Here is a 50261-nt window from a genome sequence, read left to right as displayed (position 1 = left end):
TTCGCCGCTGCGGCTGCCTTCTTCTTTGCGAGTTCATCAGCGTTGCCCGCACTCGCAGCTGCGGCTGGGGCTGGTGCCTCTTCCGGTGCCGGTGGTGGTGCAGATCCGCCAGCCTCTTTCGCCTTACGTCTTGCTAAAGCCTCAGCCTTTGCCTTTGCGGCCGCCTCTTTCTTTAATTGTTCGAGATCCTTCTCCCCGCTCATCGGTTAGATCACCTTCTTCCCTGTCTTCGCTTCGTAACGAATTTTATCCTTTAACTTATTGATTCCGTATATTAAAGCAGCAGGGTTAGGCGGGCATCCTGGGATATAGACATCCACCGGAACAATCTGATCGACTCCTTTAACAACGGAATACGATTTTACATACGGTCCGCCGGCAGTCGCACATGAACCCATTGCTATCACCCATTTAGGCTCCGGCATTTGGTCATATAAACGGCGTAAGATCGGTGCCATTTTTTTCGTCACCGTACCTGAAACAATCATACAATCGGATTGCCGCGGTGACGTACGGAAAATCGTCCCAAACCGGTCAAGGTCATAGTTCGCTCCCCCCGTGCCCATCATCTCAATCGCACAACAAGCCAGACCAAATGTCATCGGCCACAAAGAATTACTCCGTGCCCATGCCTTAATTTGCTCCAGCGTGGCAAAAAATACATTTCGTTCTAACTCTCTTATTTCATCCGGTGTGAAATCTTCTAGTCTTAAATCCATCGTAACACCTTCTTCTTCCAAGCATATACTAGGCCAAGTAAAAGCATCGCAACAAAAATTAACATCTCGACGAGCGCAAAAATCCCCAGCTTATCATAAGCAACCGCCCATGGATATAAAAACACTGTTTCTACATCAAAAATAACAAACATCAGGGCAAAAATATAATAGCGGACATTGAACTGCACACGCGAATCGTGAAATGGCTCAATACCGCTTTCATATGTGGTATTCTTCTCATCGCTCGGATTATTCGGACGCAGAAGTTTCCCAAAAGATAACGCCACCACAGGCAGCAGCACACCAAGACATAGGAACACAAAAACTATCAGATAATTATTCTGATATACATTAAGTTCCATGTCTATCCCCTCCAATGTTGTAAATTTTCATACTAATTAAATATGTAACCGAATTCATTATAGCACTGTTACAAACCCGTGTCGACAAACCAACTTTATAAAAATTGGAATTCTATCGCCGCGACAATTCCCCATTTTTAGCCTCGTGAGAGCTCGCTCTCAAAAGAGGCTAAAAATGGGGAATTTCGCAAGCTGGAGCGTCAGCGGAAGCGCAATGTGCGTTAGCACATGGCGATAGAAATACAATTTTCACACTAAACTTGTCTCAAGACACGGGTCCCTCCCCCCCCTGAGCGTTTGCGTGATCTCGCTCGAGAAGCTCCCCTGAAAAACATCAGAGATGACGCAAGAGCGAACCAGCTAATACTAATCAAAAGTGCGCGCTTTCGGTGCACGTGATCTGGAGCGTCAGCGGAAGATGACGTGCCTAAAACAGGGTTCGCAAGAACCCCAGTAACCCTACTAAAATAATCGACAACAACCACTATTTAACAATAATTTTCTCTCTTTTGTCTGTGAGATTTGTCATCAAATGTTCACTTTTCTTTACTATTTTTAAAAAATAAACAAAAATCACTCTTTTTTATCAAAAGATGACACAAACTGTTATATTACTAGAACATTTCCTAACATCCGTACTCGAGTCCAACTATTATTTCCATTTCCCCTATCATCATATGCAGAATTGCCCTCATCATACCACCTGCAGAAAAAACTGAGTCTTTCTCACCACACATATCTTTCCCACTCAAAAAGCCAGTCGCAAGACTGGCCCAACTAATACTATAAAAAAAATAAACACGCTTAGAAATGCAATGATGATTAACTAATAGAGATATTGATTGACGACCGTTAACGCAAAAAATGATTCGACAGAGTAGTCAATAGACCTTATTAACGACCGGCAGCCCCAAAAATCATTCATCCGGGTAGTCAATAGACCTTATTAACGACTGCCATCACCAAAAATCATTCATCCGGGTAGTCAATCACAACCTGCAAGCGAACATATATACATAGTTACTCCAGCCTCAATACCCAAACAAGAATATAATTTTTATTGTTTACGATAGTTACCGGAACCCGCACCTTACCTATATCCCACTCTCTAACAACCTAACCTATATACCTTTCGCCATCCTAGTCTTACCGACCTTATACCCCTTACCAATCATCTCCTGAACAAGATGAACGGTCACATAGGCATGCTCATCCACTGCATAAATCAAATTCTTCAGCTGAACAATTTCCTGCCTATTAATCACGATATAAAGCACATCCTTATTATCACCGGTATAACCGCCGCGTCCCTCTAAAACGGTAATTCCTCGTGATAACTTATTCGTAATCGCATCTAACACCAATTCAGATGAATTAGAAATAATCAGGACAGCCACCTTTTCTTCTAGCCCTTCCACGATAAAATCAATCGCCTTAGCGCCTAAGTAAACTGCAATCAACGTATACATCGCTTTCCCGAGCCCAATGATAAACACCGAGCCGGCCACTACGATAATATCAATTGCCAAAATACCTTTCCCCATACTCCAGCCAAGAAACTGGTTGGCAAGCCTCGCTAAGATCGTCGTCCCGCCCGAGGTTCCCCCGGCACGAAAAATAATCCCTAAGCCGCCTCCCACCAATAAACCGGCAAAGATAGCCGCTAATAACGTGTCATTGGTAAGCTGTTTTCCCGTTTCCTCGGTAATAAACAAAAACAAAGAACATGAAAAAATGGAAAATAACGTATAAATAATAGCTCTTTTCTCCAAAAACTTCATTCCTACCAAAACAAGCACCGTATTGAGGACAAAATTCACAATCCCAGGCGACCAGTGGAACAAATAGTGAAAAATAATCGTTAAGCCGATAATCCCGCCTTCTGACAACAGGTTTGGGATTGTAAAATAGTTAATACCTATTGAAAAAATAAGCGAACCCAGCAAAATGTATAAACAATCTTTGATCGTTTTTCTCATCGCGCTCAACTTCCCCGTATCAAATTCCGAATTTCTTTTTAAAACTATTGCTGGAAGATGAATTTATAGCTATCACCTAAAATATACTGTTTCCCGCGATGGACAGGCTCGTCGTTTTCATCATAAACGGTCGTTTCCATATAAAATAAAGGCTCACCGCTTGAAGTATTGAGTAATTGCACTTCATCCTCTGATGCCCTGACAATCTCCAATGTCGTCTCCCAGGAACCACGAGGCTTAATATTCAGCTTTTCTTCAATTACTTTATAGACGGATCCCTCTAAATCCTCATTCAGTAAGATATGGAACTTTTTATAAGAGTAATAATTGTTTTCAATCATAATCGGAGAATCACCAGCATAGCGTACCCGTTGAATAAATAACAGGGCATCCCCTTCATCCAGCTGCAGCAATTCAATATCCTTTGCTGTTGGCTGAATAATTTCCTTTTTAATCACTTTACTGCTCGCTGTCAGGCCATTCGCCTTACAGGCATCACTAAAGCTTAAAAAGTGGACAATCTTTCGCTCAATCTTCCTTTTGTTAACAAACGTCCCTTTTCCCTGCCGCTTTACCAGAAACCCATCTTCAACCAGCTCAAGAATCGCCTTTCTTACGGTAATCCTGCTGATTTTATATTCTTCACTTAATTCTGCTTCCGTTGGGATTTTATCCCCATACTTTAATTCCCCATTCAAGATGGAGCTGAGAAGTGATTCCTTTAATTGAATATATAAAGGAATCTGGTCATCCTGTCTTAACACATCAATCACCTGCCTAATTTTCTTATTAGCAAACTATATAGGGAGGAAAGCCCCCTCCCTTTAATCATTTAGTTCCACCTGCTGTTTTTTCTATTGTTATTACAAGTATATATAAATAATTTCCAGCTATCAATTTGTTTTAATCGGCTAACACTCCTGAAAGCACGTCCAACGTCCGTTCCATCGCCTCATCCGGGTTCTGCACATATTGATAGGATGTATACTCTAAAGTGAGCGATCCCTGATAACCTTGTTGACTCAACTGATCAATATATTTCTGCAGCGGTAAGACCCCATCTCCCCATACCAAATGGCCTTCCGGTTTTCCATCAATAAAATGAATATGGACAATCTCGTCTTTAAGGATGCTGAAATAATCATTGAAATCTTCATTAGCTAGAGCCATTGGAATGGTATCAATCATCCCTTTAAGGAAGGGACTATTTACTTCCTCTAGCATCGCTTTTAACGACTTCGCATCGTTGATAATATTGGATTCTACTCTTGTTAAAGGTTCAAGTGCAAGGGTTAACCCAAGTTCGCCTGAAACGGCTGATAATCTTTCAAGAGAATCTCTCGTTCGCTTCCAAGCTTCCTTTTTATCTTCATTTTCATAGCCCCAGCCTGGCGTAACTAATAGTAAGGGTGCCTCTAATTCTTTTGCCGCCTCCGCTGATTTGATGAAATATTGGATGCTTCTTTCCCGAATGCCATCCTCTTTGGCCGCAAGGTTGATTGGATACACACACTGTTCCGGTGTAAAACAGACCACCGATAAGTTTCTTCTATTAATCTCTCTTTTTATATTTTTCATATCGTGAAGTGTTAGTTCATCTACATAAAAGTGAGGGGATGCTCCCCATAATTCAATATTTTTGCATTCATATCGAACCATTGCATCTAAAAAGTATTCCAAAGGATAGTGCTTATAATGGAAGTTCATTCCCGTAATTTGATCCCTCGTGATCTTTGACATTTCCCCATCCCCTTCACTTCATCCTGTATTTATTTTTAAAAACAAAAACTATCTAATTTACTAAGATATTCAAAGTTAATATAACATCATAATATGTTATAAGTCAATTTGATATTAGTGTCTATTAAAATATAAAATTTAATTTTCAAAAGAGATTGACAATTTATATCATGTATAATACTATAACATCATATAATGTATTATTATATGTTAGACCAAACAGTCCTAAGGAGGAAAAATGAATGGTAAACTCACAAGTAGTTGTAGATCCACAGGTAAAAAATGTGTTAGATGCTTTGAAAGGGCGCACAATTAACCATGTTTACTTTGTTGCATGCGGCGGTTCCTCTGCTATCATGTATCCGAACAAATATATCATGGACCGAGAAGCAAAAAACATTCCTTCTGATGTATACAGCTCCAATGAATTCATTCATCGCAACCCTAGAAAACTTGGCGAAAATTCTCTTGTCATCTTGTGCTCGATGTCAGGTACCACTCCTGAAACCGTAAAGGCTGCTGAATTTGCCCGTCAAAAAGGAGCATTAACAGTTGGTTTCACAAACGAACCAACCTCCCCGCTGGCACAGGAAAGTGAATTCGTTGTTAAATACGAATGGGGCGCTGAGTCCGTTGCCTTCAATACCAACTTAGGCTTACTATATCAACTAACGATGGGTGTTTTAAACGTCCTAGAAGGAAACGAAAGGTTTGACAAAATGGTCAATAGCTTATCCAATACCCAGGCCGCCTTTGAAAAAGCTGGCAAGCAATTTGCAGATCGAGCCCAACAATTTGGTCAATCATACAAAGATGAAAAAGTGATCTATACGATGGCAAGCGGAGCCAACTATGGAATAGCCTATTCCTACACTACTTGCATCCTTTTAGAAATGCAGTGGATTCACTCCAACGCCATTCACGCAGGTGAATACTTCCATGGTCCATTTGAAATCATTGATGAAGAAGTACCATTTATTATTCTAGTTGGCTTAGATGAAACACGTCCACTAGATGAAAGAGCATTAGATTTTTCAAAAAAATACGGTAAAAAACTCGTCGTATTAGATGCAAAAGAGCTTGATTTAGAAGGCATTGACGAAGAGTTAAAAGGTTATATCGCGCCACTTGTCTTAAATTACGTTCTCCGCCGCTATGCAGAACAATTAGCTGATGCTCGTAATCACCCGCTTTCAAAAAGAAGATATATGTGGAAAGTAGAATACTAAGAAAAGCGCAAGGCGCTTAGACTTCGGCGACAAGCACAAGACGAGCCGGCCGAAAGGTTGTTCATTAACCTTTTGGACGGATTGGCTTGTGACCTCGAGCCGATGGCGCCTGGAGCTGGACAATTCTCGAAGTCGAAATTTATACTTTCTTATCTCTTAAAATGAAACCGCTCCCTAAGCCTTAAAGACTTAGGGAGTTTTTTATAAGCGTAATAGAAGAACCTGTTCTACAAAGAACAGGTTCCCTTTGCCTTAGCCAATCGTAATCCTTTTGGCACGCTTTTTCCCGTGGCCGAAGGCACCAAAGCGCTGGCATGTTTCAGACGCAGCCGCCGCACCCTTTTCCATCGCCTCCTCGGCGTTCCCAGACAAGACATATTCTTTTAAAAAGATCGCTACAAAGGTGTCACCTGCACCCAGTGTATCGACTACCACTGTCTCTACGATTCCTTGCTTATATAGCTGTTTTGAATCGGAAAATAAAGATCCTTCCGAACCCCTGGTCACAATAATATTAGGTGTCCCAAGCTGGTGAACACGCGCGATTAATGCTTCACACTCAACGTTTGTTAAGTCGCCGCCAGAGAAAATTGCAAACTTTATAAAGGGGCAAACAAGCTCTAAATAGTCCTCATCGTATTTCGTTGAAAAATCAAATGAGATATCAATATACTGCTGCAATAATGGCAATTCTTTTTCTAAATGGCTGAATACGCTTGTATGCAGCAGTGAGAAAGTGCTGATAAACGCCAGTTCAGATTCAGTAAAGTTCAATTTCAGTTCTTTCTGAACACCGCCTTTATTCGAGCCGACAAACTTACGGTCGCCCTGCTCATCCAACGTAACAACAGCTTCTCCCGAGGGTCCGAACACTTTTCTTACCCGGGAAACATCAATTTGTTCCTGTGCTAACGAGTTGACAATATGCTCGCCCTCTTCGTCATTCCCGACAATCCCAATATATGAAACTTCCTCTACACCGTAACGCTTCCAAAAAACAGCCACATTGACGGCATTCCCGCCGGGGAACATTTCTTCCCGATCCTCATAATAATCAACTACATTATCTCCAACCGCTATTAATCTCATAAATTGTTCCTCCCATTAGTGAATAAGGGAAAGATATCCTCTTTCCCTTACGCTTTTTAATATGCTACTGTCCGGTAATATCTTCGAATCTCTAAAGAGTGATTCCGTTTATCCTCTAGGTGAACGCTAAGTCTTTGGAGAAGAGTCGACGTAACAATTGGTGATAAATATTTTCTGAACTCCAAACTGATTCCATCTAGTGCATAGTCTTTTGTATCAAGAACCGTTAATTTCTTCGTATACTGTTCAGCAAACCGCTCAACACGATTCATTAGTGGACGAGTTTCATCTTCCCCTTTTAACAGAATCATGCTTGTATCTTCTTCAACCAACTCCAAGGTGCCATGGAAGAACTCCGCCGCATGGATGGATTTCGTTTTAATCCATTGCATTTCTTCCAATACACACATCGCATAAGAGTAGGCACGGCCCCATGTGGTACCTGAACCAACCACCATATGGTACGGCTCATCCTTATAAACAATGGCAAACGCTTCTGCTTTAGGCTCAAATTTTTCTTTTGTCTCGATTAACTTTTCTGGAAGTATTTCAAGCTGTGCGGCAAATCTTTCATATTCAGGGAAATCGCCATTTTTATGCATCAGTCTAAAAATAAGGTGGAAGAGCACCAATTGATTGGAATCACTGGCAAAATCATTCTCTGCAAAGTTGACTAATGGGAAGTCTACAATGTCAGCAAGCGGCTTATTGTACTCACCAGTTATGCCAATAGTCGTTGCTCCTCTTTCTTTACAGTATCTTGCTGCAGCAACCGTCTCCTCTGTCGTTCCTGATAGAGAAGATAGAATAACTAGTGACTCTTCGCTTAACTGTTTATGATTTTGTAGAATAAATTCTGCGGCAATTTCCGCATAGGCTGGAATCGTAGATGTTGAGTTCACTATATATTCGAATGGATAGAAGGTTGCCACTGCCCCGCCGGATCCGATTAAGAAAAGGTTTTTAAACCCTTTTTCATAGATTTTATCTACTACTCTTTCAATTTCTTCTCTCAGCCCGATGGCTCCACCTGTCACCTTTAAATACTTTTCTCTGCTAAAGTTCAACATTGCGTCCACTCCCTATTATTATTTTTAAGCCGGTAAATTTGGCTGTTGATTTCCTCTCCAGGCGCTCGCTTTCCGCGGGCGTGCCGGGGAGCCTCCTCGGCCCCGTACTCCCGCAGGACATTGAAATTCATCCTCGAATCCGCCCACGCACGAAGAAAATGCGATAGCATTTTCGAGGAGTCGGCGCCTTCCGATCCAATCAACAGAGTATAAAAAACAATATTGGTTAACAGAACCTATTTTAAAAAATTATCCCTTCACACTTCCCTCGGCTAAGCCGCGGACAAAGTATTTTTGCATCATGAGGAAGATGGCAATCAGTGGAATTGCGGAAATAACCAAACCAGCCATCAATACGCCCCAATTCGTACTCAAGGCACCTTTAAACACTAAGAGTCCAGAGGTAATTGGTTTAACATCTTCTGTTTGAATAAAGAGAATCGAAAATAAAAACTCATTCCAAGCATAATAAGCGGTTAAAATTACACCCGTGAACAGAATCGGTCTGCTCATTGGCAGGAATATTTTTGTAAACACCTTAAAGCTGTTAGCCCCATCGAGGTAAGCAGATTCCTCTAACTCTTTCGGAATCGAAAGGAAAAAGGAACGGATTAACAGCACGGTTAAAGGAATGCGGTAGGCCGTAAACGTTAGAATCAATGCCCAGTAAGTATCAAAGATTCCCAGCTTTTGAACCAGCTCATAGAGCGGAATTAAACTGCTTTGCGGGGAAAACATCAGACCTGCTGAAACAAACAAGAGCAGAAACTTGCCGCCTTTGATTTGAAAACGAGTCAATCCATACGCACACAAGGCACTTACTAACACCGTCAACAAACAGGTCCCGCCCGTGATAATCAAACTATTCATGAAGTAGCTGGAAACCCCTTGTTCCCAAGCCGTCGTATAATTCGAAAACAGCCACTCTTTTGGAAGTCCCCAGCTGTCGTTAAAAATGGCAGCCGTCGTTTTAAAGGAGTTAATGATCATCCAGAACAATGGATAGGCAATGGCCGCAAAGTAAAGGAGTAAAAAGAGAAAGATCAATCCGACAACGATTGAAAAGCCAGATTTGCTTTTAGTAGATTTCAAGTTTAGACCAGCAATTTCCTCGAGCTTTCCATCTTGTCTTACTGAATCTCCCTGTGATTCCACCAGCTTCATTTCTACTCCTCCCCTGTTTTTAAGAATTTATTCTGTACAAAATAAAAGATAAGTGTGATACCAAGAATCACGTTTGCGATCGCTGAAGCGAATCCTGGTTCATTATCAATAAACGCTTTTTGATAGAGATATGTACTAAAAACCTGTGATGAGTTCCCCGGACCACCACTTGTTAATACATATACTTCACTAAAAACTAAGAACGAGCCAGTCACTGTATAGATTAATAGAACAAAGGTCATTTCTTTTACTTGTGGGACAGTAATGCTGAAGAATGTACGAATCTTTCCGGCCCCATCGATGGTGGCCGCTTCATATAATTCTCCTGGAACCTTTTGCACTGCTAGTACATACAACATGACCGCATATCCAATACTTTGCCATTGAGAGACAAAAATGACTGCATAAATCGCTGTTTTGGGGTTGCCCAGCCAGCCCTCTGCCCAATCCCCTAGTCCGATTAGTCGTAAGAAACTGTTTAGCAGCCCTACTTCCGGATTGTAAATAAAACTAAACAGGATTCCGATGACCGTCATCGAGATGAGAACGGGTATAAAAAAGGTTGTCCGGAAGAAGGTAGAAAATCTCCTGAAAATCTTATCTTCCAGTACCGCTGCAATCACTAACCCAAGACCAACCTGCATAATCACAGAGATCACCGCGTATAACATATTGTTTTTTATCACTTTGTAAAAAACAGGATCTTTAAAGAGTCGTAGATAATTATCTAGGAAAACAAAGCTTCTATCTGATGTAAATGGGTTCCATTCATAAAAGCCATTTACGACATTTCGAACTAATGGGTAGTATACAAATAAAGCCAGCATAATTAAGGCAGGTGCCATGTAAAGAATTGGGACCATTCGTGTTCTGCGCATCTTAACCCCCCCAAACAACAAAATCATTTAGCATTTTGCCGGTTAAAAGGGAGTTGTTGTCTCTCTTAACCGGCACCTTTGATAGATTTGTAGATACTGTTACTTGTTATACACTTGTTTTGCTGCTTCTTGAACACTCTTCATAACATCTGCAGGCTTCATTCCGCCGCCAAGCATCGTTTGTACTCCATCACCGTATGGTTTGAAGATTCGGCTGTCTAACGCACTATCAGTCCAGATCAACATATTTTTCTGTTCCTTAATTAAATCCATTGCTTTTACTTCTTCTTTCGTTGCGCTATTCTCATTGACAGCGTCAACAACGGTGCTAGCTAATCCAGTATCCTTAATTAACTTTTCTCCATTTGCCTTAGACGTCATAAACTTCAAGAACGCCATCGCTTCTTTCGGATGAGTAGATTTACTGTGAATCATAAAGCCTTCAGGTGCGCCGATTAAACCGCCCTGATCCCCTTTTGCCCCATCAATCGTTGGTACCTTAAATGTATCCCATTTAAACGTTGCATCTTTCATATACGTAATTTCCTGTGTTTCTAGGAATGTGATTGCTGCCTTCCCGCCAAGGAAGAGGCCTCTTGCTTCATCGTGTGCGACTGCATTTGGGTCGTCATTAAAATATGGTCTTAATTCATTTAATTTCTTTAATGCCTCTACATATCCAGGGTCGGTAAACTTGGCCCCCTGATAGCTAAGATCTTTGTCCAGCACTTCCTTAGGAACTAAACGCTGATTCAAAGCTGTTACATAGTGAGCAGCAGCCCAAGGTGATTTATTTCCCAGGATGATTGGCGTTGTTCCATTCTTTTTAATCGTTGCCAATACGTTCATGAACTCATCCCAAGTAGTTGGTGCTTTCAATCCCAACTTATCAAATAAATCTTTGTTATAGAAGAATAGCTTGCTGTCTGTAAAAAGCGGTACTCCATAGACTTTGTCATCCTTTTTAAAGAAGTCTACTTGTGAGCTGATTAACTGGTTAGACCACTCAGTGTCATCTTGATAGTATTTTGTCAGATCTAACGCCACACCATCTCTTATAAACTTTTGTCCATATTCTCCAGCCCAGCTAAAGAATACATCAGGTGGATTCTGGCTTCCTAAAAGAACATTTGCTTTTTGCTTATAATCATCGTTTAATGCGGTTACCTCTTCGACTTTAATGTTAGGATTTTGTTTTTCAAACTCGGCAATAACACTTTTAAAATAGGACTTGTACGGCTCATTTGGCCAACGGTAAAAAAATGTGATCGTAGTCTTTCCATCTTTTGATTTTGAAGTAGTGCTTTTTGAGGAACAACCGATAATTAATGACATAACCATTAAAATAATGACAGCTACACTAAACCAACGTTTCACATACATTCCCCCCAGTAAATTCACTCTCATGGCAAAAGTTTTTAAACCGCTTTCATAAAGAACTAAACCAATATGTTTACTCTTTTGTTCATCCTCCTTCGACCTAATCTGTCAGCGTTTATCACCTGTTGTATTATAATATATTATTACATGTTATAACGTTTGTCGTCAATATCGAAATAGCTAAAACTTTCAAACAATTTGTTACGGATTGATAAATACTTTATTTACTATTTTTCGATTAACGAATTTAGTATTGTAGAATACTTCTTTATTAGATAAAAATATCATAATAACAGCAATTCTGATAGAAAAAAATTATTTATTTAAAAATAAAATAGCTTATATAGAAAATGATTTTCCTTTTGTAAACACAAAAAACCCCTCCGGCAGACACCAGAGAGGTTTTAAATTATATTTATAATCTTTTTTCCGATACGGCGAGGCGATTGATTGCACGCTGCAACGCAAGCTCAGCACGTCTGAAATCCATATGCTCAGCACGCTGGTCTCTCATACGCTGCTCGGCACGTTCCTTCGCTCTTAGGGCACGTTCCACATCAATATCAGATGCTTTCTCAGCCGATTGGGCCAGAACTGTCACTTGATCAGGACGAACCTCCAAGAATCCACCGCTCACTGCGATAAATTCTGTCTTTCCATCCTTTTTCAGACGAACCGAACCTATTTCAAGCGGAGCAACCAATGGAATATGGCCGGGTAAAATACCTAACTCACCACTTTTAGCTTTGGTACTTACCATTTCCACATCTGATTCATACACCGGGCCATCGGGAGTAACAACACTGACTTTAATCGTCTTCATTTTTTACCCTCCTGGCTCTCTTTAGACCTCTACACCCATACGTTTTGCACTTTCAACCACTTCTTCAATACGGCCGACAAGACGGAACGCATCTTCAGGAAGGTGATCATATTTACCCTCAAGGATATCTTTAAATCCTTTAACCGTTTCTTTAACAGGAACATATGAACCTGGCTGGCCAGTAAACTGCTCCGCCACGTGGAAGTTCTGTGACAAGAAGTTCTGGATACGACGCGCACGGAATACGACTAACTTATCATCATCAGAAAGTTCGTCCATACCAAGGATCGCGATAATATCCTGTAACTCACGGTATTTTTGTAAAGTCGATTGAACCGCACGAGCTACTGTATAGTGCTCTTCACCAACGATATCCGGTGCCAATGCACGAGAAGTCGAAGCAAGTGGATCCACCGCAGGGTAAATACCCATCTCAGAAAGCTTACGCTCAAGGTTTGTTGTTGCATCAAGGTGCGCGAAAGTAGTAGCCGGAGCCGGGTCCGTATAGTCATCGGCAGGTACATAAATCGCTTGGATTGATGTTACAGAACCTTTATTTGTTGACGTAATACGCTCTTCTAGTCTACCCATTTCAGTAGCAAGCGTTGGCTGGTAACCTACCGCAGATGGCATACGGCCAAGTAGGGCAGAAACCTCAGAACCTGCTTGCGTGAAACGGAAAATATTATCGATAAATAACAATACGTCTTGTCCTTGCTCATCACGGAAATATTCAGCCATCGTCAAACCAGTCAAGGCAACACGCATACGTGCACCCGGCGGCTCGTTCATTTGTCCGAATACCATCGCTGTTTGCTTAATAACGCCGGAATCTGTCATTTCGTGGTAAAGGTCGTTCCCTTCACGAGTACGTTCACCTACACCAGCGAAAACAGAAATACCGCTGTGCTCTTGAGCGATGTTATTAATTAATTCCTGGATTAAAACGGTTTTACCTACACCGGCACCACCGAATAGTCCGATTTTACCACCTTTAATATACGGTGCTAAAAGGTCTACTACCTTAATTCCAGTTTCAAGAATTTCTACCTGAGTAGAAAGCTCTTCAAATGTTGGTGCTTCACGGTGAATAGAATCACGGCGGGCACTTGCTGGTACATCCTCTTTCAAGTCAATTGCTTCACCTAATACGTTAAATACACGACCAAGTGTTACATCACCAACTGGAACAGAAATCGGCTTACCAGTATCTTCTACTTCCACACCACGAGTTAAACCATCAGTGGTTGACATCGCGATCGTACGAACAGTATCATCACCTAAATGAAGGGCTACTTCAAGGGTCAAGTTGATATCAACATCTGATTCATTACGCGCTGAATTGACAACTCTTAATGCATTATAGATCTCAGGCAATTGACCATTCTCAAACTTAACGTCAACAACCGGACCCATAATCTGAAGAACGCGTCCTTTGTTCATCGTTTTCCCTCCTAACTTACTCTTTACAAGAATTCAAACATCCTTCTGAAAAATGAACCTTGTTCCTGCACCTTACTCGTAACCATTGTAATAAGAAAATAGGAGCGCTCCACCATTTCTCACTACGATACTCATCAAGGTCACTGAACAGCGTCCATTTTCACTAAAGGCGTGTTGGTAATGGTGCCTGTCACCAAGCACTATTCTAATGCTGCCGCACCGCCGACGATTTCGGTAATTTCTTGGGTAATCGCTGCTTGACGTGCACGGTTAAATACTAATGTATAGTGATTAATTAATTCTTTTGCGTTATCAGTTGCGTTTCTCATTGCCGTCATCCGGGCAGCATGTTCACTTGCCTTGCTGTCAAGCAGGGCACCGTAAATTAAGCTTTCCGCATATTGTGGCAGGAGAACTTCTAAAATTTCTTCTGCAGAGGGCTCAAATTCATAAGAAGTGAGTTTGTGAGAAGTAGATAAATCCGTTAACGGAAGTAATTTCTTCTCGGTCACTTCCTGTGAAATCGCACTTATATAATGATTGTAAAAGACATATAATTCATCGAAGGTACCATCAGCAAACATGGCAACCGTATTGCGGGTTACATCTTGAACATCCGCAAAATTTGGCTGTGCAGGGATACCGATAATTTCTAAGATAACATTCATATTGCGCTTTACAAAATAATCACGGGCCACTCTTCCGATTGCAATAATAGCGAACTCATCATTCGATTTGTGACGGCTCTGAATCGTCTGATGAACTTTACGAATGACGTTACTGTTAAACGCACCGGCAAGTCCACTATCACTTGTGATCACAATATAACCTGTTTTCTTAACAGGACGAGATTTAAGCATTGGGTGATTCACACCGCCTGAGCCGATCGCAATCGACGCCGTTACTTCCTGGATTTTCTCCATGTACGGTACAAATGATTTAGCATTTGTAACAGCACGGTTCCATTTCGCAGCAGAGGTCATTTCCATTGCTTTTGTGATTTGACTCGTCTTTTTTGTCGAATTAATACGTGTTTTTATTTCGCGTAATGAAGCCATAGGTTCTCACCACCCTTTTTCAAAGAATGTCTGGCCCGGCGCACGGCAGCCTTACGGCGGCCGCACTGCCCAGCCTTACTACATGTCAGACCCTATTATTCGGAAACTGCAAACGTCTTTTTGAAGTCGTTGATTGCAGAAGCCATATCCTCATCAGAAGGAAGATCCTTCGTTTTTGTAATATGGTCTAACAACTCTTTGCGGTTGTGGTCTAACCAATTATGGAAATCTGATTCAAAACGACGGATATCCTGTAATGGAATATCATCAAGGAAACCGCGTGTTAATGCGTAAAGGATTACTACTTGCTTTTCAACAGTAAGCGGCTTGTGAAGATCTTGTTTAAGAACTTCAACCGTACGGGCACCGCGGGCAAGCTTCGCTTGGGTTGCCTTATCAAGGTCAGAACCAAATTGAGAGAAAGCCTCTAATTCACGGTAAGATGCAAGGTCAAGACGTAATGTACCTGCTACCTTTTTCATCGCCTTAATTTGGGCAGATCCACCTACACGTGATACGGAAAGACCTGCGTTGATCGCCGGACGAACACCGGAGAAGAAGAGGTCAGATTGTAAGAAAATTTGTCCATCTGTGATGGAGATAACGTTTGTTGGGATATAAGCAGAAACGTCACCTGCTTGTGTTTCAATAAATGGTAATGCTGTAATCGAACCAGCACCAAGAGTATCGTTAATTTTACATGCACGCTCTAGCAAACGGCTGTGTAAGTAGAATACATCCCCTGGATATGCTTCACGGCCTGGAGGACGACGAAGCAGCAAGGAAAGCTCACGGTAAGCAGCGGCTTGTTTAGACAAGTCATCATATACGATTAGAACATGCTTGCCTTCATACATGAATTCTTCCGCCATCGCAACGCCAGCGTAAGGTGCTAAGAATAGCATTGGAGATGGCTGTGATGCAGAAGCTGTAACAACGATAGAGTAATCTAATGCACCATATTTACGAAGGGTTTCAACCGCACCACGTACAGTTGACTCTTTTTGACCAATCGCAACATAGATACAAATCATGTTTTGACCTTTTTGGTTCAAAATAGTATCGATCGCAACAGATGTTTTACCTGTTTGACGGTCACCGATAATTAACTCACGCTGACCACGGCCGATTGGCACAAGTGCGTCAATCGCTTTGATACCAGTTTGTAATGGCTCATGAACAGACTTACGAGCCATAACGCCAGGAGCAATTGCTTCTACTGGGCGAGTTTTAGTTGTATTGATTGGACCCATTCCATCAACTGGTTGACCGAGTGCGTTCACAACGCGTCCGATTAAGGCTTCCCCAACGGGAACCTCCATGATGCGGCCTGTGCGGCGTACTTCGTCACCTTCACGGATTTCTGTGTAAGGTCCAAGGATGATGATACCGACGTTATTCTCTTCAAGGTTTTGTGCCATACCCATAACGCCGTTTGAGAATTCAACAAGTTCTCCAGCCATGACATTGTCGAGGCCATGAACACGTGCGATACCGTCACCGATTGAGATAACTGTACCGACATCAGTTACTTGAATTTCTGCCTGATAGTTTTCAATTTGTGATTTAATCAGGGCACTGATTTCTTCAGCTTTGATGCTCATGAGTTTCACCCCTATTCTTTCAGATCTTAGCTTAACAATTTACGTTCTAAACGGTCTAGCTTGCCGCGCAAGCTGCCGTCATAAATCCGATTTCCAATGCGCAAGCGAATGCCGCCAAGCAGGTTGGAATCGACGATATTTTCAATTCTTAGTGATTTTTTGCCAATTTTCGCAGCAAATGTCGCAGATAATGCCTCGCGTTCAGCATCCGTCAATTCACGAGCGCTGTACACTTCCGCATCTGCAATTCCCTTTGCTTCATTTGCCAGTTCAAGGAACTGGTCGATTACTTCGACAATTTGATCCTCGCGATGACGATCAATTAAGATTAACACCGTATTAAGGACATACACATTCACTGATGCAAAAGCATTTTTCACAATCTCTTTTTTCTTATCAATCGTAAGTTTTGAAGATTTTAGAACAGCCTTTAAATCAGCGTTGTATTCCAAGACTTCCTTAACTACACGAAGGTCTTCTTCTACTTGATTTAGAATCTGCTGTTCATTCGTGATTTGAAAAAGAGCGGACGCGTAGCGTTTTGCTACCATAGTGTTGCTCATCGTCCTTCTCCTGCCTCTTTAATATATTCGTTAATTAGTGCATCTTGATCTGCAGCTGTTAATTCCTTTTCAATCACTTTAGAAGCAATTAACACAGACAAGGAAGCAACCTGTTCGCGAATGGCAGCAACAGCTTTTTCCTTTTGCTGCTCGATTTCAAGCTTGGCAGCTTCTTTCATGCGATCTGCTTCAGCCCGGGCAGTCGCGATGATTTCTTCACGCTGAACATCGCCTTGCTTTTTCGCATTTTCAATCAAGTTTTGTGCATCATTACGTGCTTCTTTTAAAAGGTTACGCTGCTCTTCTAAAAGTTTTTTCGCTTCTAAATGGCTGTTTTCTGCCGAGGTAATTTCATTAGAGATATGCTCTTCACGTTGTTTCATAATGCCCATTAATGGACCCCACGCGAATTTTTTAAGCAATGCTAACAAAATAATAAATACGATTAGCTGGAAGAAGATATCTCCAGTATTAATGTGGCCGCTATGTTCGCCAGCTTCAGCGGCAGTGGCCAGTACAAAACTGCTAGTTAACACCCTGGGTTCACTCCTTTCAAGAGTTGCTAAACACGTTTCGAGAACAATCAATGGAATCGAATAAACATAAATGAATGGCGAAGGATTCGGTTATCTTCGCCACCTGGAATTTTCCAATTCTATCGGTTTAATACCATGAATGCAATAACTACCCCGATAATAGGTAGGGCTTCAACTAACGCAACCCCGATGAACATTGTAGTTTGAAGCGTACCACGTAATTCAGGCTGACGCGCTACACCCTCTACTGTACGTCCTACGATAAGACCGTTACCAATACCTGCACCAATTGCTGATAAACCAATTGCGATCGCTGCTGCTAAAATACCAATTGAACCTGTCATTTCTGTTTTTCCTCCTTAAATGTATGAAAACATAATATTTTTTTGTTTTTGTTCATGACTATGAACGGTTATTTTAATGGTCATGACTCACTTTGTGAGACATGTAAACCATTGTTAACATGGTAAAAATGTAAGCTTGGATAGAGCCGACAAACACAGAGAAACCTTGCCAAACTAATGTTAACGGTATTGCGGCAATGGTACCCGCAATTCCTTGGTGGGCTAATCCGCCTGCCAATAGTGATAACAGCAATTCACCTGCGAAGATGTTACCGTAAAGACGCAGACCAAGTGTTAATGTGTTCGCGAATTCCTCAATAATCTTTAAAGGAAATAAGAATTTCATTGGGCTGAAGAATGTTTCTCCATATCCCTTGACACCTTTTAACTTCACGCCATAAAAATGAGTTAAACCCAAGATCATTACAGCGAGAGTTAACGTGATGATTGGGTCAGCTGTTGGTGATTTCCACCAAAGTGTTCCATCAATCACAATTGAAAACGGCAAACCTAACATATTGGATACAAAGATATACATGATGAGTGTGATTCCAAGGATATGAAATCTTCCCCCATCCTTCCAATCCATTGTGCTATTGATGATCCCTTTTACAAAGTCCATCACCCATTCAAAGAAGTTCTGCATCCCTGTTGGTTTCATAGCCAGCTTGCGGGTAGAAAGAACGGCAATTAGAAAAACAATGACACTTGCTACAGTGATCATCAGGATATTGGCGCCATTAAACCATAGACCCAAGAATTCAAACTCAGGAGCTTTATGTTCCATATGTACTCACCTCACTTCCCCTTCATTTATGTTGATGCATTGCATTGTAAAAATAATCTATCATAATGACAATATAGGATGTCATTAGTCCTATCACATAGGTAAAAATATTAAAATATTCCGGGTACTTCAAGGCGATTGCTGCTCCAATACCCGCTGTCGCCATCCTTGATAAGGAGCCTAGAGACCGGGGTTTTTTCCCCTCTGATACTTGTTTATCAAACTTCTCAGTCTTCCTTACCAGGAGTAAAAGGTTAAGAAAACCGAAGCATGTCCCTAAAACCAATCCTAAAAAGATCGTATGGTACGTCGTGAAGCCCCAGCCAAGAACATATATGGCCAACAAGTAGAATATCCATTTCTTTTGCCTGTTGTACATGACTCTGAAATCTGGCATTATTATTTATCTCCTGAATAGAAATGGCGAATTGAAAGAAGCATAGAATAAGTTCCCGCTGCCAGTCCCAAAAGCAGTCCGATTATTAAGAAAATTGGTTCGGTATTCCAATGCCGATCCAGCCATCTGCCGGCAAAAATACCTATGAGAATGGAGCCAACTAACTGGGAGACAATCGCGGACATTAACGCCATTGCTTGGAATGGGTTGCGGTTATTTTGACGCATATGATCACATCCTCACTCTGGAGAGAATGTCAAATGGCAAGTGACAAATACATTCCATAGAAACTATCTTTATATAGATAAATCGACATGAAAACCCTATCATTGACACCCTTTGTTAGCATACAATAGCCACTTGTCAATGTCAATGAATTTACGTGAATTATACCACAATCTACTATTAATAATTTCTGAATCTTTGACACCTTTGTTAACTCTTTAATTGTATTGTAAATTTTGAATAATTTTAGTCTAATTTGTGTCTATTTTGTGAACTTTTAATTGAATTTTAATCTAATTCTCATGAATAATTATTTTTTAACACCTGTTTAAGTGCTCTTTTTGGACTTTTTTTAGATAATAAAAGGCTGGAGTACCTATTGCCCCAGCCTTGATTCTAGTCATCCTTCTTTTCGACCATGATCATCCTCTCGATAAAATCCTCCTTACCTGCCTTTTTCGCAAAAACCTTTACAAGATAAGTACCTGGTGCCGGCAGCTGCTCTTTCGGGATGATCTTGCGGAGCTGCCCCTTTTTCACATTTGTTTCCGTATCTAGGAAGCCGACAAACCGGTAATCCTCCGGGTTAAACAATGCAATGCCAAACTCCTCAGCCCCACCTGGCAGGTACACCTCATAGCGGTATTCTCCCGGTCTGTCGCCATACGCAAAATCAAAGCCCATCACCCTCGGATATCCCGGCTCCTCGAGTACATACAGATAAGGGATTTGAATCAACTCTGAACCTGCCTCAAGCTGGAGAAAACCATCATGGATCTTCCTTTTAAAAACTTGCGGGTCTATTTGCAATACGATGGTAATTTCTTTAGACTCCCTTGGTCCGAGCGTAAACGATAACGGAAACCGCCAGCTGACACCCTCGACTTGGTGCGGAATTTTAAAAGAATAGCGCTGCGTTTTCTCACCCGTATTTTCTATTTTTAATATGGCCTTATGGCTATTGTTCTCCTCGGTATATTTCCCAAAGCGCAGGCTGCTTGGGGTTACGAGCGACGTGGTCTGAATGGCGTCATCAACCTGAATGCGGCCAGCCCCCTGCTCATACGTGCGGTATATGGCGTCGTTGTTTGGCCCGATTGGTTTGGCCGTATTCATCAACGCTGCCTTAATCTGCGCCGGCGTCCACTCCGGGTGCGCCTGCTTAATTAACGCACAAGCCCCCGCCACATGCGGTGCGGCCATACTGGTGCCTTGCAGCGATAAGTATCCGCCTGGAATCGTCGAATTGATGGCCACCCCCGGCGCGACAATATCGGGCTTTATTTCCCATGTTCCCGTTACAGGCCCCCGGGAACTGAAGTCCGCGAGCCGGTCGCGCTCTTCGCTTATTAGAACCCTTGCCGCCACACTATGTTCTTTTAATCTTTTTTGTAAAATCACTCCGTCACCCTGAGCGAGTGCTCCGACTGGGATGTTCATCGGAGCATCGAGGTTGCCCATGAAGCTGCCGCTCAAGTTATTGTAAATCAATACCGCTTTTGCCCCCGCTTCATAGGCGTTCTTTGCTTTTTCGGTAAACGCTATCGTCCCACGTTTGATTAGCAACATTTTCCCCTGAACATTGTGAAGGTCCTCTTTACGACCTAAGCCGCCGTCGGCTAATTCGAGCGAGCGATCAAGACCCCAGTTTGCTGAACCGTCTAATGGCTGGACGCGCATTAGTTTCCGACTTCCTTCTATTATTAACGAAGGGATTTCCATTGTCGGCGTCGATGCCCCCACAGATATCGCCTTGGAGGCGGTGCCAGGGGAACCGACTGTCCACACACTCGGGCCGGAATTCCCGGAAGCTGCCACGGCAACAATGCCCTTATCAACGGCACGGTTTAAAGCGAGGGAGATCGGCAGGTCAGGTCCGTTAATATCATTTCCTAGGGAAAGGTTAACAACATCCACTTTGTCTTTGATCGCTTGTTCAATCGCGGCGAGTACCTGCTCCGTCGTTCCACCCCCGCCAGGCCCGAGCGCGCGGTAAGCAACAATTTTGGCCTCAGGGGCAACGCCTTTTATTTTTCCATTTGCCGCAATGATTCCGGCGACATGGGTGCCATGGATGGTCGCTTTGCCGACCGCGAGGGTCTCCATCGGATCTCTGTCATTGTCGACAAGGTCGTGGCCGCCAGCATAATTGCTTTTTAAATCAGGGTGAGTATAGTCTACCCCGGTATCAATGACCCCGACAGTGATCCCTTTGCCGGTGAGGCGTTGGTTGTGGTGGTCAAAGATTCGGCGCACTTCTTCCCCGCCAATGATTTTGACGCCCTCTTCTGATTCCGCCTGGTATTTAGCGACAGGCGATACAGTGAGGATGCGCTGTTGTTTGCTTAGCCTCAAGATGGCCTCAGGGCTGGCCTCAATAGAAAAACCATCGAGTGCTTCCCGAAAAATCCGTCTTAGTTTTACGTCTTTATAGGGGGTGATTATTTGCTTGATTTCTTGCTCGGATTGCGGTTGTTTTAGTACAACAATCGCTACTTGTGTGGATTTTGGTATGGGCGGGTGGATGAGTACGGTTGAGGTGGTTTGTAAGGTTAGAAGGATTGATATAAGCCATTTCATTCATTGATTCCCCTTTTTCCTCTAGCGTTTTCTTTCAAAGGGGAAAGTATGCAGTCGGGAGGGAGAAAGTATTGCGTTGTTCGTTTTTTCCCTGTGGAAGGAAGGTTTAAGGAGTGAAGCAGGTTTTTGGCCACACCTCGTTGCTCTATTAGTAAAAACTCCTGAAATTCCTTGACTGTCAAGGGCGCGTTCATTAATAGAAAGTAGTCTCTTACTGTTTGGATATGGGCCTCTTTAGAGTACGACTTGCACCACGAGCAATACCAGGCGGCTGACACTCTTATCATCGGGATCGTTTTACAATTTGGACATTGAACTCCGGGGAGGATATCAGATTTAGGAATACTATAGGTTTTGAGGATTTCAGGGTAGGAAGGAATTCTTTCGGATAAGAGGTAATCTGTCATTTTGTTTATAGCTTTGCCTTTTAGGATGGGGCTTTGATATTTTGCAGCAATTTGCGCGACCTTTTCCTCTAAATTTTCCGCATATATCATGTGCTCGAATATATGTTCATTTCCCAGGTTAGTCTTTAGGATGGTTGAATTTCTACTAAATACGACTAAGTACTCGATCGGCATGGGGGTTATTTTATGCATCATGTTCCAATTCATTAATTGTCTTTGATGCCGTTTAGCCTGTGTCAGGGGGTTGGGGATGCCTTCCTCGATATCCTTATACGTCCTAATGACGCCGTTTGTATTTTTATCAAAAAACAACGTTCCCGTTATATTCTTGATTTCTAAAACCAGGCCAAACATCTGCGAAAGGATATAACTATCGATTTGAAAGGTGTTTTTGTTTTTCAAACGAAGGTCATTGATAATGCGATATGGTTCATCTGGCAGGTAACTAAGATAATAATCAACATTTTTCTCCCCAGCAAAGCCTGTTTTCCAATTAATTAGCTCCTTTTCAATATCCTTGTGTCTTGAATGCGATTTGATGATCCTTTGCAACAGTGCCTCTCGCTGTAATAGCGGGATGGGAATAGACCTTTCATTTACTATCATCAGTATTCCTCCTTTTTTAACTATTCAACACCTAGATTTCCACCATTTAGGGTAAAATTCCTTCTGATTAATTTAGAACTCTTTGTGAACGTTGTTTTTTTGGAGGAATTTATTGGATTTAGAAGGAAATTTACCTGCTTTTTAGTAAGTGATTTTTGATTGGCTGATTTTTTGAAGGGTTTGGCTCATTTCTTGGGGGGATTGGCTCAAATTTGGCAAGCATTGGCCGATTTTACCAAACTATTGGCTCATTTTTCGCCAGCAATGGCTGTTTTTCCATTAATATCCAGACAAATACCACAAAAAAAGCCGAGCATCTCTGCTCGACTTTATTATTTCGTACCAAATAAACGGTCACCGGCATCGCCTAGACCTGGGACGATGTAGCCATGGTCATTTAATTTCTCGTCTAATGCGGCGATATAGATATCCACATCCGGATGAGCTGCCTTTACGGCCTCCACGCCTTCAGGTGCAGCGATTAAACACATAAATTTAATATGCTTCGCCCCGCGCTTTTTCAAAGAATTGATCGCTTCGATAGCTGATCCTCCTGTTGCCAGCATTGGATCAACCACGATAAAATCACGCTCTTCTACGTCACTTGGAAGCTTTATATAGTATTCAACCGGCATTAATGTTTCTGGGTCGCGGTATAAGCCAACATGGCCTACCTTAGCAGCCGGGATTAACTTTAAGATCCCATCGACCATTCCGATTCCGGCACGTAGGATTGGCACGATACCGATTTTTTTACCAGAAAGAACCTTTGATTTCGCCGGGCAGACTGGTGTCTCAATATCGATATCCTCAAGTGACATATCTCTTGTGATTTCGAATGCCATCAGAGTTGCGACTTCGTCAACAAGTTCGCGGAACTCCTTTGTTCCTGTATTTTTATCACGTATGTACGTAAGTTTATGCTGGATTAGCGGGTGGTCGAAAACGTATACCTTTGCCACAATAATCGCCCCTTTATCTAAAATTAATCATCGCCTCATTTTACAGAAAAAAGACCCATAGAGCAACTCTTGTCCATATGCTTTGAGAGACAAAAAAGTAGAGTGAATATTCCCTCTATAAAAGCTTCCTCGAATCCCGGTCAATAAAGGCTTATTTTAAGTTTTTAGCGGGGCAATTTATCCGGGATTTATTTTGAACCACGAAAAAATGGACCTCCATCCCTAAAATGAAGGCCCATTTCGAAAAAATCTATTAATACTCTGGATATAGGGTGAATTTGTTTGTTAATGCTTCAACGCTTCCACGTGCCTCGTCTAGCTTAGCTTCGTCTTCGTGATTTTTCAATGTGAAGGCGATGATAGATGCGATTTCGTCCATATCCTCTAAACCAAAACCACGGCTAGTAACGGCTGCAGTACCGATCCGGATTCCACTCGTTACAAATGGGCTATTTTGATCATATGGAATAGTGTTTTTATTAACGGTAATGCCGACTTCATCCAAAACATGTTCCGCAATCTTTCCTGTTAAGCCAAGGCTTGTTACATCGACCAATAGCAAATGATTATCCGTACCGCCAGATACAAGCTTCAAGCCTTCTTTTTGCAGGCTTTCTGCCAGACGGCTCGCATTTGCGATAATATTTGCAGCATATTCTTTAAAGCTGTCCTGTAGTGCTTCACCAAAAGCAACGGCTTTTGCTGCAATTACATGCATAAGTGGACCGCCTTGGATTCCAGGGAAGATGGATTTATCAATTTTCTTGCCAAATTCCTCTTTGCAAAAAATCATCCCGCCGCGAGGACCTCTTAGTGTTTTGTGGGTCGTAGTTGTAACGAAGTCTGCGTATGGTACTGGGTTTTGATGCAAACCAGCTGCAACAAGTCCAGCAATGTGAGCCATATCGACCATTAGATAAGCACCGACCTCATCGGCAATCTCACGGAACTTCGCAAAGTCAATTGCACGTGGGTACGCACTCGCGCCTGCAACGATCAGCTTAGGTTTGTGAGCTAATGCTTTTTCGCGTACATCATCATAATTGATGCGGTGAGTGGTTTCGTCCACACCATATTCAACGAAGTTATATTGAACACCACTGAAGTTCACGGGGCTACCGTGTGTTAAGTGTCCGCCGTGAGATAGGTTCATACCAAGAACAGTATCGCCCTGCTCGAGGATGGTGAAGTAAACCGCCATGTTGGCTTGTGCCCCTGAATGCGGCTGAACGTTTACGTATTCCGCTCCGAAAATTTGCTTTGCACGATCGCGGGCAAGATCTTCGACTACATCCACATATTCACAGCCGCCATAATAACGGCGTCCTGGATAACCTTCTGCATACTTATTCGTTAATACAGAACCTTGTGCTTCCATTACTGCTTCACTTACAAAGTTTTCTGAGGCAATTAATTCAATTTTTGAACGCTGACGTCCTAATTCCTGCTGAATCGCTTGAAAAACCTGATCATCCGCTTGAGACAAATGCTTCATCCTACATCCTCCTTTTATATGTCAACCAATAAAATTCAAAATTCGAAAATTCCTTCTTCATTCTAACACATCTTTCGGATTTTGCCACCATAAACTCTATAAAAATAGTAAAAAAGGTGCCTGTAACCATTAATAACCGAACAATAGTGAAAATATTGGTAATGGTGCCTGTCACCATTTGCACTACGAGCAGCTAATATTCTCGATGTTTTTTTCGTAGACGGCGCGGGCGCCGCCGATTAGTTTTGGACGGGCTTTGGCTAGGGTGACGAGTGCATGCCCGACGCTTTTTTGCTTGACGCGGACGGGAACGGCGACATGTTTTAGATGCATGCCGATTAGTGTTTGGCCAATGTCAATCCCGGCCTCCGCCTTAATGAATTCCACGACAATCGGGTCTTCTATTTGGCCAAAAGCATAGGTTGCCATCGCACCGCCTGCCGTACGGACGGGAACAACGGAAACTTCCTCATACCCCCGCTCGGCCGCAGCTGAACGCTCCATGACCAATGCCCGGTTTAAATGCTCACAGCATTGAAAGGCAAGTTGAATTCCCGTATTATTCTGAAGATTTTTCAGCTGCCCGTAGATCATTTCAGCCACTTCGACTGTTCCTGAAGTACCAATTCGTTCGCCAATGACTTCACTGGTGCTGCAGCCAACAACTAGCAGCTGTCCTGGCTTTAGTGCAGCCTGTTCTTGAAAGTCCACTAAAATTGCTGCAAGCTCTTTTTCCCAATCACGAATCATAAAACATACCCTTCTTTCAGCCTTGCTTAGAGGTGCGTTTTTTCATACTCGGTTATTTTTCCAATTCGGTTCGCATGACGGCCGCCTTCAAATTCTCCAGTCAGCCAAATCTCAGCAATATCACGTGCCAGTCCTGGTCCAATGACGCGTTCGCCCATCGCGAGCATATTGGAATCATTATGTGCACGCGTTGCGCGGGCACTAAAGGTATCATGAACAAGGGCACAGCGGATGCCTTTTACCTTATTGGCTGCAATGCTCATCCCAATCCCCGTACCACAAATCAAAATACCCCGATCAAACTCACCGCTTGCTACCTTTTCAGCTGCAGGCAAAGCATAATCCGGAAAATCCACTGATGTTTCACAATCACAGCCAAAATCTACGTATTCAATTTTTAATTCATCCAATAAATTGGCGATTTCCTTACGTATATTGACACCGCCATGATCTGACGCTAATGCCACTTTCATATAAATCCTCCTGTTCCTCTTATCATAAAATTCAAAAAACGAATGGTTGTGTCCTCCCCAACAAACAAGCTTTGCTTCCATCAGCATACTGCCTGTCCAAGGATAATCTGTATTCATTTTGACACACCGTCCCAAAAATTTAAAGCAGAAACCTTCATCATCTTAGGTTTTTAAACCCAAAAACAATAGCCCTCTTTTTCATAAGAGAGCTCTACCTTGTTTATTCTTATTTAGTTTTTTCAAAAAAGCTTTACGCCATTCGCCATTCACTGTGATTTAAATTTTTCAATCGCCTTATCAATTAATCTCTCTAATTCGCGATATGTCTCCTCGTAGATCGCAAGGCTGCCGCCGTATGGGTCAACAACATCCTGATTGCCAGTTTCGCCGATATATTCCTTCAACGTAAACACCTTCATCACTGCCTGGGGAAGCTGCTGCTGAATCGCGAATTTGTGAGAACTTGTCATCGTTAAGATGAGATCGGCCCACTGGGCGGCCTCCGCTGTTAGCATTTGTGAGCGATGATTATGCGGGATTTGATTGTCATCCAGAACCTGTTTCGCATGGGTGGACGCCTCACTGCCGTTTGCCGCATAAATCCCAGCCGACTTTACCTCAACATCAGTAAGTTTTTTATTTTTTAAAATCGCTTCTGCCATCGGACTCCTGCATGTATTTCCTGTACAAACAAACAAAATATGACGCAACCTGAGTCGCCCCCTTTCCTTAGAATTTTACCCTAGAAATGGTTAAATGAACCAGTTTTTTAAAAATAAACCTAAGTAGCCTCCCGCTTTAACAAGGGACCATTTTTCCATCATCTCTAGTCTAGCATATTTAGAAAAAGGTTTTAAATGATTCATAGTTTCTATTACCAAATTTGTGCAAGCAGCTTTAAACCAAACCCAAGTAGAATGGTTCCTCCTAAAGCCTCGCTATAGGTCCCCAACCAGCCTTGAACCTTTTTTCCCAGCAAAAGGCCTGCCCATGTTTGTACGGTTGCCGCGATTCCAAAGCACAATAGAACCATAATCGTTTTGGCTCCATAGATCCCTAAGGTCAAACCAACTGAAAAACTATCAAGACTCACACTTAATGCAAATAACAGTAAGCCGAAGCCTACTGGTGTGATTACCTTCGATTCCTCTTTTTTCATGGTCGACCAAATCATTTGCACACCGAGGACAATGAGGAGCAAGCCCCCAATTATCGTTGCAAAGACGCCGAATTTTTCTGAGAGAAATTTTCCTGCTATGAGGCCTAAGAGCGGCATCCATACATGGAATAAGCCAATCGTCAGGCCAATATTAAAAATCTTCCTCAGCCGCAGTTTGTACATTCCCATGCCAAGACCAACCGAGAAGGCATCCATTCCAAGTGCAAATGCCATTATCATTAGTGTTAAAAGTTCGCCAACCATTTCTGACATTCATCTACGCCTCCTTGGACTAACTATCCTAGCCTATGCACGTCCAATCGGAAATAGAAGTGAGATTGGCAAAAGGAATCCAAGGTAGAAAAAAACACCGAAGCTCCTCGCTCGGAGTTTCGGTGTTATTCGGTGATAAGCCTATGGCCCGCTGCCTTTTCAAGACGGTTCATGATGGCATGTCCCACGCCTTCATTCGGGAAAATTTCGCTAAAAATAATATCCACTTGCCCCTGGTTGAAGCTTCGTAACGTATCATAGAGAGCGGCCGCAACTGTATCAAGTTCGGTCCTTCTGCCACATGATAGAACCAGTTCAGCCTCATAAAAGCCGCGATTTTCCTCCGTAGTCAACACACCAACCCGGAGCCCTTCCGCTTGCTTCTCTGTTACTAATTTTTGCAAAAATTCCTTCGGGCCTGCCACCATATAAAGCGGGGCATTTGGCGCGTAATGCTGATATTTCATGCCAGGTGCCTTTGGACGTGCGGACTGATTCTTTAAAGCCGCATCCTCTTCAACTTCGCCGACCACTGCCTCGAGCTGCTCTTTTGTTACGCCGCCTGGTCTTAAGATCATGGGGATCCGGGCGGTACAATCGATAACAGTTGATTCAACGCCCACGCCTGTTACCCCGCCGTCCAACACACCAGCAATTTTTCCATTTAAATCATCTAGTACATGTTCAGCCTTAGTCGGGCTCGGCTTTCCAGAACTGTTGGCACTAGGGGCAGCGATCGGCAATCCACAAGTTTTCAACAGCGCCAGCGCGACCGGATGATCCGGCATCCTAACCGCCACTGTGTCGAGACCGGCAGTTGCCTTTTCAGACAAAACGCCTTCCTTCCTTTTAAAAATAATCGTCAGCGGTCCGGGCCAAAAGGCATCGATTAGTTTTGCCGCCGTTTCAGGGACTTCGGTTACAAATCTACTAAGCTGGCTGCGATCGGCGATGTGAATTATTAACGGATTATCCCCGGGTCGTCCTTTCGCTGCGAAAATTTTAGCGACTGCTTCATCATTTTCGGCATTACCGCCAAGGCCGTAAACAGTCTCTGTTGGCAGGGCGACGACTTCATTTTTTCTTAGAAAATTGGCTGCATCCACAACCTGTGGATTATTTTCGAGATTATCCACATATTTATCCACTTTCCAAACGTTTGTGTTCATAGTTATCCACCTTTATTGATGACGAGACTTTTATCGAATTTTGGCGAATTTACACGGAAAAACTCCTATTTGTTCACCTTGTACGTTTGAAAGTATAAAAGAAGGTGGGTATAAATACAAGTTTTATCCACAAATTGTGTATAACTTCTTTGAAAAAGTGGATAACTTTGTGGATTAATCCACAACTAGATAGAAAATTTTAAAAATAATGAGTTATCCACATTTAAAACGTGTCGAATATGCTCAGATGTATAAAATTCTGTGGGTATTGTTTCTCGTTCGATTTTTTGAAAGCCCATTAATTCAAAAAAGGGTAAGGCCACACTTTTATTTGTTGCCAAAAACAAGCTTTTCATCCCTTTTTCTTTTGCTAATTGAACCATTGGGTCAAAAAGGACAAAGATTTCTTTATCGGCTTGTCCAGGTGAAACCACCAGTGAACGCAGCATGCCGTGTTCATTGAATGCCTCCATACCAAGTGAACCGCGGATTGTGCCGTCCTCATTTTCTAATAGGAGGAAATAGTTAATCGTTTCTGCGGTTATTCCATCGGTCCCTAGGTTTGCTCTTGTCAGGAACTCTCGTATATTTTCCAAATCTTCTTGATTAGCTCTGCGAATTAATGACTGCATCCTATCCACCTCGTTTAAAAGATTCTACTCTATTACTATGAAAAACTAGAGATAATAGAACTGCTAAATGCTTAATTTTTATTAGAAAACTCGCCTATTGGCGAGCCCCTACGGGCGAAGACAAAGGCGTAGTTGCATTTATACCTGATAGGAAAGTTATACTTTCCTATCGGCTCACAAAAAACCAGTCCGGCGCTGGACTGGTTTAGTTAAACATTTTCTCCCACATTTCCACTACGAAGAACTTTACCTTTACTGGTTCTTCGTCCCTAGCTGTATAAATAGGTGCTTCTTTCTTCGCTGCCTTCTTGGCCTTTTTTACTTCTTTTACATGCTTCTTTGTAATCTGTACTTCCTCTGTTTGTTTTTTCTCGTCTTGTAATTCTACTTCAGGCTTCTTTTCTACATGTACTTCATCTACCATTGTTTTTTCTACTTGGACTTCTTCTACCATTTTCCTCTGAACTTGAGCTCCTTCTTTCGCAGGCTGTTCCACTTCTTCTGCTGTTTCAGTTTGTTCATCTTCCACTACTGGAGGGGCAGATGTGACGACAGCCTCATCTGTTTTAAGATCCTCCTGTTTCTTTTTACTAATGGTTTCAGCTTTTGCCACATGCTTTTCCTCAAAGCCGTCACTTACAGCAACACCATTTGAAAAATCAAGGAAGCATAACGGCGGATATAAAACACACCACCAGTTCGCCCCCTCACCTTTGCCTAACGTAATCAAAATCGCTTGGTATTCCCCGGCCGGATATAAGTACTGGCCATATAATTTAGTTGGAAAGCTAACTTTTCCAAACTCGACCTTTACAGACTGATTAGAACCTTGTTCATGGACTACTTTTTCTGCAATTTCCTGAATTTCCGGAAGCTTGCCATTGATGACCTTCTTTGCTTCGTTCATGGAGGTCAAATCTTGCACCCAAACTGTGATTTGCGCATTAACTGCATCGCGCACCTTGCGTTTGATGGCTTGATCCTCTTCAAAGTCACTGTTTGCCAAAATCCTGAGGCGAATCGCTTCCCCTGGAATGACGATCGATTCCTTTGCTGCTGCTTCAGTTTTTGGCATATATAAATTCAACATTGTTCCCAATGATAAAATGACTAAGTATCCCCAAACTATTAGTTTACCTCTCATCTCTAGCACATCCCCTTTGCCCTTCGATAGTTTCATTTTGGACAAAGAATAAGAATCTTAAACTAGTAAATTTGAAAAACTCTATTAAAATGGGGAGAGCACTAAAAAGTCCTCAAAATGTAAGTTGTGTATCAAAATTGTCTGTTGATTTCCACTCCAGGCGGCTTCGCTTTCCGCGGGCGTGCCGGTGAGCCTCCTCGGCGCTTATGCGCCTGCGGGGTCTCCCCTGCCCCGTACTCCCGCAGGAGTCTACGCCGCCTTCCGCTCCAATCAACAGAGTTCTTTTACTTAGTCTAAATTAAAAAAAGGATATTAAACCCAAATTGAGTTTAACATCCTTTTATTTCGGCAAAAACCATCCGATCCCTGCCATTAATATCATTAACTATTTCGACATTAACCTTTGGAAAAGTTGTTCGCAACAGCTCTGCTACCGCTTCCCCCTGTCCCATGCCGATTTCAAAACAGACAAGCGCGGTTGGAGCGAGGACCTGTGGCAGTTCCGCCATAAAACGGCGGTAAAAATCCAAGCCATCATCACCAGCAAACAAGGCCCGATGCGGCTCATGCTCTGTTACAACCTCAGACATTGTTTCGATGTCTACGCGTGGAATATAAGGCGGATTCGATACCACTACATCCAGTTTTTCGCCATTCTCCATAAACGGCCTGAGCAAATCCCCCTGAATAAACCGGACATCCGCCCCAAGCCGGGCAGCATTCTCCCGCGCTACCGCAAGCGATCCCTCCGCAATATCAGTGGCCGTCACCTTAATGGTGCCTGTCACCGTTTGTAACGTCTCCGTATTATTATTGGTGCCTGTCACCTTTTGCATTGCCGCCAGCTGGTATTCCAGTTTCAACGTGATGGCGATAGCGCCGCTGCCTGTACCGATATCGGCTAAGCGGATTTCTTGGTGGCTGTTGAAGATATCCTTCATGCGCTGGAGTGTTCCATAGACGAGTTCTTCTGTTTCTGGCCGTGGGATGAGGACCTCGTCGTTGACGATGAAAGTCCGGCCGTAGAATTCTTCTGATCCGATTAGGTACTGGACCGGAACACCTTCTTCAACATGCTCCCGCACTGCCTTCTCAAACGCTTCCCAGACGCTTAGCTCTAAATCCTCTCGCATATTGGCAAACAACTGCGCCCGGGACATACCCGTAAAATGCCGGAGTAATAGTTCGCCGGCGTTCGCATCACGCCCCGCCTCAACTAAAAAAGAAGAAGCCCATTTTAGGGCCTCAAATACTTTTTTACTCATTAGATGCCTCTTCTAGTCTTTTTGCCTGTTCATCCATAATCAACGCATCAATGATTTCATCAAGCTTACCCTCAACAATTTGATCTAATTTTTGAAGTGTTAAGCCAATACGGTGATCGGTTACCCGATTTTGCGGGAAGTTGTACGTGCGAATTCGTTCAGAACGGTCACCCGTTCCTACCGCCGATTTACGAACCTGGTCATATTCAGCCTGTGCTTCTTGCTGGAATTTATCATAAACACGGGCACGTAATACTTTCATCGCTTTATCCCGGTTCTTATGCTGGGATTTTTCATCCTGGATTGAAACCATAATTCCAGTTGGAAGGTGTGTCAAACGAACAGCTGACATCGTCGTGTTAACGGATTGTCCGCCGGCGCCGCTTGAAGCAAACGTATCGAATCGGATATCTTTTTCATGAATTTCATATTCAAATTCCTCAGCTTCCGGCAAACAAACAACCGTTGCTGTTGAAGTGTGAATCCGGCCGCCAGATTCAGTTTCCGGAACACGCTGTACGCGGTGGGCACCACTCTCAAACTTCAATTTGGAGTAAGCACCTTGACCATTAATCATAAAACTGATTTCCTTATAGCCGCCAAGTCCTGTTGGGCTGGCATCAATAAGGTCCGTCTTCCAGCCTTGGGCTTCTGCATACCGGCTGTACATCCGGTAAAGGGTACCTGCAAACAATGCCGCCTCATCCCCACCGGCCGCACCACGGATTTCAAAGATAACGTTTTTGTCATCGTTCGGATCCTTTGGAACAAGAAGGATTTTCATTTTAGCTTCAAGCTCCTCAATTTGGGCCTCAAGCTCATTGACTTCTTCCTTCACCATTTCACGCATTTCGGCATCAAGCTTCTCATCAAGCATTGCCTTTGCATCTTGGAGCTGTTCACGAGCCTCTTTATATTGGCGGTAGGTTTGTACGGTTTCTTGTATATCAGATTGTTCTTTTGAGTATTCGCGAAGTTTTTTTGAATCATTAATAATTTCTGGATCGCTTAAAAGTTCGTTCAACTTTTCATAGCGATCTTCCACAGATTGAAGACGATCAAACACAGTTAATTCACCTCGAGTTTTAGTCCATAACATTCTAATTATAGTATAGGTGAAAACCCCCGTCAAAACCAAATTGAGGGAGAAATTTTTTATTGAGGCCAAGCCCTTTTTTTTCATACAAAAAAACATGCCCTAAATCAGAGCATGTTACCTGCGGTCTTCTTGGACGCGTACTTCGATATTATAACGCGGTAGTGCTTTAACCAGCTTCCTATGAAGGCGCGCCTCCGCATCGTTTCTAGCTTTATCAGAAAGCATCCCTTTTTTATAAACAGTTACCCACATGCGGTCACCGTTAATCCAAACAGAATCTGTTCTAAATTCGTTTGTACCAGCAATCACTTGTTTTGCTTTGTTGATATCGTTGCCGTGATTGGTCGCACCTGCTTCACCACCGCTGCCCGTCCGTTTTAGATCAAGGAAGTTCGGGTTTTGATTGGTGATATCGTCTTCTACCATGTGCTGTTTGTTTTTACCGCGATCTGCTGTGGAATCAATATTATTGCCACGGATGTTCATTTGGTCAGAATTCTTTTTGCGAAGGTTATTGGCATTATCATCCGAACCAAGGTACGCTCCCTGACAGCCGCTTAATAGAAACATACACATGATACTTACGAGAGACATCCACTTTTTCAGCATTCTTACACCTCCCAATATTATCATGCCCGGCCCTGATGGATTTGAGCGTGAGAAATCTTTCCAAGGCTAAGTTCATTAGGAGGTATAAGGGAGATTCCGCCTTTTTTGAACATAATACCGCCGATTCCACCTATACCGCGAATTCAGTCAACATTCCGCCCAAACCCCAGATAATACCGCCAACCAAACACCGATATCCCGGCCTAAATCCAGCCACAAAAAAACTGCCTGAGAAATCAACCCTCAGACAGTGTTAACGGTGACAGGCACCAATTATCATTTTTTCACATTGCTAACCACGTTAACGGTGACAGGCACCCATTAGCGTGCTGGTACCGGTGATGTTTTTGGGACTTCGTGGTGGTGGCGGCAGCGCGGCTCGTACGCTTCAGCAGCACCGACTAATATAACTGGGTCATGGTAGGATGCTGGACGGCCGTCGATCAAACGCTGTGTTCGGCTGGATGGTGAACCGCACACCGTACAAACAGCCTGAAGCTTTGTTACCGACTCTGCTACAGCCATTAACGCCGGCATCTGGCCAAACGGCTCGCCGCGGAAATCCATATCAAGGCCAGCACAAATCACTCGGTGGCCGCTGTCAGCTAACTGCTGAACTACTCGGACAATCCCCTCATCAAAAAACTGAACTTCATCTATCGCAATAATATCAATATCTGCCTCTACATGATGCAGAATCTCAATGGAATGGGAAATAGGCTTCGCATGAAAAGAAGTGCCATTATGGGAAACTACAGACTGCTCACTGTAGCGATTATCAATTTTCGGCTTAAACACAGCTATATTTTGCTTTGCAAACTGAGCCCGCCTAACCCGACGAATCAATTCCTCTGATTTTCCGGAAAACATACTGCCGCAGATAACCTCAACCCATCCGCTTTGTTTCATTAAATACATAAACGGTGTCTCCTTCCTATAACGAACCCTGTTACGACTATATGGTATATTTTAAGCTGAATCCTCAACTATATTTAAGTATTTTTCCTGCAAATCTATGTGAATACTCTAATTTTTTTCAATAAAAAACAGGCAAGCCATAGGTCCTCTTGCCTGTTCCCTGAGTAATTATTGTTGTTGTTGTGACTTAAGGCCGTATTTTTTGTTGAAACGATCAACACGTCCGCCTGCTTCAGCGAATTTTTGACGACCAGTATAGAATGGATGACATTCAGAACAAGTTTCAACACGGATTTCATTTTTAACTGAACCAGTTTCAAACGTATTACCGCATGCACAAGTCACCTTTACCATTTTATAATTAGGATGAATTCCTGTTTTCATTTCTTTTCAGCTCCTTCCGCCCTGAATCATTCGAAACAGAGTTATATAAATGCTTATCTTTTCGAACAAGCACCAATTACATAAAAGACACTGCACCCATTATAACAAGGGTAACCCAATTTTGCAAGCTGGGATTTGTTGGTTTCTTTTTGAAAAAATAACCTATCTCAGGCCCTCTACACGGCTTGTCCTAAGCACAATCCATTACGAACGGCGACTCTTTAACTCCTCGCTTAATTGAGCGAAAAATTCTTCATTCGACTTCGTCTGGCGTAATTTTTTCAAGAAGCGCTCGGCAAAATCTGGTGAATCAGACATCGATTTGCGAATCGCCCATAATTTATCCAAATGATCCTTCGGAATAAGCAGCTCTTCCTTACGCGTACCAGAGCGGCGAATATCAAGCGCAGGGAAAATACGGCGCTCCGCAAGCCCACGGTCAAGATGCAGTTCCATATTACCAGTTCCTTTGAATTCTTCATAAATGACATCATCCATCCGTGAACCGGTATCGACAAGTGCCGTAGCAAGAATCGTCAAGCTGCCGCCCTCTTCAATATTACGAGCCGCCCCGAAGAAACGCTTCGGACGGTGGAACGCTGCCGGGTCAATACCACCGGAAAGCGTACGTCCGCTTGGCGGGATGACCAGGTTATAGGCACGAGCCAAACGCGTAATACTATCCATCAGAATCACAACATCGCGCTTATGCTCCACTAAACGCATCGCACGGTCAAGCACGAGCTCAGCCACTTTAATATGGTTCTCAGGCACCTCATCAAACGTCGAGCTGACGACATCACCAGCGACAGAACGCTCAATATCGGTTACCTCTTCCGGACGTTCGTCAATTAACAGCACGATTAACTCGACATCGGGATGGTTGGTTGTAATGCTGTTAGCAATTTCCTTTATCAGCATTGTTTTTCCGGCTTTTGGCGGTGCCACAATTAGACCACGCTGTCCAAAACCAACCGGCGCCACTACATCCATAATCCTCGTAGACAGATGTTTTGGCGTTGTTTCCAGCTTCATTTGTCTATCTGGATACAGCGGAGTTAAAGCTGGGAAATAAACACGCTCTTTCGCTGATTCTGGGTCTTCCCCGTTGACCGCCTCCACATGGAGCAAGCCATAATAGCGTTCATTTTCTTTTGGAGGTCGAACCTTACCGGACACCTTGTCGCCATTACGAAGATCAAAACGGCGGATTTGCGAAGCGGAAATGTAAATATCCTCTGAGCTAGGCGAATAGTTGATTGGCCGTAAAAATCCAAAGCCCTCTGATTGAATGATCTCGAGTACGCCTTCCATGAAGAAAAAGCCCTGTTGTTCGGCGCGAGATTTTAAGATCGCAAAAATTAGTTCTTTTTTCGTTAATTTGCTGTAGTAGGTTACTTTATATTCGCGAGCAAGCTCATAAAGTTCCTTCAGCTTCATATTCTCTAAACTTGAAATTGTTAATTCCATTTGTACACCACTCTTTAAAATTTTTCCAGCAAATCCGCTTGTGTTTAGCGAGAGATTGTCCAGTTAGATAATTATTAGATAATAGAGGAATTGAAAATAGAAGTAGATAAAGAAATGAATAGGATTGCAGAATATATGCATATTAAAAACAATTACTATTTTACCCTCTGTACAAAAAATTAATCAACTAAAAAATATTTATTCCATTACTGGTAATAATTTCATACTCTTCTCAACTAAATCGAAGAGACTAGATGCAGTCAATCTAGCCTCTTCCACTGTGCTTACAGTGTTAATGGTGCCTGTCACCATTAACCTATTTTACGTGTTTTTAAGGTGTTCGAGTTCTTCTTTCGTCAGTGCTTCCCGCCATACAGTGGCACCGAGACCATTTAGTTTTTCAACTAAATTACTATAGCCGCGGTCAATATGTTCAAGACCGGTTACTTCCGTAATCCCTTCGGCTAACAGACCGGCAATCACAAGGGCTGCTCCGGCACGCAGGTCGCTTGCCTTCACTTTTGCTCCTTGCAGCTGTATAGGACCGTTAATGATCGCAGAACGTCCTTCCACCTTGATATTCGCGTTCATTCTTCTTAGTTCATCAATATGTTTAAAACGGGCACCATAAATCGTATCGGTGACCACGCTAGAACCTGAGACTTTTGTTAATAGAGTCGTAATTGGCTGCTGAAGATCAGTTGGAAACCCAGGATAAACAAGTGTTTTGATATCAACCGCTTTCAAATTGACCGAGCCGTCCACATACACTTGATCATCGCTAGTCTCGACACGCACGCCCATTTCTCGGAGCTTGGCAATCAATGATTCTAGATGCTGAGGAATCACGTTATCCACCAATACTCCCTCACCTGCAGCCGCTCCTAAAATCATATAGGTTCCTGCTTCGATCCGATCCGGAATAATAGTGTGCCGGCATCCATGCAAGGTTTCAACCCCATCAATTCGAATCACGTCAGTACCGGCTCCTTTTATTTTCGCGCCCATGTTCGTTAATAATGTAGCTACATCAATAATTTCCGGCTCTTTTGCCGCGTTTTCGATGATGGTCCGTCCTTTAGCTCGTACCGCCGCCAGCATAATATTAATCGTTGCCCCGACACTGACTACATCCAGGTAGATCCGGGCCCCGCGAAGTTCATCCGCACGCAAATAAATTGCGCCTTGTTCATTCGTAATTTGCGCGCCAAGTGCTTCAAAGCCTTTAATATGTTGGTCAATCGGTCTTGGGCCTAGATAGCAGCCGCCAGGCAAGCCAATAACTGCCTTCTTAAAGCGCCCGAGCATTGCCCCCATTAAATAATAGGAAGCACGAAGTTTTTTTACTTTTCCGTTTGGCAGCGGCATTGAAATCATCGTTGAAGGGTCAACCGTCATTTCCTCATCAGTCATCGAGACATTCCCGCCGATTTCCTCGAGCAAATCCTTTAAGATTTCCACATCAGAAATGTGCGGTAATCCTTCGATTGTTACGGGTGATTCCGCTAAAATCGTAGCCGGAATTAAGGCAACGGCACTATTTTTAGCTCCACTTATGCGGACTGTTCCTTTTAACGGATATCCGCCCGCAATTTTAAGTTTTTCCATTACTTGACTCCCTTCTAAGCCCACAAAGGTGTGTGAATGGCTGCCAGTACAGGACTTTTATTTTAAACACAAGCACTTCTGAAGAGCTCTAAGGACTATCAAACCGTGCTTATCCTTTATTTAAAAAGACCACTGGTACCCAGTGAGGCCGTAGGTATATTTTTCCAACACAAAAAGCCAAATTCCGACAGCTTGTCTATCATTAGTTTACACGAAAATCCTAATTTCATGTATTCATAATAAAAAAAATTATTGTGCTTTGTCCAGCAGCCGTGAGTGATTGTTTTTGTTGTGAAAAATGGAGGGAGTTTTCCAATGGAAAAATTAAGCGTTTTTGCGGTTGCTCCAGTCTTTAAGAAAGCCTTCAATTCCTTTGTCTGTTAATGGATGATGGAACAAACCGATCAATACTTTGTAAGGAATAGTTGCAATGTGTGCGCCTCTTAACGCAGCTTCTGTTACATGGATTGGATTACGGATGGAAGCAGCAATAATTTCAGTTTCTAAGCCGTGAACTGCAAAGATTTCAGCTACTTGCGTGATTAGCTCTAAGCCATTTTGTCCGATGTCATCTAGTCTGCCAAGAAATGGGGACACATAAGTCGCACCTGCTCTAGCGGCTAATAATGCTTGGTTCGCATTAAAAATCAACGTCACGTTCGTTTTGATTCCTGCTTTTGAAAAAGCATGACAAGCTTTGATGCCGTCTGGTGTCATCGGAACTTTTACAGTGATGTTTGGAGCGATGGCCGCCAATTCTTTTCCTTCACGAATCATGCCTTCTGCATCCAATGAGATAACTTCCGCACTAACAGAACCTGGAACAAGTGCCGCAATTTCTCTTATCCGGTCATGGAAAGAAACACCTTGTTCCTTTGCTACTAGAGATGGATTTGTAGTAACTCCTGATAGTAACCCAAGTTCATGGACTTCGCGGATTTCATCTAAGTTTGCTGTATCAATAAAAAATTTCATCGAATGACCCTCTCCCTTTCGACTAAATTTTCAGATTATTCTTTTCAAACATAAACCGCCCTTAGAAAGGACGGTTTTCTTTTTTAATGGTTTCGCTCAGGGAAGTCAGAACGACTTAAGCTTTGCCTGCTGAACCGAATTCGCGCATTTTGCCAATAACAGTTTCTTTGATGGCATCGCGAGCTGGGCCTAAGTATTTACGTGGATCGTATTCGTTAGGTTTTGCCGCTAATACTTCACGAACTGTTCTCGCAGAAGCAATTTGGTTTTCAGTGTTTACGTTGATTTTTGCAGTTCCAAGAGAAACAGAACGCTGGATGTCCTTTGTTGGGATTCCAGTACCACCGTGTAATACTAGTGGCATACCAGTAAGGTTGCCGATTTCTTCCATTTCTTTGAATCCAAGGTTTGGTTCACCTTTGTAAGGACCGTGTACAGAACCTAATGCAGGAGCTAAGCAGTCGATACCTGTGCGTTTAACTAACTCAACACACTCGTTAGGATCAGCATAGATAATGCTTCCAGAAACGTCGTCCTCTTGTCCGCCAACTGTTCCTAGTTCAGCTTCAACTGAAACACCTTTTGAATGAGCGTAGTCTACTACTTTTTTAGTAGTTTCAACGTTTTCTTCAAATGGGTGGTGAGAAGCGTCAATCATTACAGATGTAAAGCCAGCATCGATTGCTTCTTTACATTTTTCAAAGCTTGAACCGTGGTCAAGGTGAATAGCTACAGGAACGGTTACGTTTAAGTCTTCCATTAAGCCTTCAACCATTTTTACAACCGTTTTGAAGCCAGACATATAACGAGCAGCACCTTCAGATACACCAAGGATAACTGGTGATTTTTCTGCTTCTGCTGCCATAAGGATGGCTTGTGTAAACTCCAGGTTATTTAAGTTGAATTGCCCTACAGCGTAGCCTTCCGCTTTCGCCTTGTTAAGCATGTCTTTCATTGATACTAAAGGCATTTCTCTTCCTCCTTAAATTAGGTTGAATATCATTTTAAACAGGGTCTTCCATAAAAGGTTTTCCCTTCGATTTGCCGATTATGTATAAATCCAAAATGATATACAGCCTGTTAAAGTCATATGTATCATAACAAAAGAAATGAGGAAATGCCATAATTCTAGCATGTTTTTTGAAACTGTCACAATGAAAGCGCACCCATTGGTAATTCTACGTTTTACGGGTTTCTTTTTCGATTCTTAGTTTGTTTTTTGCGGTATATGCTTGCGAACTGCCGCACGAATATCGTCAATATCAAATGGTTTTGCAAAATGGGTTAGAGCGCCAAGGTCTTTGGCTTCTTGAATCATATCCAATTCACCATAGGCGGTCATGATGATGACGCGAATCTCTGGCTCGATAACTTTCATTCGTTTTAAAATTTCAATACCGTCCATACCCGGAATTTTCATGTCCAAGAGGACAAGATCAGGTTGATGATTTGTCACAATCTCAAGTGCTTGAACTCCATTTGCAGCCTGAAATGTTTGATACCCTTCTTTTTGAAACACTTCATTTAGCAAGATGCGAATGCCAAATTGATCGTCGACAATTAAAATTTTCTCTTTCATAAACTCCACCTCTTCCTTAGCTTACTTTTTAGACTTCTTTTACTTGTTATATTTCTACCTCTGGAAATAAATATCCTGCCTAAAGTTCCGCATTTATTTGTTATTTTACAATTGTTTTTGGTTACGCCGGAAAAAGCTTATAATAGATAGCGTACAAGGAGGGTTACTATGTTAAAAATGTTCACAACCCAATTAATGGGTATTTTTAAAAAAATAGCGGAAAAAGAAGAGTTTTCGTTTGAGGATGGTGCCCGCCTGCTAGCTCAAGCACCAGCAGGTGACGGTTCGATTTATATTTGGGGTTCGCAAGAAATGAAGGCTGTGGAATACGAAGCATTAGAAGGCGCAGAGACGTTACGGAGTGCTAAAGTGTTGCAGCTGGATGCCGATTCAAACGGCCTCACTGATGCAGACCGTGTCCTTCTGTTTTCCCGTTTTTCAAATGACAGCGCAGCGCTTGAGCTTGCACATATGCTCCGTGAAAAAATGATCCCCTTTGTGGCGGTTTCAACTGTGACCGAGCCCTCTGATGAGGATGTATCACAATTTGCGGATGTCCATATTGATTTGCGGTTAACAAAAGGGCTGCTTCCTGATGAGGTTGGCAACCGCTATGGTTATCCAGCTGGAATGGCCGCTTTGTTTGTCTATCACGGCCTAAAATTCACGATTGATGAGATTTTAGCGGAATATGAAGAGTAAAATAGGGCCTTGGTGGGCCCTATTTTTTTGATTGGCTGATTTTTAGAGTTGTATGGCCACTTTTTCAGCAGCAATGGCTGATTTCGGCGGGCCATTGGCTCATTTTCCAGCAAAATCTACTATTTTTCCAATTTATAACCAAAATAAAGACCAGTCCATAAACATGGAACTGGCCATAAACTAAATTATTTTTGAATAGAAGCTTTAATAAAGTCACGGAACAACGGCTGTGGACGTGTTGGTCTTGACACAAATTCCGGATGGAACTGTGACGCCACAAACCATGGGTGATCATTCAACTCAATAATTTCCACTAACCGGCCGTCAGGACTTGTCCCTGAGAAGATAAACCCGGCTGCTTCCATTTCTTGACGATAGAAATTGTTAAACTCATAACGGTGACGGTGGCGCTCATATACCACTTCATCCTCATAAGCTTCAAACGCTTTTGTCCCTTCCACAAGACGGCAAGGATAAAGACCTAAACGTAAAGTACCGCCCAAATCCTCAACATCCTTCTGCTCTGGAAGAAGGTCAATAATTGGATGTTTCGTTTCAGGCAGGAATTCTGCTGAATGTGCATCAGCATAGCCCAGTACATTGCGGGCATACTCTATAGTTGCCAGCTGCATACCTAAACAGATACCAAGGAATGGCTTTTTCTGCTCACGAGCATAGCGGGTTGCTTCAATTTTCCCTTCAATCCCACGGTCACCAAATCCGCCTGGCACAAGGACGCCATCGACATCGCTAAGAAGTTCTGCCACATTTTCACGAGTAACATCTTCAGAATTAATCCACTTAATTTCTACATCTGTATCAAATGCGTAACCGGCATGCTTCATTGCTTCCACAACCGAAATGTAGGCATCTTGAAGTTCAACATATTTACCAACAAGACCGATCCGGACTTTACCAGAAAGGTTTAGAACCCGATCCACAAGTGCTGTCCACTCCGTCATTTCCGCTGCCTGTGTATTTAACTCCAAGTGATCGCAAACAATTTGGTCCATGTTTTGATCTTGTAAGGCAAGTGGAATGGAATAAAGGGTATCTGCATCGCGGCATTCGATGACCGCTTTCGAATCAATATCACAGAACAAGGCAAGTTTATCCTTCATATCCTGAGAAACAGGGAATTCCGTTCTTACGACAATAATATTTGGCTGAATACCAAGGCTGCGCAGTTCCTTCACGCTATGCTGGGTCGGCTTCGTCTTCATTTCACCGGCTGCCTTTATGTACGGAATCAGCGTACAGTGAATGTACATCACATTTTTGCTGCCAATATCACTTTTAATTTGACGAATTGCCTCTAGGAATGGCAGTGATTCGATATCCCCAACCGTACCGCCGATTTCAGTAATCACGACATCTGCATTGGTTTCTTTGCCAGCACGGAAGCAGCGCTCTTTAATTTCATTAGTAATATGTGGAATAACCTGAACAGTTGCTCCTAAATAATCGCCGCGGCGCTCTTTTCTTAAGACAGTCGAATAGATTTTCCCTGTTGTTACGTTTGAGTACTTGTTTAAATTAATGTCGATAAAGCGCTCGTAGTGGCCAAGGTCCAAATCCGTTTCCGCACCATCGTCGGTTACGAAAACTTCACCGTGCTGGTAAGGGCTCATGGTCCCTGGGTCCACGTTAATGTACGGATCAAATTTCTGGATCGTTACATTTAAACCTCGATTTTTCAATAAACGCCCTAAAGAAGCAGCGGTAATCCCTTTTCCAAGTGATGACACAACACCACCGGTAACAAAAATATACTTTGTCATAAAATAGTCCTCCTCCATTACAGTTTGTGCATTATTCAGGTTGTTTAAGGATATTTTTTAAAAAAATTTATTTCCCTATTGCTCCAAAAACGAAAAAACTCCTTGTGTGGGAGTTTTTTTAGAAAAGCTTCAAGTGCCCTTAAACCGGCGGTAAAGCTTCCCATAAAAATAAAAAGCGCTCCTTACTCGCTGCTTGCGAGGGGAGCGCATATTAGTTATATTGATTCGTCCTTTTAAAAGGAGCCCAAAAAAGATAATACAGTTGCTTCAATAAAAAGTCAAGCCGTTTTCTAACTCCAACCAAAAGGTAAACGGCTCTGCTTTAATCAAACTTACAAGTCTTTATCTTCGTCTTCGTCAAATGGTTCTTCTTCTTCGTCTTCTTCATCTAGATCATCTTCAAGAACTTCGTCTTCATCAAGCTCAAATTCCTCATCCTCATCATCGTCAAGGACTTCATCGTCGTCGTCGAATTCATCGACATCATCAAGATCATCTAAATCGTCGTCATCGTCATCGTCAAGAAGATCGTCTTCATCATCGGCAAAGTCGTCAAGATCATCATAATCCTCATCATCGATCTCATCGAAATCTTCAAGTTCGTCTTCCTCAACAACCTTCTTCGCCTTTTTCTTCTTCGGTTTAACAGCCGTGATTACCTCTTCTTCAGCTGTATCAACCGGATACCAAACGCGAAGTCCCCAGCGGTTTTCTCCTAATGAGAGAAAACGGCCGTCAATGTTGATATCTGTATAAAATTGTGCCAGGCGAGAACGAATTTCTTCGTCCGATATATCAGCTGCTGCTTTAATCTCGTTCACTAATTCATGAAAGGAGATTGGCTGCTTGCTATTTTTTAAATATTCATAAGCCATTTCCATGAGGGAAAACTCTTTCAATTCCTCTTTTGAGTATTGTGCTAAACTCACTATTGGCACTTCCTTTCTCTATTTAACGCTCATAGCTTTTGAGTCGGTCAGGACAGTTAGGTTTCTATGTATGAAAAAAATAGTTGAATTTGGATAACTGTCTAGCTCCTGCGTGGAGATTACACACTTTCCACACTTCTAAATTTTTGCATATTCTTCATTATAAACAAATTCTTGGTGTTTATGCTAGTGCAAGCCGATAGTTTCAGTTGATTTTTTGCAGGGGGGGATTAATCCCCCTTATGGGATTTCTCGCTCTTCAGCTTTTTCATCTCTTTAATGGAAATATATAAAAAGAAGATTGCTAAGAGCAGGAATGATACCGCACCTAGTTGAAGTTCATAAAGATAGTATAATGGCCAGGCGAAAATAATTAAAATAACGATTATGTGACGACTCTTCATCTGGACACCTGCCTGTAAAAAACTTCAAAGTTGGAATGCTAGTATGATTATATAAGATAAGTGATGAATTTAATATTATTAAGCAAATATATTTTACCACAAAAATAGACAAGAGTTAAAAGGCACCATGTTCACATGGTGCCTTTCACCGTTTCTACTGTTTTCTTGTTACATATTCCGACGATACTGTCCCCCGACTTCGTATAACGCCTTTGTGATTTGCCCGAGACTTGCGGCTTTAACGGTTTCCATTAGTTCTGCGAAAATATTACCATTATTCACAGCTGCAGTCTTCAAACGATTTAAAGCAGCCGCCGTTTCGCTCGAATGGGCTTCTTGGAAGGCACGCAAATTATGAATCTGCAATTCCTTCTCCTCTTTCGATGCCCGGGCTATTTCCATATTATTCACCTCTTCCATAGACGGTGGATTCGGATTCAAATACGTATTGACGCCAATAATCGGCAGGTCCCCGGTATGCTTCTTCATTTCATAATACATCGATTCGTCCTGAATCTTTCCGCGCTGATACTGGGTCTCCATCGAACCTAGCACCCCGCCGCGGTCATTCAAGCGGTCAAACTCCTGTAGCACCGCCTCTTCCACTAAATCGGTCAGCTCTTCGACAATAAACGAACCTTGAAGTGGATTCTCATTCTTCGTTAACCCATGCTCCTTGGTAATAATCATCTGAATCGCCATCGCCCGGCGCACCGATTCTTCGGTCGGCGTCGTAATCGCCTCATCATAGGCATTTGTATGAAGGGAATTACAGTTATCATGGAGCGCCATTAACGCCTGCAGTGTCGTCCGGATATCATTAAAGTCGATTTCCTGGGCATGCAGCGACCGCCCTGAGGTCTGAACATGATACTTCAGCTTTTGACTGCGCTCATTCGCCCCATATTTATCCCGCATCACTGTTGCCCAAATCCTTCGTGCCACCCGGCCAATCACCGTGTACTCGGGATCCAAACCATTCGAGAAAAAGAACGACAGATTTGGCGCAAAATCATCAATCTTCATGCCGCGGCTCAAATAATACTCCACATACGTAAAGCCGTTCGAGAGCGTAAACGCCAGCTGCGATATTGGATTAGCGCCCGCTTCAGCAATATGATAACCGCTAATCGACACAGAATAATAATTGCGGACTTGATGGTCAATGAAATATTGCTGAATATCACCCATCATCCGAAGTGCAAACTCTGTTGAAAAAATACACGTATTCTGTCCTTGATCTTCTTTTAAGATATCCGCCTGTACCGTCCCACGCACCGTCCGCAGTGTATAGGCGCGAACCTCAGCGAACTCCTCTACCGTCAAGCACCTACCAAGCTCTGCTTCCTTCTTCTGGACCTGCTGATCAATTGCCGTATTCATAAACATCGCTAAAATAATCGGCGCCGGTCCATTAATTGTCATCGAAACGGATGTTGACGGATGACACAAATCAAAGCCGGCATACAGCTTTTTCATATCATCTAACGTACAAACACTGACCCCGCTCTCTCCGACCTTTCCAAATATATCGGGACGATAATCAGGGTCTTCCCCGTACAGTGTCACCGAATCAAATGCCGTACTTAAACGCTTCGCCGCATCATCCTTTGACAGATAATGAAAGCGGCGGTTCGTCCGTTCCGGTGTCCCTTCACCGGCAAACTGGCGTTTAGGATCCTCACCTTCACGCTTAAAAGGAAACACCCCAGCCGTATACGGGAACGATCCTGGGATATTCTCCCTGTAGACCCAGCGCAAAATCTCCCCGTAATCTTTATACTTAGGCAAAACCACTTTGGGAATATCAAGGCCTGATAAACTTTTCGATTTTAACACCGTGATAATCTCTTTATCTCGAATGCGCGTAACAAATTTATCCCCCGAATAAGCTGCCTTAGTCTGTTCCCACGACGCAATAATTTTCCGGGATTCCGGCGTCAACTGCGACTCTGTTTCCTGCTTAACTGCCTCTAAAGCAGCGACAACTTCAGGCTGGTCTTGAACCGCGGTAATCGCACCCTCAAGCTGAAATAATTTCCGGGCAATATTGGCCTGGGCTTCGGCCTTGCGGTGGTAGCCGCGCACCGCCTCGGTGATCTCTCGTAAATAATAACGCCGGTCCGTAGGAATGATCACATTTTGCTTTTCAGGAACAGCAGCTTTGCTAAACGAAGTCACCCAATCGGTTCCTGCTTTTTCATTGATCACTTCCACTAGCGCCGCGAACAAGGCATTCGTCCCCGGGTCATTAAACTGACTGGCAATTGTGCCGTATACCGGCATTTCGTCCAGTTCTTTTTCAAACAGCATATGGTTGCGCTGGTACTGCTTCTGCACCTGGCGCTTCGCATCCTCTGAGCCCTTGCGTTCAAATTTATTGATGACAATCAAGTCGGCAAAGTCGAGCATATCGATTTTTTCCAGCTGTGATGGCGCTCCAAACTCACTCGTCATCACATACATCGACACATCACAGACCTCAGTGATTTCTGCATCTCCCTGCCCGATGCCGCTCGTTTCAACAATCACAAGATCAAATCCCGCCGCCTTTGTGACCACGACCGCATCCTTAATCGCGAGCGATAATTCATTTTTTGAAGACCGTGTTGCGAGACTGCGCATATACACATTCGGTGAGAAAATTGCGTTCATACGGATTCGGTCGCCCAGCAGCGCGCCGCCCGTTTTTTGTTTGGTCGGGTCAACGGAAAGAATCGCCACCTTCTTCCCAGGAAACTCATTAATAAAACGGCGAATCAACTCATCGGTCAGTGAACTTTTTCCGGCACCGCCCGTACCCGTGATCCCGACAACAGGAATCCCCTTCTCGAGTGACTTCACCTGTTCAAGCACCTGTTCAGCTGTAGCCGCAGCCTCATTCCTTTTATCCACATGAAGCTCTGCTAAGGTGATCAGCTTGGCAATAACATTAACGTCACCTGTCGGCAGTTTGGCAATCTGCTCGCCCACATCAGGAGTCAGCGTCGAAAAATCACATTCCTGGATCATCAGGTCAATCATCCCCTGCAGCCCAAGCGTCCGCCCGTCCTCCGGCGAAAACAGCCGGGCAATCCCGTAGGCATGCAGCTCATCCAATTCCCGCGGGATAATTACGCCGCCCCCGCCGCCATAAATCCGAATATGAGGTGCACCCTTTTCCTTTAACAAGTCATACATGTATTTAAAGTACTCGACGTGCCCGCCTTGATATGACGAAATTGCAATACCCTGGACATCTTCCTGAATGGCCGCGTTGACAACCTCCTCGACCGAACGATTGTGGCCAAGGTGAATCACCTCCGCCCCGCTCGCCTGCAGAATCCGTCTCATAATATTAATTGAAGCATCATGACCGTCAAACAGGCTCGACGCCGTCACAAAGCGGATATGATGCCGTGGCTGATAGTTCCCCATTGTGCTCCCCCTTTTGGAAAAATGAACCTACTCTAGCGCTCGATTTTGATTAACCATTTTCCGGAACTGTTACGGCACCCGAGACCCCGGTTTGGATGCCTGCTAATAAGACCTCCGTTTGCATTGCAATATACTCCTCAAGCGTAAACAGCTTTCTTAACGCCCAGCGGCGAAATCCCCACATTTGCCCCTGAACGAAAATGTTATGGGCGACGAGTTCAATCTGTTTTTGTGTTAATCTCAATTCCCCGTTCTCGACACAGCGGGTCAACAGCTCCTCAAACATCGCGACCATTTCCATTTCCTTTTTAAGTACATATGGCAGGGCGTCCTTGGAAAGTGACTTCACTTCCTGATACATGACAAGCACTTCGGCTTGCATTTCATCCATGACCTGAAAAAAGTCGGCGATTCCAAGCTTCAAGCTTTCCAATGTCCCTTTTTCTACAGCCAAATCTTCTTGAAGCCGTTCACTGACATGATCATAGATACTGTCACAAACAAGGTAAAGGACGTCCTCTTTTGTCCGAATGTATTCATAGAGTGTGCCGATGCTAAACCCGGCTGCTTTGGCGATTTCCCTCGTGGTTGTCCGGTGAAACCCCTTTTGTTTAAAAAGTGCTACCGCCCCTTTAATCATCTGATCGCGCCTTTTTTGTACAAGACGCTCATCTTTGACAGAGGCCTGAACTTCTCTTTTTTTCATCCCCTGTTACCGCCTTTATTTTGTTATCATTCTCGAAATCACGAGACGTTGAATTTCCTGTGTACCTTCATAAATCTGCGTAATTTTCGCATCGCGCATGAAGCGTTCAACTGGATAGTCTTTTGTATAGCCATAACCGCCAAACACTTGAACCGCTTCCGTCGTCACCTTCATCGCCGTATCGCCGGCAAATAGTTTCGACATCGCCGACTCTTTCCCGTACGGTAAGCCATTCGACTCGAGCCAGGCCGCTTGATAGGTTAATAGTCTTGCCGCTTCAATATTGGTCGCCATATCGGCCAGTTTAAACGAGATGCCTTGGTTGGCGACAATCGGCTTGCCAAATTGCTGGCGTTCACGTGCATAGTCGACGGCTGCATCAAGAGCGCCTTGAGCAATACCAACGGCTTGAGCAGCGATGCCATTGCGGCCGCCATCAAGCGTCATCATTGCGATTTTAAAGCCATCACCTTCTTCGCCCAGACGGTTTTTTATAGGAACCTTGCAATCTTCAAAAATAATTTCTGTTGTCGGCGAGGAACGGATCCCCAATTTCTTTTCTTTTTTACCAACTGAAAAGCCTGGGAAGTCGCTTTCGATAATGAAGGCGGTTGTTCCTTTTTGCTTGTTGGCTGGGTCGGTTAAGGCAAAGACCACATAGATGTCGGCCACGCCGCCATTCGTAATGAAAATTTTTGAACCGTTTAAGATATAGTGATCGCCCTCTAGGCGGGCGGTTGTTCTCATTCCGCCGGCATCTGAACCACTGCCAGGCTCTGTTAGGCCGTAAGCACCGATTTTTGTACCTTCTGCCATTGGACGGAGATAGGTTTGCTTTTGCTCCTCGCTGCCAAATTTATAGATTGGCCAGCCAGCAAGTGAGGTGTGTGCGGATAATAGCACCCCTGTTGACGCATCAACGCGGGAAAGCTCCTCAACAGCGATACAATAGGCAAGAAAATCGCTGCCAATCCCGCCGTACTCTTCTGGCCAGGGAATCCCTGTTAAGCCCAACTCCGCCATTTTGTCAAAAATCTCTCGGTCGAAGCGCTCTTCTTCATCACGCTCTGCTGCTGTCGGTGCCACCTCGTTGCGCGCAAAATCCCGAACCATTTTACGAATCATTTCATGCTCTTCAGACAATTTAAATTGCATTTTAATGCCTCCTCTCCCCGTTTGGGGCTGATTCTTTGGCTTTATTAACAAAATTTTTGATATATTAACAAAAAGTGCGGACATATTAAAAAATTTTTGGTTTTATTAACAAATAAAACGACTAAATTAACAAATTTTTGTATATATTAACATTTCACACCCAAATCATAGATGTTTACTAATCACAATCCGCTGAATCTCACTCGTGCCCTCATAAATC

At 43.1% G+C, this 50261-nt stretch carries 49 protein-coding genes and 1 pseudogene; 2 read left to right on the top strand and 48 right to left on the bottom strand.

Annotation, left to right across the window (positions count from 1 at the left end):
* From COD92_RS32820 to COD92_RS14070, 6 genes and pseudogenes are all read right to left on the bottom strand, one after another.
* Positions 1–203 (bottom strand): annotated as a pseudogene (locus tag COD92_RS32820) (NADH-quinone oxidoreductase subunit C); the annotation flags it as partial.
* A 3-nt stretch (positions 204–206) separates the two neighbouring features.
* Complete coding sequence (locus tag COD92_RS14090) at positions 207–719, bottom strand: NuoB/complex I 20 kDa subunit family protein (RefSeq protein ID WP_141561107.1); 513 nt, start codon at positions 717–719, stop codon at positions 207–209.
* A complete protein-coding gene (locus COD92_RS14085) occupies positions 710–1081 on the bottom strand; it encodes an NADH-quinone oxidoreductase subunit A (protein ID WP_098527788.1) in 372 nt (123 codons plus the stop codon). Before COD92_RS14085 ends, COD92_RS14090 begins: the two co-directional genes overlap by 10 nt.
* 1121 nt (positions 1082–2202) lie before the next feature.
* Entirely contained in the window at positions 2203–3060 is an 858-nt protein-coding gene (locus COD92_RS14080) for a YitT family protein (RefSeq protein WP_098527787.1), read from the bottom strand.
* Positions 3061–3104: 44 nt separating this feature from the next.
* Complete coding sequence (locus COD92_RS14075) at positions 3105–3824, bottom strand: GntR family transcriptional regulator (RefSeq protein ID WP_098527786.1); 720 nt, start codon at positions 3822–3824, stop codon at positions 3105–3107.
* Between the two features lie 139 nt (positions 3825–3963).
* Entirely contained in the window at positions 3964–4800 is an 837-nt protein-coding gene (locus COD92_RS14070) for a sugar phosphate isomerase/epimerase family protein (protein ID WP_098527785.1), read from the bottom strand.
* A gap of 242 nt (positions 4801–5042) precedes the next feature.
* Here COD92_RS14070 and COD92_RS14065 point away from each other — a divergent pair, with 242 nt between their 5' ends.
* Entirely contained in the window at positions 5043–6029 is a 987-nt protein-coding gene (locus COD92_RS14065; RefSeq protein ID WP_098527784.1) for an SIS domain-containing protein, read from the top strand.
* A 252-nt stretch (positions 6030–6281) separates the two neighbouring features.
* On the opposite strand, the gene COD92_RS14060 is transcribed toward COD92_RS14065, so the two are convergent.
* The 36 genes from COD92_RS14060 to COD92_RS13885 all read right to left on the bottom strand — a co-directional run bounded on the left by COD92_RS14060 (position 6282) and on the right by COD92_RS13885 (position 40947).
* Positions 6282–7118, bottom strand: a complete 837-nt coding sequence (locus COD92_RS14060; protein WP_098527783.1) for a PfkB family carbohydrate kinase — start codon at positions 7116–7118, stop codon at positions 6282–6284.
* Between the two features lie 56 nt (positions 7119–7174).
* Positions 7175–8188, bottom strand: coding sequence for an SIS domain-containing protein (locus COD92_RS14055; protein ID WP_098996420.1), 1014 nt, complete (start codon positions 8186–8188; stop codon positions 7175–7177).
* A 249-nt stretch (positions 8189–8437) separates the two neighbouring features.
* Entirely contained in the window at positions 8438–9352 is a 915-nt protein-coding gene (locus tag COD92_RS14050; protein WP_098996419.1) for a carbohydrate ABC transporter permease, read from the bottom strand.
* 2 nt (positions 9353–9354) lie between these two features.
* On the bottom strand, positions 9355–10230 hold the full coding sequence (locus COD92_RS14045) for a carbohydrate ABC transporter permease (RefSeq protein WP_098527780.1): 876 nt from the start codon (positions 10228–10230) through the stop codon (positions 9355–9357).
* Positions 10231–10329: 99 nt separating this feature from the next.
* Positions 10330–11613, bottom strand: coding sequence for an ABC transporter substrate-binding protein (locus COD92_RS14040; protein WP_098527779.1), 1284 nt, complete (start codon positions 11611–11613; stop codon positions 10330–10332).
* Positions 11614–12025: 412 nt separating this feature from the next.
* Positions 12026–12433, bottom strand: a complete 408-nt coding sequence (locus COD92_RS14035; RefSeq protein ID WP_098527778.1) for a F0F1 ATP synthase subunit epsilon — start codon at positions 12431–12433, stop codon at positions 12026–12028.
* Positions 12434–12454: 21 nt separating this feature from the next.
* The gene (gene atpD / locus COD92_RS14030; protein ID WP_098527777.1) at positions 12455–13876 is read right to left on the bottom strand and encodes a F0F1 ATP synthase subunit beta; all 1422 of its coding nucleotides are present in this window, start codon (positions 13874–13876) and stop codon (positions 12455–12457) included.
* Between the two features lie 200 nt (positions 13877–14076).
* Entirely contained in the window at positions 14077–14934 is an 858-nt protein-coding gene (atpG, locus tag COD92_RS14025) for an ATP synthase F1 subunit gamma (protein ID WP_098527776.1), read from the bottom strand.
* Between the two features lie 95 nt (positions 14935–15029).
* The gene (atpA, locus tag COD92_RS14020; RefSeq protein ID WP_098527775.1) at positions 15030–16538 is read right to left on the bottom strand and encodes a F0F1 ATP synthase subunit alpha; all 1509 of its coding nucleotides are present in this window, start codon (positions 16536–16538) and stop codon (positions 15030–15032) included.
* A 26-nt stretch (positions 16539–16564) separates the two neighbouring features.
* Positions 16565–17101 carry a F0F1 ATP synthase subunit delta gene (locus tag COD92_RS14015; protein WP_098527774.1) on the bottom strand — a complete coding sequence of 179 codons (537 nt, stop codon included), beginning with the start codon at positions 17099–17101 and terminating at the stop codon, positions 16565–16567.
* Entirely contained in the window at positions 17098–17637 is a 540-nt protein-coding gene (locus tag COD92_RS14010; RefSeq protein ID WP_098527773.1) for a F0F1 ATP synthase subunit B, read from the bottom strand. Before COD92_RS14010 ends, COD92_RS14015 begins: the two co-directional genes overlap by 4 nt.
* Positions 17638–17756: 119 nt before the next feature.
* Positions 17757–17981 (bottom strand): F0F1 ATP synthase subunit C, encoded by a 225-nt coding sequence (gene atpE, locus COD92_RS14005; RefSeq protein WP_098527772.1) that lies wholly within the window; start codon positions 17979–17981, stop codon positions 17757–17759.
* A gap of 73 nt (positions 17982–18054) precedes the next feature.
* Positions 18055–18768, bottom strand: a complete 714-nt coding sequence (gene atpB, locus COD92_RS14000; protein ID WP_098527771.1) for a F0F1 ATP synthase subunit A — start codon at positions 18766–18768, stop codon at positions 18055–18057.
* 22 nt (positions 18769–18790) lie between these two features.
* Entirely contained in the window at positions 18791–19165 is a 375-nt protein-coding gene (locus tag COD92_RS13995; RefSeq protein WP_098527770.1) for an ATP synthase subunit I, read from the bottom strand.
* A gap of 2 nt (positions 19166–19167) precedes the next feature.
* Positions 19168–19392, bottom strand: a complete 225-nt coding sequence (locus COD92_RS13990; RefSeq protein WP_098527769.1) for an AtpZ/AtpI family protein — start codon at positions 19390–19392, stop codon at positions 19168–19170.
* A 394-nt stretch (positions 19393–19786) separates the two neighbouring features.
* Positions 19787–21970 carry a S8 family serine peptidase gene (locus COD92_RS13985; protein ID WP_098996418.1) on the bottom strand — a complete coding sequence of 728 codons (2184 nt, stop codon included), beginning with the start codon at positions 21968–21970 and terminating at the stop codon, positions 19787–19789.
* Positions 21967–22983: a nuclease-related domain-containing protein gene (locus COD92_RS13980; RefSeq protein WP_098527767.1), complete on the bottom strand. Its 1017-nt coding sequence runs from the start codon at positions 22981–22983 to the stop codon at positions 21967–21969. The genes COD92_RS13985 and COD92_RS13980 overlap by 4 nt, the downstream gene beginning before the upstream one ends.
* Positions 22984–23315: 332 nt before the next feature.
* Positions 23316–23945, bottom strand: coding sequence for a uracil phosphoribosyltransferase (gene upp / locus COD92_RS13975; RefSeq protein WP_098527766.1), 630 nt, complete (start codon positions 23943–23945; stop codon positions 23316–23318).
* Between the two features lie 253 nt (positions 23946–24198).
* A complete protein-coding gene (gene glyA, locus COD92_RS13970; protein WP_098996417.1) occupies positions 24199–25440 on the bottom strand; it encodes a serine hydroxymethyltransferase in 1242 nt (413 codons plus the stop codon).
* 183 nt (positions 25441–25623) lie between these two features.
* The gene (locus COD92_RS13965; protein ID WP_098527764.1) at positions 25624–26190 is read right to left on the bottom strand and encodes a TIGR01440 family protein; all 567 of its coding nucleotides are present in this window, start codon (positions 26188–26190) and stop codon (positions 25624–25626) included.
* Positions 26191–26216: 26 nt separating this feature from the next.
* Complete coding sequence (gene rpiB, locus COD92_RS13960) at positions 26217–26663, bottom strand: ribose 5-phosphate isomerase B (RefSeq protein WP_098527763.1); 447 nt, start codon at positions 26661–26663, stop codon at positions 26217–26219.
* 266 nt (positions 26664–26929) lie between these two features.
* A complete protein-coding gene (locus COD92_RS13955) occupies positions 26930–27373 on the bottom strand; it encodes a low molecular weight protein arginine phosphatase (RefSeq protein ID WP_098527762.1) in 444 nt (147 codons plus the stop codon).
* A 164-nt stretch (positions 27374–27537) separates the two neighbouring features.
* Entirely contained in the window at positions 27538–28095 is a 558-nt protein-coding gene (locus COD92_RS13950) for a manganese efflux pump MntP (RefSeq protein WP_098527761.1), read from the bottom strand.
* A gap of 125 nt (positions 28096–28220) precedes the next feature.
* Entirely contained in the window at positions 28221–29264 is a 1044-nt protein-coding gene (locus COD92_RS13945; RefSeq protein WP_098527760.1) for an L-threonylcarbamoyladenylate synthase, read from the bottom strand.
* Between the two features lie 185 nt (positions 29265–29449).
* Complete coding sequence (locus COD92_RS13940; RefSeq protein ID WP_098527759.1) at positions 29450–29896, bottom strand: GNAT family N-acetyltransferase; 447 nt, start codon at positions 29894–29896, stop codon at positions 29450–29452.
* A 205-nt stretch (positions 29897–30101) separates the two neighbouring features.
* The gene (gene spoIIR / locus COD92_RS13935) at positions 30102–31040 is read right to left on the bottom strand and encodes a stage II sporulation protein R (RefSeq protein WP_098527758.1); all 939 of its coding nucleotides are present in this window, start codon (positions 31038–31040) and stop codon (positions 30102–30104) included.
* A gap of 329 nt (positions 31041–31369) precedes the next feature.
* Positions 31370–32305: a peptide chain release factor N(5)-glutamine methyltransferase gene (gene prmC / locus COD92_RS13930; RefSeq protein ID WP_098527757.1), complete on the bottom strand. Its 936-nt coding sequence runs from the start codon at positions 32303–32305 to the stop codon at positions 31370–31372.
* On the bottom strand, positions 32298–33371 hold the full coding sequence (gene prfA, locus COD92_RS13925; protein ID WP_098527756.1) for a peptide chain release factor 1: 1074 nt from the start codon (positions 33369–33371) through the stop codon (positions 32298–32300). The genes prmC and prfA overlap by 8 nt, the downstream gene beginning before the upstream one ends.
* Before the next feature lie 147 nt (positions 33372–33518).
* Positions 33519–34013, bottom strand: a complete 495-nt coding sequence (locus COD92_RS13920; protein ID WP_098527755.1) for a hypothetical protein — start codon at positions 34011–34013, stop codon at positions 33519–33521.
* A 321-nt stretch (positions 34014–34334) separates the two neighbouring features.
* Positions 34335–34931: a thymidine kinase gene (locus COD92_RS13915; RefSeq protein ID WP_098527754.1), complete on the bottom strand. Its 597-nt coding sequence runs from the start codon at positions 34929–34931 to the stop codon at positions 34335–34337.
* A gap of 168 nt (positions 34932–35099) precedes the next feature.
* Positions 35100–35315 (bottom strand): 50S ribosomal protein L31, encoded by a 216-nt coding sequence (gene rpmE, locus COD92_RS13910; protein WP_098527753.1) that lies wholly within the window; start codon positions 35313–35315, stop codon positions 35100–35102.
* A gap of 204 nt (positions 35316–35519) precedes the next feature.
* Entirely contained in the window at positions 35520–36785 is a 1266-nt protein-coding gene (rho, locus tag COD92_RS13905; RefSeq protein WP_098527752.1) for a transcription termination factor Rho, read from the bottom strand.
* A 321-nt stretch (positions 36786–37106) separates the two neighbouring features.
* The gene (locus tag COD92_RS13900) at positions 37107–38393 is read right to left on the bottom strand and encodes a UDP-N-acetylglucosamine 1-carboxyvinyltransferase (RefSeq protein ID WP_098996416.1); all 1287 of its coding nucleotides are present in this window, start codon (positions 38391–38393) and stop codon (positions 37107–37109) included.
* Positions 38394–38717: 324 nt separating this feature from the next.
* Positions 38718–39368 carry a fructose-6-phosphate aldolase gene (gene fsa / locus COD92_RS13895; RefSeq protein ID WP_098527750.1) on the bottom strand — a complete coding sequence of 217 codons (651 nt, stop codon included), beginning with the start codon at positions 39366–39368 and terminating at the stop codon, positions 38718–38720.
* A 115-nt stretch (positions 39369–39483) separates the two neighbouring features.
* Positions 39484–40338 (bottom strand): class II fructose-bisphosphate aldolase, encoded by an 855-nt coding sequence (locus COD92_RS13890; protein WP_098527749.1) that lies wholly within the window; start codon positions 40336–40338, stop codon positions 39484–39486.
* A 237-nt stretch (positions 40339–40575) separates the two neighbouring features.
* The gene (locus COD92_RS13885) at positions 40576–40947 is read right to left on the bottom strand and encodes a response regulator (protein ID WP_098527748.1); all 372 of its coding nucleotides are present in this window, start codon (positions 40945–40947) and stop codon (positions 40576–40578) included.
* A gap of 168 nt (positions 40948–41115) precedes the next feature.
* Here COD92_RS13885 and COD92_RS13880 point away from each other — a divergent pair, with 168 nt between their 5' ends.
* On the top strand, positions 41116–41649 hold the full coding sequence (locus COD92_RS13880) for a DUF2529 domain-containing protein (RefSeq protein ID WP_098527747.1): 534 nt from the start codon (positions 41116–41118) through the stop codon (positions 41647–41649).
* A gap of 185 nt (positions 41650–41834) precedes the next feature.
* Here COD92_RS13880 and COD92_RS13875 read toward each other — a convergent pair whose 3' ends face one another.
* The 6 genes from COD92_RS13875 to COD92_RS13855 form a co-directional block, all read right to left on the bottom strand.
* Positions 41835–43430, bottom strand: coding sequence for a CTP synthase (locus COD92_RS13875; RefSeq protein WP_098527746.1), 1596 nt, complete (start codon positions 43428–43430; stop codon positions 41835–41837).
* 332 nt (positions 43431–43762) lie between these two features.
* Complete coding sequence (rpoE, locus tag COD92_RS13870; RefSeq protein WP_098527745.1) at positions 43763–44359, bottom strand: DNA-directed RNA polymerase subunit delta; 597 nt, start codon at positions 44357–44359, stop codon at positions 43763–43765.
* A 230-nt stretch (positions 44360–44589) separates the two neighbouring features.
* Positions 44590–44763 carry a hypothetical protein gene (locus COD92_RS31960; protein WP_176541053.1) on the bottom strand — a complete coding sequence of 58 codons (174 nt, stop codon included), beginning with the start codon at positions 44761–44763 and terminating at the stop codon, positions 44590–44592.
* Positions 44764–44931: 168 nt separating this feature from the next.
* Complete coding sequence (gene icmF / locus COD92_RS13865; protein WP_098996415.1) at positions 44932–48180, bottom strand: fused isobutyryl-CoA mutase/GTPase IcmF; 3249 nt, start codon at positions 48178–48180, stop codon at positions 44932–44934.
* A 49-nt stretch (positions 48181–48229) separates the two neighbouring features.
* A complete protein-coding gene (locus COD92_RS13860; protein ID WP_098527743.1) occupies positions 48230–48886 on the bottom strand; it encodes a TetR/AcrR family transcriptional regulator in 657 nt (218 codons plus the stop codon).
* A 15-nt stretch (positions 48887–48901) separates the two neighbouring features.
* Positions 48902–50041 carry an acyl-CoA dehydrogenase gene (locus COD92_RS13855; RefSeq protein ID WP_098527742.1) on the bottom strand — a complete coding sequence of 380 codons (1140 nt, stop codon included), beginning with the start codon at positions 50039–50041 and terminating at the stop codon, positions 48902–48904.
* Positions 50042–50261 lie beyond the last annotated feature (220 nt).

It is taken from the genome of Bacillus sp. AFS037270, from assembly GCF_002585305.1.
The sequence above is the reverse complement of the archived record's forward strand: the minus strand, read 5'-3'. Positions and strand labels throughout refer to the sequence as shown.

Bases quoted from the DNA above. Each gene is read 5' to 3' on its own strand.
- COD92_RS14015 (WP_098527774.1), bottom strand. From the start codon at position 17,101: ATGAGCAACACTATGGTAGCAAAACGCTACGCGTCCGCTCTTTTTCAA.
- atpE (WP_098527772.1), bottom strand. From the start codon at position 17,981: ATGACAGGTTCAATTGGTATTTTAGCAGCAGCGATCGCAATTGGTTTA.
- rpiB (WP_098527763.1), bottom strand. From the start codon at position 26,663: ATGAAAGTGGCATTAGCGTCAGATCATGGCGGTGTCAATATACGTAAG.
- glyA (WP_098996417.1), bottom strand. From the start codon at position 25,440: ATGAAGCATTTGTCTCAAGCGGATGATCAGGTTTTTCAAGCGATTCAG.
- COD92_RS13965 (WP_098527764.1), bottom strand. From the start codon at position 26,190: ATGATTCGTGATTGGGAAAAAGAGCTTGCAGCAATTTTAGTGGACTTT.
- COD92_RS13995 (WP_098527770.1), bottom strand. From the start codon at position 19,165: ATGCCAGATTTCAGAGTCATGTACAACAGGCAAAAGAAATGGATATTC.
- COD92_RS13855 (WP_098527742.1), bottom strand. From the start codon at position 50,041: ATGCAATTTAAATTGTCTGAAGAGCATGAAATGATTCGTAAAATGGTT.
- COD92_RS13990 (WP_098527769.1), bottom strand. From the start codon at position 19,392: ATGCGTCAAAATAACCGCAACCCATTCCAAGCAATGGCGTTAATGTCC.
- COD92_RS13890 (WP_098527749.1), bottom strand. From the start codon at position 40,338: ATGCCTTTAGTATCAATGAAAGACATGCTTAACAAGGCGAAAGCGGAA.
- COD92_RS13980 (WP_098527767.1), bottom strand. From the start codon at position 22,983: ATGATAGTAAATGAAAGGTCTATTCCCATCCCGCTATTACAGCGAGAG.
- atpG (WP_098527776.1), bottom strand. From the start codon at position 14,934: ATGGCTTCATTACGCGAAATAAAAACACGTATTAATTCGACAAAAAAG.
- COD92_RS13885 (WP_098527748.1), bottom strand. From the start codon at position 40,947: ATGAAAGAGAAAATTTTAATTGTCGACGATCAATTTGGCATTCGCATC.
- fsa (WP_098527750.1), bottom strand. From the start codon at position 39,368: ATGAAATTTTTTATTGATACAGCAAACTTAGATGAAATCCGCGAAGTC.
- COD92_RS14050 (WP_098996419.1), bottom strand. From the start codon at position 9,352: ATGAAGCTGGTGGAATCACAGGGAGATTCAGTAAGACAAGATGGAAAG.
- atpB (WP_098527771.1), bottom strand. From the start codon at position 18,768: ATGGAACATAAAGCTCCTGAGTTTGAATTCTTGGGTCTATGGTTTAAT.
- prmC (WP_098527757.1), bottom strand. From the start codon at position 32,305: ATGAGTAAAAAAGTATTTGAGGCCCTAAAATGGGCTTCTTCTTTTTTA.
- COD92_RS13985 (WP_098996418.1), bottom strand. From the start codon at position 21,970: ATGAAATGGCTTATATCAATCCTTCTAACCTTACAAACCACCTCAACC.
- COD92_RS13875 (WP_098527746.1), bottom strand. From the start codon at position 43,430: ATGACAAAGTATATTTTTGTTACCGGTGGTGTTGTGTCATCACTTGGA.
- COD92_RS14070 (WP_098527785.1), bottom strand. From the start codon at position 4,800: ATGTCAAAGATCACGAGGGATCAAATTACGGGAATGAACTTCCATTAT.
- COD92_RS13920 (WP_098527755.1), bottom strand. From the start codon at position 34,013: ATGCTGAAAAAGTGGATGTCTCTCGTAAGTATCATGTGTATGTTTCTA.
- COD92_RS14065 (WP_098527784.1), top strand. From the start codon at position 5,043: ATGGTAAACTCACAAGTAGTTGTAGATCCACAGGTAAAAAATGTGTTA.
- COD92_RS13940 (WP_098527759.1), bottom strand. From the start codon at position 29,896: ATGCAGTCATTAATTCGCAGAGCTAATCAAGAAGATTTGGAAAATATA.
- COD92_RS13915 (WP_098527754.1), bottom strand. From the start codon at position 34,931: ATGTATTTAATGAAACAAAGCGGATGGGTTGAGGTTATCTGCGGCAGT.
- COD92_RS14060 (WP_098527783.1), bottom strand. From the start codon at position 7,118: ATGAGATTAATAGCGGTTGGAGATAATGTAGTTGATTATTATGAGGAT.
- COD92_RS13880 (WP_098527747.1), top strand. From the start codon at position 41,116: ATGTTAAAAATGTTCACAACCCAATTAATGGGTATTTTTAAAAAAATA.
- COD92_RS13900 (WP_098996416.1), bottom strand. From the start codon at position 38,393: ATGGAAAAACTTAAAATTGCGGGCGGATATCCGTTAAAAGGAACAGTC.
- rpmE (WP_098527753.1), bottom strand. From the start codon at position 35,315: ATGAAAACAGGAATTCATCCTAATTATAAAATGGTAAAGGTGACTTGT.
- COD92_RS14080 (WP_098527787.1), bottom strand. From the start codon at position 3,060: ATGAGAAAAACGATCAAAGATTGTTTATACATTTTGCTGGGTTCGCTT.
- COD92_RS14045 (WP_098527780.1), bottom strand. From the start codon at position 10,230: ATGCGCAGAACACGAATGGTCCCAATTCTTTACATGGCACCTGCCTTA.
- icmF (WP_098996415.1), bottom strand. From the start codon at position 48,180: ATGGGGAACTATCAGCCACGGCATCATATCCGCTTTGTGACGGCGTCG.
- COD92_RS13860 (WP_098527743.1), bottom strand. From the start codon at position 48,886: ATGAAAAAAAGAGAAGTTCAGGCCTCTGTCAAAGATGAGCGTCTTGTA.
- COD92_RS14040 (WP_098527779.1), bottom strand. From the start codon at position 11,613: ATGTATGTGAAACGTTGGTTTAGTGTAGCTGTCATTATTTTAATGGTT.
- COD92_RS14035 (WP_098527778.1), bottom strand. From the start codon at position 12,433: ATGAAGACGATTAAAGTCAGTGTTGTTACTCCCGATGGCCCGGTGTAT.
- COD92_RS13950 (WP_098527761.1), bottom strand. From the start codon at position 28,095: ATGTCAGAAATGGTTGGCGAACTTTTAACACTAATGATAATGGCATTT.
- COD92_RS14085 (WP_098527788.1), bottom strand. From the start codon at position 1,081: ATGGAACTTAATGTATATCAGAATAATTATCTGATAGTTTTTGTGTTC.
- COD92_RS13945 (WP_098527760.1), bottom strand. From the start codon at position 29,264: ATGAACACAAACGTTTGGAAAGTGGATAAATATGTGGATAATCTCGAA.
- atpA (WP_098527775.1), bottom strand. From the start codon at position 16,538: ATGAGCATCAAAGCTGAAGAAATCAGTGCCCTGATTAAATCACAAATT.
- COD92_RS14090 (WP_141561107.1), bottom strand. From the start codon at position 719: ATGGATTTAAGACTAGAAGATTTCACACCGGATGAAATAAGAGAGTTA.
- atpD (WP_098527777.1), bottom strand. From the start codon at position 13,876: ATGAACAAAGGACGCGTTCTTCAGATTATGGGTCCGGTTGTTGACGTT.
- rho (WP_098527752.1), bottom strand. From the start codon at position 36,785: ATGGAATTAACAATTTCAAGTTTAGAGAATATGAAGCTGAAGGAACTT.
- COD92_RS31960 (WP_176541053.1), bottom strand. From the start codon at position 44,763: ATGAAGAGTCGTCACATAATCGTTATTTTAATTATTTTCGCCTGGCCA.
- COD92_RS14055 (WP_098996420.1), bottom strand. From the start codon at position 8,188: ATGTTGAACTTTAGCAGAGAAAAGTATTTAAAGGTGACAGGTGGAGCC.
- spoIIR (WP_098527758.1), bottom strand. From the start codon at position 31,040: ATGAGAGGTAAACTAATAGTTTGGGGATACTTAGTCATTTTATCATTG.